This is a genomic window from Shewanella abyssi (assembly GCF_023284025.1).
GTDB lineage: Bacteria > Pseudomonadota > Gammaproteobacteria > Enterobacterales > Shewanellaceae > Shewanella > Shewanella abyssi.
In genome coordinates, this window is sequence record NZ_JAKIKR010000002.1 from 115,344 (window position 1) to 172,036 (window position 56,693).

Sequence of the window (56,693 nt, forward strand, 5' to 3'; positions counted from 1 at the left end):
CGTAACTTGGTTGACGTACAGACTAAAATATCAGCCATTAAAGATTTTCCAGCAGAAATTGAGCCGCCGATTGTAGAGGAGCTTGATTTCAGCGAACCGATCATCGATATCGCGCTGTCAGCCTCAACCAGCAAACCAGAACTGAAAGCGTATGCAGAGGATCTTAAGCGCCGCTTAAAGCTTGATACCAGCATACGACAAGTTGAAATCGCAGGCTTTTCTCAGCACCAGCTGTTGGTTGAAATATCACTCGACTCACTTAAACGCCTGGGCATGAGTGTGGCCGATGTTGCCACTCAGATTGAGCAGCAAAATGTACAACTTCCCAGCGGCACGCTAGAAACGGCCAGTAAAAATATACTGATTCGATTTGACCAGCGTGAAGTTGAGCCTGAAAAACTGGCCAACATTGTTATACGCTCTAACGCTCAAGGCGGTGTGGTGCGACTAGGTGATATTGCCAAGATCAGCGACCGCTTTGAGTTGGATGAAGAGCAGATCCGATTTGATGGCGAATCGGCGGCTATTTTGACTGTATTTAAAAACAAATCGCAAGATTCACTCAGATTAAAACAGGAAGTGATCAGCTTTTTGGATGCAGAGAAACTGCGCACACCCAATGGGATCAGTCTAAACACCTCAAATGACCTGAGCTCACTATTGTGGGACCGCTTAACCATGCTACTGAAAAATGGTTGGCAGGGGGTGGTGCTGGTCTTTTTGTGTATGTGGTTGTTCTTTAATTTGCGTTATTCGTTTTGGGTTGCCATGGGTTTGCCTGTGGCCTTTATGGGTAGCTTGTTTTTTATGGCACAAGTGGGTTTAACCATTAACATCATGACGCTGGTGGCCTTTTTGATGGCAATCGGCATCATGATGGATGATGCCATCGTCATTGCCGAATCCATCGCCTCGCATATTGAGCGTGGCATGGATAAAACCGAAGCGGTTATCCAAGGGGTTAAGCGGGTGTTACCGGGGGTGATCTCCTCATTCTTAACGACAGTATTTATCTTCTCCAGTATCGCCTTTATGGAAGGCGACATGGGTAAAGTGTTGCGAGTGGTACCGCAAACCTTATTGCTTATCTTAAGCGTCAGCTTGGTGGAGGCCTTCTTGATTTTACCGAATCATCTCGCCCACGCTGCCCAAGGAAAAGAGCGTGAAACCAGTCACTTTAAGGCCGAATTTAACCGCCGCTTTGAGCAATTTAGAACCGTGCAATTAGTTGCCGCCGTTGAATGGGTTATCGCTTGGCGTTACGCCTTTATGGGGGCGGTGATTAGTCTATTGCTGGTGTCGGTTTCTTTAGCTGCCGGTGGCATGGTCAAATTTATTGGTTTCCCTGAGCTTGATGGTGACGTGGCAGAAGCGCGCATTATCTTGCCACCGGGTTCAACGTTGGAACAAACCGAACGGGTGGTGGCACGGGTGGTCAGTGTGGCAAAATCACTGGATGATAAATACAGTGAGCTAGAGGATGGCCAAAGGTTAATACAGCACATCACTGAGCGATTTAACTTTAATGCAGATGCTAACGAAAGTGGCTCCCATGTGGCGACGGTGAAGATTGATTTACTGAGCGCAGAGGTGCGTCAAACTCTCATCAACACCTTTATTCGTGAGTGGGAGCGGGGCGTGGGTGAACTCGTTGACCCAATTGCGATTGTTTATAAGCAAGCGTCTATGGGGCCAGCAGGTAGAGCGATAGATATTCGTTTGCGTGGTGATGACTTGCATCAACTTAAATCGGCTTCAATTGAAGTACAGCGATACATTCAAGCGTTTAATGGCGTGTCAGGTGTTTTGGACAGCATGCGTCCGGGTAAATCAGAGATATTAATGACGCTGAAACCAGGGGCTGAGGCCTTTGGGGTTAACGGCATGATGTTAGCCAGTCAGTTACGTGGAGCTTATTTCCACCAAACGGCCGATTACATTCAGGTTGGGCCCGAGAGTATTCAGATTGACGTGCAGCTTGATAAGACAGATGCGGCAAAACTGGAAAACTTGGCCAATTTCCCCATTACGCTGAGTGCGTCAGGCGAGCAAGTGCCGCTATCGGCAGTAGCCAATTTTGAATGGCAGCGCAACTACGTCAAGATCTCCCGTCTCGACGGTATGCGTTTTGTCACCATTACGGCCGAAGTGGATAGCCACTTAGCCAATGGTGGGGAGATCAACAATGCCTTTAAGTCTGAGTTATTACCTGAGTTACTCAAACGTTACCCGGGAATTAGGGTCAGCTTTGAGGGGGAAGTCAAAGAGAGTGCCACAACCCAAAACTCAATGGCATCGGGTTTTATTTTAGGTTTGCTGGGCGTATTTGCCATCTTGAGCTTACAGTTCAAAAGCTACCTTGAGCCACTCGTGGTGATGGCAGTGATCCCACTAGGACTAATCGGGGTGTTTTGGGGACATCTATTACTTGGGTTTTCACTCAGCATGCCTTCGATAATGGGCTTTGTGGCACTATCTGGCGTGGTGGTGAATGATTCCATCTTACTGGTGCAATATATTCGATTCCATGTAGAAGAGGGGCAAACGGTGCACCAAGCCGTAGTTAGTGCCAGTAAAGAACGTTTTAGAGCGGTATTTATTACCTCTTTAACGACCGCTGCAGGCATGTTGCCGCTGCTACTTGAAACCAGTATTCAAGCGCAAGTGTTACAACCACTGGTGGTGTCGATGGTATTTGGTATTTTTGCGTCAACAGCCTTAGTGTTGTTTATGGTGCCGGCCTGTTACGCAATACTCGAAGATTTTGGCAAAGTGAGTTTTAGTACTAAAGGTAATGAGCTAAAAGCATAAAACTGTATAGCACAGCATGAAGGGCTTCAATTGAGGCCCTTTAACGTTTAGATCTAAATGAGCTGAGATCGAGAGTTCAACATGCTCGACGTTAGCATATCGATAACTGGCCAGGGTCGATTAGGAATCAAATTTGGCGATATCCTGCTCCGTCGCACCCTCTTTGCACTCGCCTCTAATGTTGCCACGGTCATATTGAATGGAACGGCTGATCTCGATATAACCTTCTCTGCAATAACCTGTCATCTGAATTGTCTGCTCAAGTCCATGCTCAATTTTTTGCGTCCAAGCCGTTAAATCCGGTCCTTGATAACGTTTTTTTGAGCGTTTCTTTTGTGATGCGCGCTGTTCATGGGGAAGCGGAACTTGCTGAGCATGACTACCTTGCACCAGTTCTGCGCGATAGGTGAATAGCTTTAAGCCATTATTTTTAATATCAGTTTTAAATGAATCAGTGAGTTGACCAACAAACTCTTCAGGCACTATTTCGCTAGTACCGCTGCAGGCGGAGAGTAATAAAATTAACAGTAGCGGGTATTTTTTCATTATTGTTTTTATGTTAATAATGGGTTCCGGTCGATCAGCATAACGTATATTTAACCAAGTTAGCAGGGCTTTAAACTGTTTTACATTAGGCTTTCCACATTAGGTCACTGGAAGGCGAGATCTACTGATAGGGGATTTTTCATTACATTAGTCAAGAGTATTGACCCAAGCCCCAATGTCACAGGGCTTGCTCCCATTATCTTATTGGCTTTTTTATAGGCTGTTCAGGCTTTTGCTGCAGCTTAGGTTCGCGATTGAGGGTATCTAGCGCAACTGTCACTTAGGCTGAGCCAGGTTAATTGGCTGTCGGTGTAAATATGGTAGCTGGGTTGAACCGTGTTTGGCTCATCCAGTGATACGATAGCCAACGTTATATAGCTGGGGTGACGAGTATCTCTGAAGGTTAACGCTGAGCCGCAGTGGTGGCAAAAACCACGGCGAACAAATTCTGATGATTGAAACTCAGTGACTGACCCCGATAACCAACTTACCTCCTCGATATTGAAATCCATCCAAGCCCCTAACACCGAGCCTGTGCTCTGCTGACATTGGCGGCAGTGACAAAAATCAGTTGCAAAGGGTGTTGCAGTTAACTGATAGCGTATTGCGCCGCAAAGGCATCCGCCTTGTTGTAGGATATCTGTTGCCATCAATCGAACCTCCATTGCCCATTATCATCGGTATGCAAGCGCTAACCATATCGCGATTTATTAACCATGTCACATTCACGCAGATGCACAGTATTTAGCGCCCAGCATAGTGCAGATTTAAGATAACTTGCTGCTTGCATTCCCTAGCGTACTTTGTTTGTTATGTAATCAGTATTATGCAGGGTAACACCATGACATGGCTCACATATATCAACAATATTGTTAATCACTTGTTGTGATCCGTGGTGGTTTTGGCAGACTGAAAGTGTAGCCCCCAAGGAGTGAGTATGGCTTCTATTATTCAGTTGTTCAAAGCGATGTTAAATAGCTTTAAAGATCTTATCCCAATCATTTTGGTGGTCAGCTTTTTTGAGATATTTGTGTTACATCAAGCGCCAGATAATCTTTTTTCTATTCTAATCGGTCTTCTCTTTATTATTGTTGGACTCACTTTCTTTGTGTTTGGCCTTGAAATGGGGCTGTTTCCGATAGGCGAGTCTCTGGCACAAGCTTTAGCCCGTAAAGGCTCTGTATTTTGGCTGGTCATTTTCTCTTTTTCACTCGGATTTGGTACCACATTAGCCGAACCCGCGCTCACCGCAGTGGCAAACGAAGCCGCTGCAGTCGCTGCTGAGGCGGGCGCGATTGTTAAATCTGACGCCTCAATGGACAATTACGCCATGGGGCTCCGGCTCACCGTGGCGCTATCGGTAGGGCTCGCAATCCTATTAGGTGTAGTACGAATTTTAAAAGGTTGGCCAATTCATTACATCATTATTGGCGGCTATATATTGGTGATGGTACTGACCTCATTTGCTCCAGAGAGCATTATTGGCATCGCCTATGATTCTGGCGGCGTCACGACCTCAACCATCACAGTGCCCTTAGTCACCGCGCTTGGAGTGGGGCTTGCAAGTACGATTAAAGGCCGCAACCCGATGTTGGATGGCTTTGGTTTAATCGCCTTCGCCAGCTTGATGCCGATGATATTTGTGCTTATCTATGGAATGGTGGTGTTGTAATGGAGATGTTGAGTAAAGTACTAGAGACCCTGTTGTTAACTGCACGGGACGTTATTCCAATTGCTGTCATCTTGTTTGGCTTTCAACTCGGAGTATTAAAAAGGCCAATCGCCAACTGGCGTAAAGTCGCTGTAGGTTTTGTTTACGTTATTTTAGGACTGAGCTTTTTCTTAGTAGGCTTAGAACTCGCGCTATTTCCTATTGGCGAAGCGATGGCAGAACAACTGACCTCACATGGGTTTATCCACGCTGACGACCCCTCAATAGACATTAACGCCTGGCAAGACTACTACTGGGTATATATCTTTGCCGCGGCGATAGGCTTTAGCACCACAATTGCTGAGCCATCACTAATGGCAGTGGCGATAAAAGCCAATGAGGTATCCGGTGGCAGTATCAGTATTCAGGGATTACGGATCTCCGTTGCCATTGGAGTCGCCTTCGGCATTAGCCTAGGCTGCTTTCGAATCGTGGTCGGAGACCCTATCCACTACTACATTATGGCGGGCTATCTCATTGTGGTGATCCAAACCTTTTATGCGCCAAAAATGATAGTGCCGTTGGCCTATGATTCAGGGGGAGTAACCACCTCTACCGTTACCGTGCCTTTGGTGGCCGCACTTGGCTTAGGCTTGGCGACCAATGTCGAGGGTCGTAATCCGCTAATTGATGGTTTTGGCTTAATCGCTTTTGCCAGCTTATTTCCGATAATCACCGTGATGGCGTACGCCCAATTGGTTGATTACAAAAATAGAACTCAAAAGGAGCGAAATAATGCGCTTTAAACTCATCATTGTTTTCATCGATGACGCATGCACAGACTCGATTCTCGATGCTGCTCGAAGTAAAGGTGCTACGGGTGCCACTGTGATTAATCATGCTCGTGGCGAGGGATTAAAAAAACAGAAGACCTTCATGGGATTGTCGCTCGATATCCAGCGCGATGTCGTTCTACTGCTGGTGGAGGAGCACCTTAGCCGCGCCATTTTAGAAACGGTCAACAAGGTCGGTGGCTTCGATAGCGATTCAGGTAAAGGTATTGCTATCCAAATAGATGTAGAAGATGCCGTTGGCGTTGCCCACCAAGTACAGCAATTGAGCCATGATATTGAGGATCAGATATGAATAAGCCAATCTTAATCAGAAACCATGATGTGATGTGCCAAGATTATGCCATGGTCGATGGGCTGCAGACCGTTGCAGAAGCCATCGAGCAAGCTGTTTCACATCAGGTGAATGTGTTGTTCGTGAATAAGCGTCACGATGATGACGAATACGGCATGGTGTTGATGAGTGATATAGCCAAAAAGGTATTAGCGCAAGATAAAGCCCCAGAGCGAGTCAATATCTACGAAATCATGGTTAAGCCGGTACTGGCAGTCGATGGCAATATGGACGTTCGATATTGCGCGCGCTTATTTGACCGCTTCGGCATTACCAAGGCACCCGTTTTAGAGCAGGGGAAAATTGTCGGACTGGTGAGTTACCACGATATCGTGCTTAAAGGGATGATTAACAGAGGAGTCTAGAGACGGTTCTAAGCGTTTTTAGTTTTGACGGTGAGTTTGGCAATGAGTTGTTTATTGTAGAGGGAGAGATTCTCCCTACGACTAAACCAACCTTAGGTTACTTTTTTGGTTGTAATGACTTAAGTATCTCACCGCGACATAAATAACAATGATGGTTGCGATAACTAGCTCGAACTTTGCTGTTAATAATAAGTTAATTGAAAGGTCGTTTTCGCCGAAAGTATTGATGATCCAAGTGACCGTTTTGAATAAAGCGGTTGCGCCAATAACCATTGGAAAAGTGAATGCGGCATAACCTGGACTGAAGGGGAGTTTTAATAAATTAAAGAAGGCGAGGTAGATAATACTGGTCATTAATAGTGCTAAGGTCAGTAATACACCGACAATGATGACTGATGGCTGCTCTGATATGGTGAGGTAACCCGCTAAAGAGAGGCTTGCAGGTGCTGCCAGTATTGCAATCGTTGGCTTTGCTGCGTCTGGTATGGGTTCACAGAAAATAAGTCTGTAAAGCATAATGGGTAACATGACGAGGTAACTTAGCATGCCAAAGTTAAGAGTCGCGTTGGCAATCCAATGGTTTTGCAGCTGGAATAGTTCACTTTGTGGGAATGATACCGCCGCCACAATGATGCCAATGGGGGGTACAAACCAACTAGGAACCATATGGCTAAGTTTAAAATCGACCGCTCTATTGTAGATAAACACACAGAGAAAGATAAGATGGATCACGATAGCACAAAGCCATAATGTTAACGCTAGGCTGTGGCTATATTGTCCGATAGCCGCTGAAACCACCATTAGCCCCATTGCAAAAGTAGGGATCACGCTGCCAATCACTGGGTGAGATAATTCGGCGATGAGTACTTTGGGGTGCAGCACAAACTTAGTCACCAACATCAGTAAAAGAATAGCGGCAATCGAGGCACCACTCAGTTGCGCAATGCCGCCAATGCTCGGCGACATACTTTCCCAAGCCCAGCCCAGACTAGCAATGGCTAATGCAAGCCCTGCCATAGGGCTTGGTAAGCGGGACACTCTGTGCCTTAGTGTGTTATTTGTAACAGTCATCATGTATCTCCAACATCCAATCTCTATGGACGTATTTTAGAATGACTCTTTAGTAATTAATATTGAAGTTGGCTTAATGTCAGTTTCAAAAAAATTTAATCATCTTGTAGAAAACAGCCCTAAGGTTTTAGCTTACAGCGCAGCAAAGTGTGTCCTAGGCCAATTCCATCAATATCCTCGTCGACAAAAAGTCCGGCTTGGCTGATGAGCTTTAGCAAGGTCTTACTGTGGTACATACGACTATTACCGTTGGCAATAGCAGTAAAATACAGAGAGGTTGCGTTGACACAAAAGGCGCCGGCTTCGAAGGGTTGGCGATCCCAGAAGGTTTCCAAAATACACAGCTCACTGTCGCTACGCATAACAGATGCTGCCCGTTGCAAAATACTGAGAATTTCAGTTTCGGAAAAGCAATCTAAAAACTGGCTCATCCAATACAGGTCGCCATGTTCACAAAATGGCTTGGCTTCATCGAGCAGATCAGTTGCGTAGGCTTTTACGCGCTCGGCAACACCGGCATTGTGAGCATTTTCCATTGCCACTTTTAGTTGGCCTGGCAAGTCCATGATGGTGATTTTTACTTGACTATTAAAACCTGTGCAAGCTAATGCCCATTTACCTGTGTTGCCACCAACATCGACGATATGTTTTGGTTTTGCTTTAAAAATCAGCGGTAATAGAGATTCAAATGCGTGATCTGAGTAGTAATGATCAAACTCAAACCAACTCTTCTTTATCTCGTCGGGTAATAGACTTAAACCGGGATAGATAGTTGGCCAATCACCCAGCGAGGCTAACCCTTTAGGTTTGCCTTCTAGAAGTGAAGCTTCCAATTCAAACAGGCCTTGATAGCACACATCATGGGTAAAGTTTAAGTTGGTTTTCGCCATATCGTCATGCAGTAGGAAGTGACCTATCTTGTCGAGCACATATGCATCATCGTTGAGGTATAACAGACCCATGCTTAGCCCCATATCAACTAACACACCAACGGCATACTCAGACAATTCGGACTGGCTTGCTAAAGTGTTTACGCTACAGCCTTTTACACCACAATCAGAAATAAGCTGTAATAGGTTAAATTTTAGTAGGCAGCGTGCCACCTGAAAGCTGATTGGAGCGAAAGCAATTTTTTGCGCTTCAAACTTGGCGTCAAATGCACCGATTGAAAGAGGGGAACGATAAAAAGGCATAAGTTAAACCAGACAAGGCTGCTGCAGAATTAGTGGAGAGGTATCTTACATGTTACAGTCTCAACATTGTTTGAACTGGATCTTGCTTCAGGCTGTTTAGGGCTAATTCAATGGAGTTAATAGAACCCTGTGTTTATTAGTCTAAAGGAAGCCATTATGCTTGTACCTTTGACCTACGTAGGTCGTCAAGCCAGCCGAAGTGATGGTCAGTCTAGACGCGTTGAGATCTTAGAGGCGACGTTAAGGTTAATCGTAACAGAGGGAATTCGCGGTGTGCGCCATAGAGCAGTGGCGGCAGAAGCTGGGGTCCCTTTAGCATCAACAACCTATTACTTTAAAGATATTAAAGATTTGATTAGTGATGCACTCACTTTTTTTGCTGAAAAAACCCTATGGATGAATAAGGCGTTAGAAGAGCAAAGCTACCAGTTGCTAAATAATATGGCTGCAGTGAGTCCAAGCTTATCTAGGGTTGAGTTACAGGCATTAATCGTTGCACGTTTAAGTGAGTTTATATGTGCACATATAAAAGAGCAGCTAAGCCATCCTGACGATCGGATTTTGGAAAATGCTTTTCATGAAGAAGCGTTACGTAATCAGCAGCTTGCTTCGTCAATTATCCTACTTGATGAATCCTTTCTACAAAGCATTAAAACGTTTTTTAGTGCATTTGGCTCGAAAACAGCTTATGAAGATGCACATCAGATTTTGGCAATTATTCGATTACTAGAGTATCAGTTTTCACTCAGAAAAAGAGTAGATGAGAGTGTGCTAAAAAGCGTGGTAGAAACCACCGTTAATCATATTGTCAGCGCAATAAAAAACCCAAGCTAATGCTTGGGTTTTATAGTTTAGCTTATCGTTTACTGCACGTTTTCTGAGTCACTAAATTCGCCTTGGAACAGCGCTGAAGAAAGATAGCGCTCTGCTGCTGATGGTAGTACAACAACAATCGTCTTACCTTCAAACTCTGGTAATGCAGCGATGCGATTCGCAGCAACAACGGCAGCACCAGATGAGATCCCAACCAAGATCCCCTCTTCTTGCATAAGACGGTGTGCCATCTCAATCGAGTCTTCATTAGAAACGGCTTCAACACGGTCAATAAGTTCAAGATCTAAGTTGCCTGGAATGAATCCAGCACCGATACCTTGAATTTTATGGGGGCCAGGTTGTATCGTTTGGCCTGCAAGCGTTTGCGCGATGACAGGTGAATCAACTGGCTCAACAGCAACAGAGGTAATAGCTTTACCTTGGGTGTTCTTAATATAACGACTCACACCGGTAATTGTTCCGCCCGTACCGACACCCGCTACGATAACATCGACTTCACCGTCGGTATCATTCCAAATTTCAGGTCCGGTCGTTTTTTCGTGAATTTCTGGGTTTGCAGGGTTATTAAACTGCTGCAATAGTACGTACTTTTCAGGTGCTGATTGGCGAATTTCTTCCGCCTTATCGATGGCGCCCTTCATGCCCTTGGCGCCTTCAGTCAGCACCAGATTCGCCCCCAGTGCTTTAAGCAATTTACGACGCTCTAAACTCATGGTATTAGGCATGGTTAACGTCAGCTTATAGCCTCTTGCTGCAGCAACATAAGCAAGCGCGATCCCGGTGTTTCCCGATGTAGGTTCGATAAGTTCTTTGTCTTGGGTCAATATGCCTTTCTTCTCGGCATCCCAAATCATATTCGAACCTATGCGGCACTTGACGCTAAAGCTTGGGTTACGTGCTTCAATTTTGGCAAGAACTTTCCCATTGCTAACACGGTTTAAACGGACAAGTGGTGTGTTGCCAATTGTTTGTGAATTATCTTCAAAAATTTTGCTCATGGGCTGCTTGCTCCTTAAAATGCATTGCTAAAGCATAATCGTCTTTTGCGGCAATAGAAGTGATTGTTTGTTCTTCGTTATTCCTTTTAGTTATTAAAGCGATTGCTGTTATATGTATTCAATAGTATTTCTATAGGATTCAATTGTTAATATAAGGTTAACCTGGTGGTAGTATAAGCCTCTGAGTAAACGACCCGCCCTTGTGACTGGAAAGTATAGATGAATAAATCACACCTTGATGAAGCGATAGATCCCAAGTCATTAGTCACGCCTTACGCCTTTAAAATCGCCCCCAAGGTACTTTACAAACCATTAGCAAGCCCTTTAAAGCGTGCATTAGCGATTATTGTTGATGGGTTACTTGTTGCTGCTTTGGCTGAAAATGCGGGTTGGATCTTTGTCTTAATGGTTGCGCTCACCGTGGTGATCCACAAAAGAAGCCGCACAATGGGCAAGGCAATAAAATGGGCGCTTTACGCTTTGATGTTGGTTGGAATGATATTTGCGTTGGTAAATTATCAAGAGGACAGCCGCGATAGCACACCACAGAGCGGACAAGTCCAATCGATAGACCCTCAAGCAGATTCTGGTTCTGAAACGTTGCAAACATTGACAGAATTAAGCCATTACTTGCCAGCGATAATTTTTGCGAGTCAGTGCCAAGACTATAAATGCGCTCTACAAGGTTTAGCTGCTGTTAAAGATGGGTTAACACGTTCCAACCTATCGGCGAATGAACAGGGCCGAATATTACAAGAATTGATCGATGACCTGCCTTTATCTAAGCAAGAGATAGATAAATTGCAAGCTGAGCTAATGAATACTCCCACCAAAGCGCTTCCTGTAGAGCTAGCTATAGAGGCTAGCGACGAAGCTACAGCAGCTAAAACACGCGTCAAGCCCAGTGTGAAGGATGAATTTAGCGACATTGATAAAATTGATTGGGACGATGTAGGCAGTGATAGCGACACTACATCGACAGATGATCCAACCTCGAGTCCGTTAGCCTGGTTAATCGGCTTTTTAAATGATATGGGCTTAGGCTTTGGTTGGGCCGCTTTTTATTTTACCGTGTTTACGGCTTGGTTTGATGGTCAAACACTGGGTAAGAAACTGCTGGGGATAAGCGTCATTCAGCTCGATGGTTCTAAAATCACCCTGTGGGCAGCCTTTGGTCGATATGGCGGTTATGCCGCAGGATTTACGACTGGCTTATTAGGTTTCATCCAAATATTTTGGGATGCGAATAGACAAGCTATCCAAGATAAAATTTCAGCCACTGTTGTCATTGATTTAAGAAAAACCCCGCTAGAACATCCTCAGCAGGCAACAAGCGTTAATGCACTTGATGCATCGACTAATACGAAAGTTGCATAAAGTTAACCTAATATATACCGTTTCGGACTACTAAGCGTTAAGCTGCTCACAGAATTTAAAAATGTGCCGCATGGCATAGGTGCAGTTTTCCCTTTCTACATGCAAACTTAATCATTAAAAAGGTTTTTGATAAAGAGCTATTTAGGTTTTGTGGAGAAGGAGTAGGGATTGAAGGAGAGTTAAGTTGCGGATCTTAGTCGTTGAAGATAGCCAAGTTGTATCTAGGGTAATGCGCCATTTATTGACCCAAGAATTAGCTTGTGAAGTCGATGTCGCCCCCGATATGGCTAGCGCGAAAAAGCTATTGTTAGATAACGAGTACTTTGTCGCGGTGACTGATCTCAATCTGCCTGATGCTCAGGAGGGAGAGATAGTAAAGTTTGTTCTAGCACAGCAGATCCCTTGTATCGTATTAACCGGAAGCTGGAACCCTCAAGAAAGGTCGCGACTATTACAGTTAGGCATCGTCGATTATGTGCTAAAAGAAAACCGTTTTAGCTATGAATATACCGCTAAATTGGTAAAGCGCTTACAGCGAAACCAAAGCGTTAAAGTGCTGGTGGCTGACGATTCAGTTGTGAGTCGTAAGTTTATTCGTAGTCTATTAGAGCAGCACCTTTTTCAGGTTATCGAAGCTGATGATGGTGTGGCAGCGCTCGATACCCTCAAAGATAATCCTGATATTAAACTGCTTATTACCGATTACAATATGCCTCGACTGGATGGTTTCGGACTGATCATTAACGTTAGAGAGCAATTCAGTCGAGAAGATTTGGCGATTATTGGTTTATCGAGTGACAGTGATGAAAGTCTATCGGCTCGGTTTATCAAGAATGGCGCTAATGATTTTTTACAAAAGCCCTTTGTTCATGAAGAGTTTCATTGTCGAGTGCTCAACACGTTGGATGCTCTAGACATGATGGCGAAACTTTGGGGGCAAGCAAACCTAGATTATCTCACTAATGTATTTAATCGACGTTACTTCTTTAGTTTGTACGAAGACAAATTGCCTGTCATCGCTCGAAATCAAGGAGTGCTGTCTTTAGGGTTAATGGATATCGACTTTTTCAAGAAAGTGAATGATAGCTATGGCCATGATGTGGGCGATGAAGTTCTCATCGAGTTTGCAGCGCGATTAACGCAATCTTTTTCACAGCATTTTACCGTGGCTAGATTTGGTGGTGAAGAGTTTGTTATCGGCTTTAAAGGGCTTAGTGTAGAAAAAGCATTTGCGTTATTAGACCGATTTAGAATGCAGATGGAGAGCAAGCCTGTAGTGACCAGCAAAGGTGATTTGACGATTACTGTTAGTACTGGTGTTGTTGATTTTACAGCGGGAGAGAGTGTAGATGACATGCTTCAGCGCGCAGATCTCGCCCTATATGAAGCGAAAGGTGGCGGACGTAACTTGGTGTGTATAGGGTAAGCTTAACTGCGATTTGGTTAAGAGCTTAAACGATATCGTTTAAGCTCTTTTAATGGGTTCTCATTTTATGGGGCGAATACGGCTTATCATGCTAAAGGATCCAGGCGTAACTCATTTTCATAAAATAGGTTTCTTCGGTTTTCATCAATGAATCAATCGAATCATTAGACTTTAAGCCATCAGAGTAGCCCAAATAAAATACGCTCTGTGGATTAAGCTTATAACCATAAAGGATCTCGTTACCCAAGTTTTGCTGCTGCTTATTCGGTGAGCCATAACGGTAAAGATTAGGGTCTCTTTCAATATGGGTGTAGACGCTGGAGAGGCGAATAAAGTTATGGATATCGATATACCAGCTTAATCTAACGTCACTCAAATTTGCAGTAAACAAGCGTCCGTCATCGACATCCATTGTGCGGTACACATGAGACACATCGAGCTCAACGGCATCGGTGATGTTCCATTGAATGCCGGGATTAAGCAGAAACTTAGTGCCTAACTGATCATTAGAGAAATCGATGCTATCACCATAGTTAATATCGATCTCTAGGAATAATGTGCGAGTGGGTTTCATGTTGGCGTAAAACCAGCCCATTGTTTCGTCAAATGTCTGGCTGTTATTTTTAACCGCAAGGCTAGCGCTATCATGTCGTCTACCAACGCGCTGACGATTGACTAACCCAAATGCGGTGTAACTTTGCCACATCCCTTCAAATTCAAGTTTACCTTCGGCTTCCTGCTCCAGTTTTTCACCCGCTTGGTTGTGGCTGATATCCCAATCACCACTCACTCTAATTTTGTTGAAGTTGCTGTCTTGGGGATACCAAGTGTAACCGCCGCCAACGACAAACTTGCTAAAATCTACTTTTTCAATAAAGCCTAAGTCGGCTCTAAAATCCTCCGCTACAGACTGATATTGCGCTACAGTGTTCCAATTGCGGGTTTCGTGTTCATACTTTGCTAAATACATATCACCATGAATAGCATCGGTGCTATTGGTGCGTAAAACACGTTCGTTTATGCCGCAATCAGTTAAATCACAATCGGTTTCTGGCAAGCAATCACTGTTACTGCATAAGGTCTGTGAAAAACCAAGCGGATATTGGGTCTCAGAGACGACATATTGCCCCGTAAACGTGTCTTGCTCAGTGGGCTGGTATTTAACGTCAACACTGGTGACATAGTTATGATAGTCATCACTGCTTTTAGCCGTTACCAAGGCTCCCATCGACAATTCCTTGCCAACGTCGTAGCGATAACGGCCAGCAAAGTTCTGACTTTTTTCATCAATGCTGGCGATATCAGAGCTTAGATTGCCAGGCACTAAAAAAGTAGTGGTGGTGTCATTAGTCGCGAGTGTTGCAAAGGTATGCTCGCCGACTTTACTGGTGAGTTTGAGTCCATAGTCGGGAGAGACGATGTTGCGGGTGTGGAGCAGGTTTAACTGGGTATCGAAATAGTCTTTATTATCGAGGAAAAATGCGCGCTTCTCTGGGTAAAATAGCGCGAAAGTACTGTTAATATCGAGCTGGCCAGCATCGGCTTCCACTTGAGAAAAATCAGGGTTAATGGTTGCACTTAACAAGGTACTTGGGGTAATGCCCCAGCGAATATCCAGGCTAGGCTCTATATTGTTTTCACTTTCCCAATCACTACTTAGTGCATGGGGACGCCGGCTATTTCGGTTAAAAACAACAGAGGGTGTGATCTGTAAATCGCTGCCTTGTTCTAGGTTCGACATGCCACTCATCACCCCAAATTGACATAACTGACAACTGTTATTTCTGTCGATTGGGTGGCTTGAGATCCGGTGTTGCTCGTTTCGTGGGTAGATTCTAACCAGTTCAACACCCCATTTTTGCTCGGCGGTGCTATCAAAGTTGAGCACTCTGAAAGGCAGTTCAATTTCAACTTGATAACCTGTGTCAGTGCGCTTAGCAGCTGCGAACCAAATGCCATCCCATGCATCGCTTTCACTGCCTGTTAGCTCATTCTCAATCGAGTCCATTTGCACGCCATAGGCGTTGACAAAGAACTGATAAGCTAATCGAGCATCATTAAAAGTATCGAGCTTTATACCGACGAGATCATCCCCCCAAACGCTGTCACGATCACTCAGGTTTGCCCTGATCTGTGCTGGATTTGGGTCGTAGGCAGTAAATGCCAAGAATAGGCTAGTATCGGTTGAATAGATCTTTACCTCAGTTTTCACCGCTGCGGTTATGTTTTCCCCAGGACTGGTTTCGATGTTGATTAGAGTCGAAGCGGCGTTTTTCCACTGCGGCTCGTTAAACTCCCCATCAACCTCAATGTTACCGCTGAGTGTCGGGATTTGAATATTGAATTGACTTTCTTGGCCTGCATTAGCATTAAAAGAGTAAGTTGAGGCGGCGATAAGTAGTGTAGTAGCAAAGAGAGCAGCTTTATTCATTTGTTATTATTACTGAAAGCGAGTCGTTTAGGTGTGTGAATTGTAAATGAATTATGTGTGGAAAAGGTGGGCTATTTGTTACAAATGTTGTCGAGAGGACAAGGCTGGCAAAAATGAGACTGTTTAACCGTTAGACCACGAATAAACATGGCCTAACGTCGCTATTTTGTGTGATTTATAGTGAGTTATTCTGCTGCGATAGCATTGTTTTTATAGGCTTCACGATATTTATCGACCCACATTGAAGTGGCACCACAAATGGCCACAGGCATAACCACGAAATTGAGGATCGGGATCATTGAAAATAGCGTAACGGCAGCACCGAAGCTGAAGCTACTGCCTTTGGTTTGGTTAAGGGCAAATTTCATCTCAGAAAAAGGCACCTTATGATTATCAAAAGGGTAGTCACAGTACTGAATTGCCATCATCCATGCACTAAAGAGAAACCATAAAATGGGCGCTAGCGTTTGGCCAACAAAAGGCAGTAAAAACAGCAGCAGAAAAACAATGGCTCTGGGGAGATAATATTTAAGTTTTATCCACTCTCGGCCGAAAATTCGTGGTAAATCTTTGATTAAATCCATTGCTCCACCGGTATTGAGGGGTTTACCCGTCAATAACTGTTCTACCTTTTCCGCAAGCAAACCGTTAAACGGCGCCGCAAGCCAGTTCATCACCGAGCTAAACACAAAGGACAACACCACCAATAATGACAACACGGCAAGTGGCCATAAAAGGAAGTTCAACCAACTTAGGTATTCAGGGAGTTGACCCGATAACCAAGTAAAAATTTGCTCTAATTGCCCGATGGCGAAATAGATCAAGCCTGCAAAGAGTACTAAGTTAATAAAAAGCGGAATAAATACAAAACGTCTTAGTCCTGGTCGTTTAATTAAACTAAAGCCCTCTAAGAAGTAATTAACGCCGCTTTTTTTTGTTACTTGATTGGTTTTATTCATGGAATTCTTTCATGGCTAAAATTACGCATTGGGTCGATTGTGTGTCAGTCGGCTGTTATCCGCAAGTGAAAAGCCGTTAATCACCAATAAAAAACGTTACAAAATGCTGTTAGCTTTGGTAAAGTTAGCATCGGAATAAATCCATCAAATTTAGTCGCTAAATAACTTAGCGTGGAAGTGACCTTAACGGCATCATGAGACTTAAACAGATAAAACTTGCCGGATTCAAGTCATTCGTCGATCCAACTAAAATCCCTTTACCCACCCCCTTGAGTGCCATTATTGGTCCAAATGGTTGTGGAAAATCAAATATTATTGACGCGGTGCGCTGGGTACTGGGTGAAAGCTCAGCTAAACATCTACGTGGCGACTCGATGGCTGACGTTATTTTTAACGGCTCAACAGCAAGAAGACCAGTATCTGTCGCAGGCGTAGAGCTATTATTTGACAATCAAGACAATCGATTAGCAGGTCAATATGCCAGTTATCAAGAGATAGCGATAAAAAGGCAAGTGAGCCGAGATGGTGACTCTAGTTACTTTCTCAATAATCAAAAGTGTCGTCGTAAAGATATTACCGATCTCTTTATGGGGACAGGTCTGGGCCCTCGAAGTTATGCCATTATTGAGCAGGGCACTATCTCTCGTCTCATCGAATCAAAACCGCAGGAGCTTAGAGTATTTATCGAAGAAGCTGCGGGGATCTCTCGATATAAAGAGCGTCGACGTGAAACTGAAAACCGTATTAGGCACACGCGTGAAAACTTAGCACGCCTTGGCGATATTCGTGCAGAACTCGGTAAGCAATTAGAGAGGCTCGCTGAACAAGCTGAAACAGCCAAGCAATACCGAGCGCTAAAGCAATCAGAACGTCAGTGTGAGTCGGAGCTGGTGGTATCACGTTACCATGAACTCAATCAGCAAACGGATGTTCTTAACCTTCAGATTGGTAAGTTAGAAGTGCAGCAAGCCAGTTTATTAGCAGAGAAACAGACGCTTGAACTGAGTTTGACGGAATTAAATTTAAAATTAAATGAATTAGACAGCCGCGAGCATGAACAAGTTGAAGCTTTTTACTTGTCCAAAACACATATTGCTAAACTTGAGCAATCACTGAAACATCGCCAGCAGCAAAATGATAGTTTAAATCAACGATTGCAAGAGATCACTGCGCAAATAGCGCTTCAGCAAACGGGTCTTAATGCCGATAGTCTTACGCAGATTAATCTGCAACAGCAGCAGCAACAATCTCTACCTGGAATGGAGAGCTTACAGCGGCAGGTGGCTAACGGATCCGCTCAATTTGCCACCGCGAGCCAACAGCATAATGACGTTTCTGAGCTGTTTCAGTTGCACAGCGGCGCAGAAGCTAAATCGCATCTAGCCGTCGAGATGAATCGAAGTAAACTCAATCACAGTTCAAATGAGCTTATTCAAAAGCAAAAGCTAGTCGCAAGGCTAACGGAAAAGGCGCAACAGCTGAGCGAACAGCTTGCTGGATTAAAGGCAAGTCCGTTAACGACTCAGTGCGATACGCTGATGCGCGAGACCGAAGGCGAACAAGAGATTTATGATGAGCTGAGTTTCAATATAGAGACTCGCCAAAGCGCAAGCGATGCTCTTAAAATTGAACTTGAAGCGATAAAAGTTAAGTTGGCTGATGAAAAGGGACGTTTATCGGTTATTTCGCAGTTATTGCCTAAGGAAAATGACAACGAGTACACTCCGCTATGGCAAGTGATAGAGGTGACGCCGGGGTGGGAAGCTGCTGCCGATTTGTTACTCTCTAATGTACTCAGCTCTCCAGTACTACTCGACCATGCCTCTGAGCTTAGCAATGGTTTTGAACCTAACCCTATGGTTAACCCTGTCATCAGCACGCCGGTAAACTTACAGCCTTGGTTAAGCCAAGTTAGCTGGCTAGAGACGAAAGATGAAGCGATACAGCAGCGTGTGAAGCTCGCTGACAATGAGATGTTCGCTACCGCCGATGGCTATCTTGTTGGCAGAGATTTTATCATTGAAAAAGCCGCTGATACTGGCTCGTTAGTGCAACTTAAAAATGAATACACTGCGCTGGTAGATGCCGTCACTGACACAGAGACAAAACTAAGTTCGTTATCCGAAGCATTGTCTAAGCAGGCACAAGCGCTACAGCCTTTGGTGGCTTCTCAGCAGCAAAAATATCAACATATCCAAGCACAAAAAGTCACTTTAGCCGGTTTGCAGTCACAAGTTAAAGCGATGCAACACGCAATTAATGACACCAATGAGCGACATCAGCAGTTACTGCAAGAACTCTCAGATACGCGTCTAGAGCTGGAGCAGTTATCAGCCCAAAAGTCGAAGTTACAAAACGACGCACAAGGGTTACAGCGTACTTTTGAGCAAGCCTTGCACAGTAAGCAAACAGCCGGATCAGACAAACTGGCGGCAGCGACTTTATTAAAAGAGCTGAAAGGATCACTTAACAGCGCTGAAATTGCGCTTAAAGCCCGACTTAATAGTGAACAAGCCATTCAAACCCAAGTCGCTTTAATCGAGCAAAAGGTTAATCACCAAAAGCACCGACTTGAAGAGCTTGAGCACAATGAAAAGCAAGTTCTTGAGCAATTGAGCTTTAAAGAGAGCGGCAGTGTCAATAACAAGGCTCTACCAATGAAAACGCAGTTAGCGCAAGCATTGGAAGTTCAACAAGTTAAACAGCAAGCATTGAGTGATATAAGACAGCAACAGGCAGGACTTCAAGAACTGTGCGATAGTGCAGGAACAAATAAAAAACAACAGCTTGCGAAGATAGAAGACTTGACTCAAAACATGAGCACGTTAAAGTTACGTCGTGAGGGGTTAAAAGGGCAGATCGATAGCCAATTTAGCTTGATAAGTGATCAAGGCATCGATATTGAGCAGGTACTATTAAAACTCGATGTTGAACGTAGCACCTTATGGCGTCAAAAAGAGTTGGAACGTTTACGAGCTCAAATAGCGCATTTAGGGGCGATAAACCTCGCAGCCATTGAAGAGTTTGAACAACAAAATGAACGCAAAAGCTATTTAGATAGCCAAGATGAAGACCTGAACTCTGCATTGAGTAGTTTGGAAGAAGCTATTCGAAAAATTGATACCGAAACCAAAAGTCGATTTAAAGATACTTTTGATAAGGTTAATAAAGATTTAGGGATTTTGTTTCCGAAAGTATTTGGTGGGGGTAGCGCTTACTTAGCGTTAACAGATGACGACCTTTTGGAAACTGGGGTCACGATTATGGCGCGACCACCGGGTAAAAAGAATAGTACAATCCACCTTCTTTCGGGTGGAGAAAAAGCGTTAACCGCATTATCATTAGTTTTTGCTATTTTTAGACTCAATCCAGCCCCTTTTTGCATGTTGGACGAAGTTGATGCACCTTTGGATGATGCCAATGTAGAACGATTCTGTCGTTTAGTAAAAGAGATGTCCCAAAGCGTACAATTTATATATATTAGTCATAACAAGATCACCATGGAATTGGCCGATCAACTTATCGGTGTGACTATGCATGAGCCCGGCGTTTCACGCATTGTGGCGGTAGATATCGATGAAGCGGTGGCGTTAGCCGACGCTGGATGAACATAGGAATTACAGGGTAACCAATGGAAAATTTGCAAGTGGTGTTGCTTCTTTTAGGTGCGATAGCAATTATTGCCGTACTCGTACATGGTTTTTGGTCCATACGAAAGCAACAACCTAAAGGGTTCAAACAAAGCCCGATGACAGATATCAATCGAGAACGTAGAGATGCTCACGGTTTCGATAATGATGGTATCGGTGCAGTGAGAGTCGTGCAGGCTCGCGCTGATGGACCTGCAGATATAGCGCAGAGTATTGATCCATTAGTGGCAGAGGTTGCAGCAGCGACAAATGTCGAAACGGTATTTGAAGCAAATGCTGATGAAGCCTTTAGTTTAACTGAAGCGCCCACTCAAAAAGCCGTTCGTAGCGCCAAACATACTCGCGTTGAGCCTTCATTGTCAGTAGATACCCCTGATGTGGTTGTCGAAGCGTCGCCGATGCAGCCGTCATTATTTGCTGCTGAAGAAGCCGTTTTAAGCGATGATGCTGCCCAAGAAAGCGATGTCGCTGCAGAAGTAGAGCAGGAGCAACCTTTAGCTGAGCCACAAGATGTGTTGGTATTGCATGTGGTGGCTAAAGAAGGCGAAGCGCTTAATGGCGCAGAATTGTTACCTTGCTTACTGACATTGAACTTTAAATTTGGTGAGATGAATATATTCCATCGTCACGAAGATAATGCAGGAAAAGGGAAGGTACTGTTTTCAATGGCTAACATGGTTAAGCCTGGCGTATTTGACCCTGACAGCATGGAGCAGTTCTCCACACAAGGTGTGGTGTTGTTTATGACGCTACCTTGCTACGGTGAAGCGATGAGAAACTTTTCGATTATGCTTAACTCTGCGCATCAAATTGCTGATGATCTCAACGGTGTCGTACTTGATGGTGGCCGCGATGAGTGGCTCGATAGTACTAAACAAAATTATATTCAACGAATTAAAGCCCAGGGTTAACTCAGAACAGCTTATTTGTTAAACCGGTTTTTAAAAGGTCGCTTAGGCGGCCTTTATTATGTGGACAAAATGTATGAAAGCGAATGAACTAGAAATTGCAGAACTCACTGGGCAACTTAATCAGCACAATTACCATTACTATGTTGATGATAATCCCACTATCCCAGATGCTGAGTACGATAGGCTGCTTAAGCGTCTTAAAGCGCTAGAGATAGAGTACCCTGAATTGGCGAGTAGCGACTCTCCGACCCAGCGTGTGGGTGGTGAGGCTTTGGCGAAGTTTGATCAAATTACTCATCTAAAGCCGATGCTGAGTTTAGATAATGTGTTTGATGAAGCTGAATTTAGCGCATTTCATTCAAGAATTACCGATAAAGTGGGTACAGAACTTGGTTATTGCTGCGAGCCGAAACTCGATGGCTTAGCGGTGAGTATTGTTTATCGAGATGGCATATTTGAACGTGCAGCGACTCGGGGTGATGGTCAAACCGGCGAAAATATCACTGAGAACGTACGCACGATTAAGTCAATACCATTGAAGTTACGTGGCGATAAGTTCCCTCCGCTGGTGGAGGTGCGCGGTGAAGTGATTATGCCGCATAAGGCATTTGATGCACTTAATAAGCGCGCATTAGCTAAAGGCGACAAACTGTTTGTTAACCCTCGAAATGCCGCTGCTGGCAGTCTACGTCAACTAGACAGTAAAATTACCGCCAGTCGATCATTAGGTTTTTATGCTTACGCATTAGGGGTTGTGGAGCCAGAAACTTGGGATCTTGCCGACAGTCATTATGGCCAGCTAGAACAGCTTCGCTCATGGGGCGTGCCCGTTAGCCAGGAAGTCAAAGTCTGTGGATCAGTTGCTGAAGTCATGGAGTATTACCAAGATATTCAACAGCGCCGCAGTAGCTTAGCGTTTGAAATTGACGGTGTGGTCATCAAGGTTAACCAGATTGCACATCAACTCAATCTGGGCTTTGTGGCTAAAGCGCCACGCTGGGCAACCGCGTTTAAGTTTCCAGCACAAGAGGAGATGACGCTACTTGAAGGGGTTGATTTTCAAGTGGGTCGCACCGGTGCTGTAACGCCAGTAGCCCGTCTTAAACCGGTATTTGTTGGCGGCGTGACCGTATCAAATGCCACATTGCATAATGCCGATGAAATAGCGCGTCTTGGGGTTAAAATTGGCGATACGATTATTATTCGCCGCGCGGGTGATGTTATCCCACAAATTGTTGCCGTGGTTGCTGATAAACGCCCTGAAAACGCAGAAGAAATAGAATTCCCAACCCAATGCCCAGTGTGTCAAAGCCTAGTGGAACGCATTGAAGGTGAGGCGGTTGCCCGTTGTACCGGTGGACTATTCTGTGAAGCACAACGTAAAGAAGCCATTAAACATTTTGCCTCTAGAAAAGCGCTCGATATTGACGGAATGGGCGATAAAGTGGTTGAGCAGCTCATCGATAAAGAGTTGGTCGAAAGCCCTGCCGATCTGTTTAGGCTCACCGCCTCTGCGATGACCATGCTTGAGCGTATGGGGATGAAGTCAGCCACAAAATTAGTGGCGGCCATTGATGTGGCCAAACAGACGACTTTCTCCCGCTTCCTATATGCATTAGGGATAAGAGAGGTGGGTGAAGCGACTGCGGCTAATCTTGCTGCCTACTTTAAGACGTTAGCTGCTCTTAAGGCGTCAAATGCAGCAGAGTTTATTAAAGTCGATGATGTTGGCACTATCGTCGCGGCGCATCTTGAGCACTTTTTTGCCCAGTCTCATAATTTAGAGGTTATCGATAAGCTCATCGAAGCCGGAGTTTCTTGGCCTGTGATTGAAGAGGTTGCTGCAGAGGACTTATCACTAAAAGGGCAAACATGGGTATTAACCGGCACCTTAACCCAGCTAAACCGCAGTGATGCCAAAGCACAGCTGCAAGCACTCGGTGCTAAAGTGGCGGGTAGTGTATCGAAGAATACCGATTGCTTGGTTGCTGGCGCAGCGGCAGGTTCTAAGTTAACCAAAGCACAAGAGCTAGGCGTAAAAGTGATCGATGAAGAAGCACTGATTGCAATCTTGTCTTAACAACAGTCATGGTAAGTAAAAGCTCCTTTTTAAGGAGCTTTTTTGTTTCCTGCTCATTGAAATCTCTAACTCTGACACCATATCTAGTCTACTAATGGTGATTTTCCAAGGTGATTACTTTTAGGCGCTACCACCGATTTTAACTCAAAGGAGATGATTTGAATTTCAGCAATATTACCTGGCTTGACGATAAAGGCCATATCAAACCTCCGCTGATGCTTTACCTGATCTTGGTGTTTCTGGCGCGTGGTTGGTGCATATTTGTGGCGTCTTTAACCCAAGCAAGTGATAGGGCTGGTCTGGTTACGCTGGTTTACCCGCAAAAGTCCGACTTTTTAATGGCATTAATGGCTGGGGCTGGAGCCTTAGTCATCTACGCGGCCATTATAGCGGAAAGAAAACGTCAACCTCAGTGGGTACAGCCGCTATTTCCTTATGTGAAGTGGTTGTTATTGGCGCTATTGTGTATCGATGCAAGTTTACTGATCCAGCGCATACTGCATGCACACTATGTTTATAGCTGGAGTGTCGGCTTAGACTCGCTATTTCTGTTTTGGAGCACGCTATATATATTCAACTCGAAGCGGTTGATGCATTATTTTTCTGATTGGAAAGCACATGTTTAGCTATTTTACCCGCTAATATTCTGTTATCGGTGCCATTTTAACGGCCATAATCTCGTATGATATAACTGCACTTGGTAGGTATGCCGAGTGGTGTCAGTTCCAATGGAGCGGAATTAATAGCAAGCGAATGAAATAATAGATAAAAAAAAGGCGCTGTATAATTACAGCGCCAAAAGAATCTGCAATATCGACAGCATTCGATATGATGATCCGGGGATGTTAACAAAAAACCTTTTGCAGTTAAGTAATAAGTAAAACTTGATGACTACTCGCCTGCATAAAGGACAATTGACAGTTAGCCTTTGAAAGTAATAGTCGGGGCTACCAACTTCAAAGAACAGCGTTAGTTTACCATAATGCATGATGTATACAATATTCATTATGGCATTTATTCTAGATATGAGAAATTATTACGCTATAAGTTATAACTGAAGTGATTTGAGGGGCAATCGCTAGCATTCATTTCTACGGAAATAGCCAAATCATCGACAATCTTGTATTCCCTTGTAAATGAACTGCTGTTTATTATTCACAGCTGTCATAAAATTGACTTCTAACTGTTATTATGACGGGAAAGCTATTATTATCGGGTATAGCAAGATCGATATCCCAATACTTTCGCGGCAATTTAATCACGACTAAAGTCGTTGGTTATAACCCTCTATTCAGAGTGAGACGCTTTATTGAGCGAGTGCATTTTCACTGGAGCAATCAGTAATGTCCAAGGACGTTAAATTACCTTTGTCACAATTAAGTGTTGGATTAACCATCAAATTACCGCTGTTATGGACTAATCATCCGTTTGTGTTTAATCAATTCGTGATTGAAACCGTAGCGCAGATAGAGTTGATTAAAAGCTTAAACATCTCTTATGTGTATTTGATCGCTGGCAAAGCACTAGACACTATGATTGCTGCACAACCAGCAGTCGCTGCAGTAGAGAAGTCCGCAGAAGAGTATGCCAAAGAGCGGCTTTTAGCTCTGCGAAAATCATTAAGAGCCAGCCAACAACGATTTCAAAAGTGCGGTGTTGAATGTCGCACAGCATTTTCAAAAATAGGTGCTGAACCTGAAGGGGCCTACCGTTCAGCGGCGACGCTAGTCGAAATTCTTATGGATCATCTTAAAGAAACGCCAACACCACACCTTGCGTTAGTCAGTAGTGGTGAAGAGAGTGCGATTACCGAGCATGGCGTATCTGTTGCGGTATTATCGATGATGTTGGGAAGCTTGCTAGAGTGCACTGATTCCCAATTACGCGATATGGGCATGGGGGCATTGTTTCATGACATTGGTAAGCGGAAAGTGCCTGATGTGATCCGGCGGAAAAAGTCGAATTTGTCTGATCATGAAGTTAACTTCTTAAAGATGCACCCAAAGTTTGGTTATGACATGATGACTAGGCAGAATCTATTTCCTGAAGCGGTGCTCGATATCGTTTTACATCATCATGAATGGGCTGATGGCAGCGGCTATCCTCATGGACTGAAAGGCGCATCTATCGCATTCACAACGCAGATTGTTGCGCTTGCCAATGATTTTGAGCTGTTGCTAAAAGGGGCTGGGCAGCGTTCTCCTCAAGTTGCTTTAGGTTACCTCTTTAAAAATAGAGCGGGTAAACATGAACCGAGGTTGATTTCAGCGCTGGTTAAAGTGCTTGGGATCTATCCTCCTGGTACGCTGGTGTTGCTATCAAATTCTCAAGTGGCGAAAGTGCTGGTAACAACATCCATAGTGAAGCAACCCCACGTGCTAGCATGTGATGAAAGCGGTGACAATTCGTCGGTACGTTATTTAATTAACGAAGATGTGTCGATTGAGAAAGTAATAAAAATTGATGACTTAAGTAAAATGGCATTAAAGATATTAGATCCCAGTGCTGACATTAGTTTTTATTTCAGCTCTGTGTGAATTTATACCCATCCTACTTGGAGATGCTCGTTTCAGAGGCGTTGTGCCAGTTCAATTCTAGGCACGTTAACGTAGAAATGGTTATTCCCTTTTAAGTTAGCGCAACAACGAAGTGGGCTTGCACAGCGCCTTCTACGATGGGTTTTAATGGGCTTTACTCTGTGTTATCGATTTTACTAAGGGAATGACCATTAGTGGCAATCAATGCCTTGATTAAAGCCCATTAAACTCCCACTGAATCCTGCATCTTCAGCTAGGATGGGTATTATTAAAAATAAAGGATAGAGATGATAAAGTCAGTCTGTATTGTAGGTTGTGGTTGGTTTGGCCTGCCGTTAGCACAAGCAATGGTAACGCAAGGAATAACGGTAAACGGTAGTAAGCGCAGCACTGAAAAGGCCGCTTCGCTTACTGAGTATGGTATTAACGGCTTTACATTGGACCTATCGTTTGACGAGCAGATAGAAGAAAACCAACTCGCCATAGAAGCAGCACTCAATACTGATTGTCTAGTGGTTAATATCCCACCGGGTTTAAGAAAAGATCCACAGGGTTATTTAGTAAAGCTGGCAAGATTAACCCGCTTGATCCGCGATATCAGCTATCAGAGGATCATCTTTATCAGTACCACTGGGGTTTATCCTTCAGTTGAAAAACTAATGACAGAGAAAGATGCAGTCGCTCATTCAGAGGTTAGCGACAAACTGTTACAAGCGGAGGCGATGTTTGCCGGGCTAACCAATAGCTGTATTGCTCGCTTTGCTGGTTTAGTGGGACCGAAGCGTCACCCTGGGCGTTTTCTTGCAGGAAAAATCGACATGTCTCAGCCAGAAGCTGCTGTTAACATTGTCCATTTAAATGATTGCATACTTGCCGTCTCTGAATTGATTTTTGAACCAAGCGCAGCAGGGATTTATAATGTTTGCGCGCCTAAGCATCCCTCGCGTCAGGCTTTTTATCAACAAGCGAGTTTAAATTTGGGCTTAGTGGCACCACAATTCACTCAAGAGAAGAGTGGCGGCAAGATCATTAGTAGTGATAGATTAACCAAAGAGTTAAATTTTGAATATCAGTTCAGTGATCCAATGGATATGCTGGTCGCCTGTTAAGTATTAAGGAGTGTTATGAAACCGTTAAAAGCCTTTCTGGGTAGTGCGCTATTGGTGATGTTTACGCTGTTACTGCCGCTACAAAGCGCCTATGCCAAGCCCTATGTAGAGGGAGTCGATTACGTTAAAATCGCCGGCATTCCTGAAGCACAAAAGCCTGTCATAAGAGAGTTCTTTTCCTATAATTGTGGCCATTGTTATCGACAAGACTCGCTTTTTGAACAGACGGCGCATCTGCTTGAAAACAACATCCAATTTGAAAGAACCCCAGTGGGTGCGGGACGTACTAGTTGGATATTAAGTCAGGAAGCCTATTATTTAGCACAGAAATTTAGTGTCACTAAGCAGGTTCATGGCAGTATCTTCAGCCGTATTCATGAAAAAGGGGAGGCTTTCAACCGCCCAGACCAACTAATAGCATTTTTTGTTAGCCAAGGCTTAGATGCCAAAGAGGTCGACAGCGCGATGAATTCTGCCGATGCTAAACTCGCCTTGATGAACTATGACACTCAAGCTCAATTGGCCGAAATACGTGGCGTACCTTCGCTAGTCGTTAATGGCAAGTACTTAATTAAGGCCCAACCTCAGTCACCAGAAGCGTTAGCTGCGATGATTAAATATCTTAGTGAGCTTAAAGACTAACGGTTAAATTGTGATAAAAAGCCCACTTGTAACCAGTCACTAGGTATGAGAAATAGGGATTAAACCGAGATTAAATGAGATTTGATAGGATCTGGTGAGAAAACTCAGAGACCATAAGGCATTGCGCTGAATGGTCTCTGTTTATTTTAGTGATTCGAGTTATTCGGCAGGTTTGAGAAATATCTGAAACATAGCAACAAGAGTCGCTTGAATTGAGACAAAACAATAGTCGCCTGATTAATACAGATCCTTACCTATCCAAACAACCTTGCCAATGATTTGCAGTTTATCTAATTCATTGGCTTTGACGATCTGATCTTCATACTCCTTATTATCACTAATAAGAAGAATATCACCATCAAAACGCTTCTGTAAGCGTTTGGCATAAAGCTCATCACCAAAACGCAATACGAAGATGCTGCCATCGGTTAGCTTTGTATCAGCTGTATTAACAAGCAAGGTGTTATTGTTATGGATGGTTGGTTCCATCGAATCACCGGACGCAAAGACAACAGCCAAGCTATCAGCTTCAAATCCTCTGAACTTTAACCATTTACGTCTAAACGCTAAGTGGCGCTTTATCTGCTCATTAGGGCAGATCTTCCCATGGCCCGTGCTTACGGCAATATGGTAACCAGGGATAAGAATAAACTCTTCATTAAACTCACTTATGGCAATGGCGATAGCTGTGCCAGAGTCAGCCGCTGGCTGCTCCTCTTCACCTGCAAGTAACCAAGTCAAAGAAACGTTAGCTTGCTTAGCCATTAGTATGGCTTTATCTATCTGCGGCAGCGACATACCTTTCAAATATTTCCGTAATGCGCCTTCAGAGATATCAATAGCATTGGCAAAAGCGCGTACGCTTGTGCTTCCTATCGCTATTTCCAATCTTTCTGCAAACGTTTCCTTTCCCATCACCGGAAAAGCAACACTGTTGTCATTTTTCATTCGTCGTTTCTTTTTAGATTATGTTGCTGAAAGTTAAAGATTAAAAACCATCAATCACCACACATGTTAATCACATGAAAAGAAACACTACAAACGTACTTGACTCGCGTACAAATGTGATCGTATCATCACATTTGTACGCAGTGCGTATAAACGTTACTTTTCGTATGTGCCAGCAACTTGCGCAATGCGAACAAATTAAATGTTATCACAAATTTGCGGAATAAGGAGCAATCAACATGGAGATTGAAAACGCTAATCAAATCCATGCGGCATTGATGAGCAGGGGACTTAGTTGTCGCTCGTGGGCATTAATAAATGGATATAACCCCCGCACAGTACAAAAGTGCGTACAAATGTTTGCACCCGACACAGGTCTAAAACCTAAATGGGGCAAAGTGTCGCAAACCATATTGCGTGATTTATCGGTTGAAATAGACTTCGACCTGATGGGTTACCGCCATGGATAAGCAATATTTTACGCTTCAAGAGTTGGTTAACATGCCTGGCATGTACACCACAGTACAAGGTAACCGTAAGCTTGCTAACCGTGAGGATTGGGTAAAGAAAAAGTGCGAACAAGGTAAAGGTTTTGAATATCACTTAGCAAGCCTACCTATAGAAACTCAAGCTTATCTAAGAGCGACATCAATAGAGCAGAGTACCGATGCCAGTGTGGTGGCAGCTAAATCTGCGTTAAAGCAAGAGGCCGCTCAACACTCGCAATCACGCCAGCAGCGGATTAGCGGTAAAGCTGAGGGCTTGACGCAATTCATGTGCTTAAACGAGTCCAAGCAAAACAAGGCCAAAGCACGCGAATCCGCTATCAATGCTTTTAACGAGTTTGTAGCCCCCTATGAAGCCGCAGGTAACAAGTCTGCCGGAGTCATGCTTTTTATCACAGCCTTTAACAGCTCTGAAATCTTACCGAGTAGCGGCCTACGTCAACATGTAAAGCAGATAGCGCGACCAACCCTGTACCGCTGGGTTAAAGCCTATGACGATCAGGGGATCATCGGGCTTGTAGATCAATATAAGGGCAGTGCTAAATCCAAGATTGACGATCAACCGCGTCTCGATGAATTTTTAATGGCGCTAGTTACCAAAAAACCACACCTACTAAAGCAAGCTGCCAAGGTACGTGACATGGCCGTAGTTAGAGCTGCTGAATACGGTTGGCAGTTACCCTCTATAAGCTCTTTTAAACGCTGGTTAAATCAATATGCCGACAAGCACGAGCTAGAGCATGCGTTTACTACCAACCCCACGCTGTACACAGACAAATACCGTCCGCTATTTGCCCGTATGTACCCGCATATCGACGGGCCTAACCAAGTGTGGGAATTTGACTCAACACCCACAGACGTTGAACTCAATGTTAACGGTAAGCTCAAGCGTCACGCTGTCGTTGCGGTTATCGATGCTTATACTCGCCGCGTGCAATTGATTGTCGCACCAACCTCAAACAGTGAGGCCATCTGCCTATTACTGCGTAAAACGTTACTAGAGTGGGGCTTACCAGAGGAGGGCGCAATTATGCGAACCGACAACGGTAGCGACTATGTATCACAGCGCACCACCACCATCTTTAATCTACTCGATTTAAAGCTCTCTAAAGCCAACGCCTTTAGTGGCTGGGAAAAGCCATTTATAGAACGTTTCTTTGGCACCATGAGCCGCGTGTTAATGGAAAAAATGCCAGGTTATATCGGCCACTGCGTCAGTGACCGCCAGCAAATAGAAGCCATGTACAACTTTGCTAAACGTATCGGCGAAGGCAAAAAGAAAGCGGAAGCAGAGCGCCTAAGCCTGGCATTAACGCCCGAGCAGTTACAGCAAGCACTTAATGATTACTTAGAGTTTGATTACAACCACGTACCCCACAACAAAACCGATAAAACGCCATTCGAGTTGTATGCAGGGGCGGGTTATCAAAAACGGGCAATCGACAATGCCCACATTCTCGACACCTTACTCAACTTTATCGGCACCGCAAAAGTCGTACGCGGGAGCGTCAAATCAGACGGCGTGCAATATACCGCGCCAGAGCTGATGGAAGCAGCGTGGCAACGCCAAACGGTACGGGTATTTATCGACCCTTGTGATATTGGCCGAGCAACGCTATACCCCATCGATCAATGGGACACCTACGTCGATGCCGTCAACATGGATCTCGTTAACCGTGGCATAGCGCCAGCTGAATTTCGTGAACGCCGTAAACAGACGCAAAAAGAGTTGGCCGCATTTCGTAAATCGGCAAAACGCCTGCAAGAAGAGTTTGGTATCGATTCACTCTACGCCGACGAATTGGCGCAAAAGAAACTGCAGCGTGCCAGCCTCAGTTATATCGAGCGCACCACTGGGCACGACAACAACGCAATTGCAGGTTTAAGCCATGCAACCAGCAACAAGCAACATCAACTGAGTGAAACCGAGTTGGCCGCCATCGAGCGCCAGCGTGAAGCAATAGCCAAGCGTAAAGCCAATATGGCCGAACAAGAGTCGCGTATCGTCCGTAGCGATCACGAAAAAGCCATGATGCTTACCCAAGACTCACTAACCCGAAAATTAACTCAAACAGAACAAGACTGGCTTAAGAAGTATCGTCTAAACAACCTATTACAACGCAATCGTTTAGACAAAGTATTGAAAAAAGCTGAGCAGCACCACCGACAAGTGAAATAGCTGCTCAGCCTTCAAACCCAAGGCCATTGAGCCTTACAAAAGTAAAACCAACGTAAACCAAAGGAATGCCATTATGAAACATAAAATCGTTGAAGTAAAAAATGTCCTACGCACTCAAGATATGTTCGCCAACTTGCAAAGCCGCAGTGACATAACCCCAGGGATCGGACTCATCCACGGTGCCAGTGGTTTCGGTAAAACCACCACAGTAACCTACATGGTTAACCAGCTTACCAGTATGGGAAGCCTACCCGCGTTTGTGCGTTGCTGCGCCACCGACACCCCAAGCAGTTTCTTAGCCCGCGTAATGAAAGAGCTAGGCAGCGAGCCTATTTTCCCACTACGTAAGTCGGTCGATTTCATCATCAACACCATGAATGAGCAGCAAATAGCCCTGTTTGTAGACGAAGCAGACCACATAGTCGGCCAATCAAAAACCATGGAAACCATCCGCGATATCTACGATGCCACCGAGCTACCCGTCGTGCTTATCGGCATGGAAGAGATAGCCCGCCGGATCAGCCACCGTAAGCAGCTATTTAACCGCATCTCTGAGTGGGTAGAGTTTCTGCCTGCAGATATCGAAGACGTACACCTGTTTGCTACAGAGCTGTTTGAAAACGATCTCGAAGTGGGTGAAGACCTACTTGATTACATCCGCCAACGTAGCGGTGGCGAGGTGCGCCGAACTCTAATCGCACTCGAAAAAATAGAGCGCTTTGCTTTATCTAACGAGCTTGATTTTGTCGACAAAGCAGTTTGGGGCGACGGTCAGTTATTCCTTAACCACACCCGTCGATAAGGGCTGTTCTAGGTTCTGTGCGCTAATAAAAAAATAGATAAGGATAACCTATGAATAGCCCAGCAAACCCAAGTTCAATAAGGCATCAAGCTTGGGGACTTATGTGTAATCGGCAAACATTTAGCTGCAAAGAGATTGCACAAGTTTTAAATATCAAGACCAACAAAATCGTTGGCTTCACTCGCACGTTAATCAGAAAGCGTGCCATTGAAGTTATCGACGAAAGAAACAAATACCAAGGCAGGCTTTACCGCGTATGCATCGAGCGTCAGGCATTGCAGCTTCAAATGCCAATGGCCCCAAGACGCAAAGAACGCCGCGTAAAAAAGGGCACTCGGTCACAGCAAATCTGGAACACCATCCGCATTCACCGTGCGTTTAGTGTCGAGCTGCTGCAAACCACGACTAATGCTTCGTTGTCATTAATAAACAACTACGTATGGCACCTAGAGCAATCAGGCTTCATTCGTAAGAAAGGGCGCTTTCTCAATCAAAGCGGCTACTCCTGCGTTAAGTACATGTTGATTAAAGATCTCGGGCGTCTATATCCGACCACTCAAAAGCAAGGCATGTGGGATCAAAATACCCAAACCTTCTACCCATTCAAGGAGCGTGGTGATGAGTAAATGGCAGCAAATATTAGCCGAGCAAGCTAATCAACACGGCCAAGAAGCCGTAGCAAAAAATCTTGGGGTATCAAAGACGGTGATAAGCCAGCTGATCAACAGCAAATACCCCGGCGATCTCACCCGCATGAAAAAACTAGTAGAAGGAGCCTACATGCACCGCACGGTTGTCTGCCCGATTATGGGGGAGATCCCCCTGCATCAGTGCGACAAGCACCAAAACAACACCGTGACCAGTAACCCAATAAAACTGCGTTTATATCGAGCCTGTCGTAGCGGTTGCCCTCATTCAACGCTACCAGAGCAAAAGAAGTTTAAGCGCATTGCTATACAGGGCAACTTTTCGGCAAGCAATAAACCAAAACGCTATAGCGCCGACGCCGCCTATAACCGCTTAGAGCGCCAATCACAATCCGACGGTGGCGGAGCAAGGCAGCTCTGCAGCCTATTAAAACAAGAGTTAAAGGCGTTAGAGCTTAGATACAACAAGCTGCTTCAGCAACTAAGCACACAACAACCACTAAGGGGGCAGCATGAAGACCCAAAAAATTAATGTCGTTTGTGCACTGCGCCTGCGTGGCATGAAGGTGCTAAGTCGTAAAAACAAAGTGGTCCAAATCGACCAACCGACCAAAGAGCTTCGCGCCATGGCGGTAGAGATTATTGAAAATATTAGAGGCATTCGACGTCGTAGCGGCGCAGTGCAATTTCATGGCGTCACAGTGCGCTGGAACGAGGAGTAACTAATGAACAGTCAAACCAACACTAATATCAACACTATCCCAGCGGGCTATCGTAAAAATGCCAAAGGCGACCTAGTACCAGAGGAGCGTATCAAGGCCATCGACAAACTACGTGACGAAGTTGTCAGTGATATTGTCATTAAAGCCAAAGCGCTGCGCCAGGCCATGCTCGACTTCAAACTCGCCACCATGAGTCAGATCACCGACTTTGTTGATCTATCTGGCAGCGAATACGGCGTTAATGTCGGTGGTAAAAAGGGCAACGTCTCGCTCACCAGCTTCGACGGCCAATACCAAGTGCGTCGCGCAGTAGGTGAACACCGCATTTTTGACGAGCGTATTCAAACCGCTAAAACCCTTATCGATGAGTGCATTCACTCATGGTCAGGTGGAGCAGATGACCGCCTCATGGCCATGGTTGAGCATGCATTTCGTGTAGACCAACAAGGTCAAATCAACGTTAACCAGGTACTGAGCTTGCGCCAGTTAGATATCGATGATGCAAGCTGGAAAAATGCCATGGACGCCATCGCCGATGCGATTCAAATCACGGGCACCAGCGAATACCTGCGCCTCTATGAGCGTTTACCCAACAGCAAGTATGTGCAGTTATCAATGGATATCAGCACCCTTTAATAAAGGGTGATGCAAGGAGCAGATCATGAATACCTCAACTCAACACCTGTTTGACCAAAACCAAGCCAGTCTCGACCGTGTCGCGTTTAAGTTACGCATCGCCGCCTTGCTTGAGGCGAGCTTTGAAACCTTACGCAGTGAACTCAGCACCATGGCAGTCAGCACACCGCATTATTGCCTGCTAATAGGAGCCGCGTTAATGAATGAACTAAAAGAGTTAAGCCCAGAGTATGCCGGAGATAAACGCAGACTCATCGGCTTCTTTATCAAGCGTTCACTGAGAAATATCGCAGCAGTAGTGCAAGTAAGCAGCTAATCAATATCAGCGAAACTGCCCACAGCCGCTGTGGGCAGTTCTTTCTAGCCACGACGCTAGGCTTTTATAAACAAGGAAGATCACCATGCACACTAAAACCGCTTCAAGCTCTAAACGGCTCTTTACCTTAATCAACATCGCCAAAACGCAGCTGCAGTTAGATGATGGCCTATACCGCAGCATGCTCAAACACGCCACAGGCAAAGAATCGCTGCGCGCCATGAACCTTAGCGAGCTTGAACAAGCACTAGAATGCTTCAAGCAAAAAGGTTTTAAACCCACTCGCGTTGGAACAAGTTTAAACAGCCCTAAAAAGGGGATTAAGCCAGCAGTTAAAGGCAAACGTTTAAGTCCACAATCGGGCAACACCAAAGTAGCGATAATCGATAAAATCCGCGCTGTGTGGATCACCATGGCCAATCACAACATTATTCAAGACGCTAGCGAAACGGCACTCGATAGCTACGCGCGCCGCATGACTAAATCACAACAGCAGGTCGACAGCGTTGCCTGGCTTAATCCACAACAAGCCAAACGAGTGTTAGAGAGCCTTAAGAACTGGCACCGTCGTGAGCTGATTGAGCGCATTCATCTAAGAACCAACAGCACATCAACCAAGCTGCAGAGCTTAAGTTACACCCAAGTGGTGGAGCTCTATTTAAACAATGTATACGCAGGGGCTGAGCATGAGTAAGTGTCTTGATAACGCGAAGAGTGAACAGCAACTCGACTTGCTGCAAACAGCCCCACAAGAGCTTGAACTGGCATTGGCCACCTTGCAGAACCTTAAGCCAGATGAGCGCGAAGACTTTGTTAAGCGCTGGCCATCAACACTGCAAAGTCTGTGTGAGCTTATGCGCGTTACCCTAGAGGGCCAAGCCATTAGCAATGCCGTGCAAATCAGTGAAGCGCTTGCCACTACGTTAAGTACTTACCTAGGTGGCCGCGATATCTATATCCCTAATGGCGAGCGCCTTAAAGACGCGCTGCGTGATATCCGCATCTGGCGTGAGTTTAAGGGCAATAACCTAGAGCAGCTGTCGCGGGATTATGGGCTCACCGAACGTCGAGTAAGCCAGATCATAGCCGAGCAGAGGGCAGCGTTTGTGGCGAGGAAGCAGAGGAGGTTGTTTTGATACTATTAATGGGGTTATTGAACGTCGAACTATGAACATTCTAGTTAAGCTTTTCAAATTCAACTTTAAACTTTGAAGAGCTTCTTTCCCCTCGCCATAATTCAACATTGGGGTTGTGTTTTTGGAGAATTAAGCTGATAGAACGTAGGTTTTCTATTTTCATATTCGGGCCGAAGTAAATTGCTTTAAGTGCATTTCTCTTGTATTTGAAAGCTTGATCTGCTTTTTCATGGATGCACCGCCATTCTCGCTCATACTCCCATGATTTGGACTTTGTACAAAATAATTGAAATATATGCCTTTGCAAAACATCAGGGTCCTCTTCAGTGTTAATCAATGTCACATCCATTTGTGGTAGTTCTTCTTGATATACCACTTTATAAGGGACTGTAAAAGGTAAAAATGACGTGTCGAATTCTAAGCAGAAACCTTGATAGCTGCTTGCATAATGCGCCCACATGAGTAAGTCGCCTTTCTCGTCTGAAAAACAGCAAATACCTCGAGTTTCCCGAAATTTAACTCTAAATTTCTCAAGTTCGTTTTTTGCAGCGTTAATTGCTATTGTCTGAATTTCAGCTGTTGTCATCAGTTCTAGTTTTTTAATATCTTCAGGTGGAAAGCACTCTTTAATGCCTTTTTCTCGCAGTTTTGTTTGGATAAATACTACGGCTGAATCTGTAGGTACCGTATAAGTCGGAGACATATCACAATCAAAGGGATCATTAAAACGTTTAGGTGAGCTAAAGTATACTTCTTGGTTTTTCAGGTTCTTTAGGGTTTGTTCGTTGAATGGCTCAAACTTGAACAAGGTTTTCGGTCTGTCCATATCCCATCTTCCTGAAAATTATAGTAAAGTGTTATTCGATATTTTACATTTATGCCAGTGAATGGAAACTAGGTCAAGTTATTGTTGATGTAAGTAAAAGGGAATTTTATGAAGCAGATTTTTTTCACTGTAATCGTTGGTTTGTTCATAGCTAACAATGCACAAGCCGCAGTCTACAAATGCACCATAGACGGTATTGAAACATACAGCCAAGACCCTTGTTCTGAAAGTGCAGAGGAGATCACTGTCACTCCTCCTGCAAAAATGAATGGTAGTAAAAATACACTAAGTGAAGATCAATTAGTTAAGCAATGTGTTACCACATTAACCCGGTACAGTAACTTTAAAGACCCTGAGTCTATTAAGTTGCTAGGGTATCACTTTGATTGGTTACAAGATGGCAGTGGTGCCCGTCGTGTACTTCAGTTAGAAATTAATGCTAAAAATAGCTATGGTGGATATGGAGGAAGTAAGCTCTATCCGTGTTACTTAAATCATAGTGGCACCCAACTGAGTAAACATCAGTACAGAATTTTCAAGTAAGTAGAATTAGAGCTTTTATTGCATAGATTTTGATAAGGATATCTTCATGCGTAGTAAAGCATTTCGGGAAGGGATTAAGGCTAAGTCATATCATGATAATGCATACAGCCCTGGCTCTGCAGAGTTTAATGAATTTGAGCGTGGACAAACCCAAAAACTCAAGCGGAGTGCATCTGCTGGGTTGGGTTATAGTTTTGATATAGCTGATGAGCCTCTTAGCTATTACGCAAAGCCTGAAGCCAAACCTGTGGAAGTTGTAAAGCCAAAAGCATACAAATATAAGCCAAAATAGAGGCATCGCATTAACACACATAACAATAGAGTGCCAAATTTGTATCAAAGGATACTCTACACCAATATGGTAAACTATCGGGTCATACCGTAGCCGTATAGAAGCTAGCGAACGTAAGTAAAAATAGTTAGTTAGGTACTGGTCACTGTCAATTTAGGACTGATTCATGAAAATATTTAGGCGTGATAAAGGTTTAAAAGCGATAAAGTATAGAGAAGTCAAACAATCCATTAAGGTAGATCCATCGACTTCAGAAAAACTGCAAGAAAAACTGGCGACAATGCAGTTAGTTTATTCATTAGTTGGCTCACTTATCGGAGCTGGGTGTATGGTAGCTGGAGTGCTGCTTCTTGTTAATGAGGTACAAGGAAACTCTAGCTTTGTTGCTGATATAGTAGGTAGTAGCGTAGAGCTTTCAGACGCAACTCCTGGAGTAATTTTATTTGTCGTCGGGCTACTGATAATTGTGGTGACAAAGTTTAGTTTTTCACACGTAAAAAACAAAGAAGTGTGAGGTATGTTTAAGTAATGGTTAATTCTATTCATTTTACAACAACTAAAGTAGATGTTTACAGCGGGAATGAGCATTTAGAGCGAGCAACAGGATTTTTTTTTCGCCATAACAATAATAAATATTTAGTCACGAATAAACATGTAGTCGAATGCGTACGTACAAGGATGTTTAGGGAAAATAAGAAAGCTGACAATGTCAGAATTATTACTCATACAGACATAAATGATTGCTCAAAGCATCACACTATAACTATTAAAGTATTTGATGAGAGAAAGCTCTGGCTTGAACATCCTAGTATTGAGGAAAATGGTTGCGATGTGGTTCTTATACCACTAAACGAAAATACTTTGTTAGGTGATAACGCAGTAAAATACTATCCATTATCAAGTCCAAAAATTACTTTTGTTGGTCAAGAGCTGGTAAATGATTTTCCTTTAAATGAATTTGGGAATCTTGCTGTTTTGGGCTATCCACTAGGTTTTTATGATAAATTTAATAACTTACCAATATCGCGAAGAGTAACTATTGCTAGTCCTTATAAAGTGAAGTTCAACAATAAACCGTATTTTCTTGTGGACGGAAATTTACAGCCTGGTATGAGTGGCAGCCCTGTATTTTGTACGCCACACACTTTATTTAAAGAAGGTAATAGAGATGAGGGAAGTAAACTTTTTGGTGTTTATTCTGCTCATAAGTACGCAGGAACACAGCCATTAAATTTACATGTCATCTGGTATGCTGACTTATTAGTGGAAATAGCAAATCAAGTTTAGGATAATAATTTTTGATATTTGCAGAGTGAGTGTTGATACATGACCTCTCTTTCGATGCTTAAGACGCTTATCCCGAAACCTTTCAAACCCTGTTAGAACACCTAAACCGAGACAATGAGCCTATGTTCCTTGTCTCGGTTTTTTTATGTCCTCACAAAAGTTTATTCTGTACCGCCGTTACTTTAATCACGGCACCTTTGGGGAACTCAAAGACGCTACTGGTAATACGATTGCCGTTACCGTTGAATGCCCCTGGTTAAACAACCAGAAGGGTAAGAGCTGCATCCCAGAAGGCAGCTATCAAATACAGCGCCACCAAAGCCCGAGCAAGGGCGTATGCCTTGCGATTACTGCGCCCACACTGGGCGTCACCTTGTACGGTACTAGCCAGCGCTCCCACTGCTTAATCCATGTTGCCAACCGAGTCAGCGAGTTGCAGGGCTGTATCGCGCCTGGCGAGTCTTTTGGCGTGGTAGCTAGAGAGTGGGGCGTGTTACAGAGCCGTAATACCCTTGAGCAGCTATTGACCTTAATAGGTGATTCAAGCTGCACCTTGGTAATCCGAGGGCAATGAATCACAAGCTATTTAAGCAACATAGCAAATAGCACCAAACCAACAGCCTTTCACACCACAGCCCACATTAAGGATCGCATATGGACCCGCTAACACTTACCGCAATCGCTTCTACCTTGATTAAATCTGGCCCCGATTTGATTCGTGGCATCGGCAGTTTTTTCGATGACGACTATTCCGGTCAAGCCAAGCAAGACACCGCTAACAAGGTCGCTAACCTCGTCGACATTGCTGCAGGTAAACCCAACCCAGAGCAAGCACTTAATCAGGCATTAACCTCACTATCGCCACAAGACTTGCTGCAACTTAAATCAGTCGCAGCCGAATGCGAAGTGCAGCTGGCGCGCATTGCTGCAAACCGCGATACCACCTTGCATTTGCAAACTCAGCAGACGATTCAAAACGGTGATAACAGCAGCAACCCTTATGTCAGTGAAACCCGGCCCTACATGGCGCGCTTATCCGGCTACATCACAGGCGCTTATGTATTAGGGCTCGACGGTGCAGCTGCATTTGCACACGGTACAGGGGCTTCACTCGATATGGCCATGTTACTGGTTGCGCCGCTACTGGCTTATATGGGCCTGCGTGAAATAGGCAAATGGCGACAGGGTGTAGGCATTGCTGGCGGTATCACTAGCGGCATTGCAAGTAGCCTAAGCCAGCTGTTTAAACGCGGTAAAGCAGGAGCCTAAATGAAAGCCGATGAATGGGCTAGTGAGCTTGAAATACGTGAACGCGAAAGCTGTATAGCGCGGGCTCGCCAGCCAATAGCGCAAGGTAATGGCATATGCGTGGACTGCTTAGAGGTGGTTGAAGCTGAGCGTTCTAGGCTGCTGCGCTGCTTGAGCTGCCAACAAGATGAAGACTTGCGCCAGCGCCAACGCACAGGAGGTCGCCGTGGCTGATGCACTTGAGTTTATTAACCACAACTTTAAATGGCTTTCAGCGATTGCTTACCTTGCCTTTGTGGGTTTGCTCGCCTGGTTTAACCAACGTTTTACCCCACGACGTGAGCACGAGTTGCTTAATAAAAAGCTGAGCAACATAGATCAGCAAATGACACAGGTTAAGGCTGACATCAAGCACCTGCCCACCAAAGAAGAGGTGCATCGTTTAGATAAAACACTAAGCGGACTTAGCGAAACCATTAACGCCACGCAAGAAGGCATTAGTCGGCTTGAGCGTAAAACCGATCTGCTACTGGAAAATGAATTAAGGAACGACTAATGGCACTACAAGAGATCATGAAAGAACACCAGCGACTGGTGATCCTACGCTTGCTGGCCGAGGTGTCAGGGTTCGATCTAAATGAGTCCATCTTACAAGATGGGCTTAATGCATACGGGCTAGATATCAGCCGTGACAGCTTACGCACTCAATTAGCCTGGCTTGCAGAGCAAGGCTTAATTACGCTGCAAAAACTCGGCTCCACTCAAAAAGCTGTTCTCAGCGCCAGAGGTGAAGATGTAGCCCAAGGCCGCGCTGTTGTACCTGGCATTAAACGCCCTCGGGCAGGGGAATAGTCATGGTGCTAAAACCCTTAACATCATCACAGAAGAAAGTGATTTATCACACAGCATTGGCGCTGGTTGTTGCAGACATGGAAGAACAAGTCATTAAACCCATGACTCTTAAAGAGGGTAAGCCCTTTGAAAAGGGAGATTTTAGCAAAATCTATTTTAAAAAAGTGCCGCAAGTAGCTCAAGCTCAACGAGCCTTGAAAAAGGCAATTGAGCAGGCTCAAAAAGATATTGCTGCATCAATGAAGCGTAAAGGGGATCAGGATGACTGACTCCAATAAAGCCGATACTCCAACCCGTGGCCGCCGCTCTAAAGTCGACCTGCTGCCCGATGATATTCGTAAAACATTAGATAGCGGCCTGCGCGACGGTTCTATCACTCAAACAGAGCTGCTCGACGAGATAAACCAACTCATTAAAACCGCAGGTTTGCCGGAAGATCAACAGCTGTCACGGGCGGGGTTAAACCGTTACGCCACCAAAATGGAGGCCGTCGGTAAAAGCTTGCGAGAAATGCGCGAAATAACCCAAGTATGGACCGCAGAACTAGGCGATAAACCTACTGGGGAAGTCACCAAACTGATATTAGAAATGGCCCGTTCACAGCTGTTTAAAGCGCTATTAAACGAAGATGGTGAAACGGCAGATGTAGGCATGATTAAAGACGCTATGCTAGCGGTGCAACGGCTAGAGTCGGCTGCCATGGCGAGCCATAAACGTGAAAAAGAGATCCGTAAACTGTTTGCCGAAGAAGCCGCCAATACCGCCGAAAAGGTAGCTAAATCGGCAGGGCTAACAGCCGATGCAGTAAGCCTGCTCAAGAAAGAAATCTTGGGGATCGTCTAATGCTAACGAGTGGATCAGCTAATCCCCCATTTGAGCCAGCTTTTGACCCAGAGTATGAAGCCAGTTGCCTGCGTATTTATGATCCCAAAGAGGTGTTACTCGGGTATCAAAAACGCTGGATAGCGGATGAGTCACAGCTCAAGCTGGCAGAAAAGTCACGCCGTACCGGCTTAACCTGGGCCGAAGCCGCTGATGCCTCATTAACTGCTGGAGCGGCTCGTGGTCAAGGCGGTACTAACCATTTTTATGTTGGCTCAAACAAGGAAATGGCGCGCGAGTTTATCGATGCTGCCGCCATGTGGGCCAAGGTATTTGATAAAGCGGCGGGTGACATACAAGAAGAGATCTTTATTGATGATGGCCAAGACGGCAAAGAGATCTTAACCTTTGCCATCTACTTTGCCTCGGGCTTTAAAATCCAAGCACTATCAAGCAATCCATCAAACCTGCGTGGTATGCAGGGTAACGTCACCATAGATGAAGCCGCCTTTCATGACCGTTTAGCCGAAGTACTCAAAGCGGCATTAGCGTTGACCATGTGGGGCGCAAAGGTGCGTTTAATCTCCACTCACAATGGTATCGACAACCTATTTAACGAGCTGATTAATGATTCCCGTGCAGGTAAAAAAGATTACAGCATCCACCGTATAAGCCTCGATGACGCCTGCGATGAGGGCTTATACCAACGGATCTGCCAGGTGCGTGGCATTGAATGGAGTCAAGGCTCACAAGAGCAATGGAAAGCTGCCTTACTTAAAGCCACTGCCACCGAAGAGGATGCACTCGAAGAGTATGGCTGTGTGCCTAAGTCTGGCGGTGGTGCCTACCTTAACCGCGCCTTGATAGAAGCACGCATGGCCAGCATAGGTGAAAGCGGTCCCGTTATTCGCCTGGCCAAAAAAGATGATTTTGGTCAGTGGCCAGAAAACCTACGCGCAGCAGAAATACTGCAGTGGTGTGATGATCAACTAAAGCCAATACTCGACGCCTTAGATCCCGCGCGTAGCCATGTGTTTGGCGAGGATTTTGCCCGCAGTGGTGACTTAACCGTGATCGATGTTGGCGAGATAGCCCAAGACCTACACATCAAAGTAAAGCTGCAGGTAGAGCTAAAAAACATACCCTTTCGCCAGCAAGAGCAGATCTTGTTTTACATCGTCGACCGCTTGCCCCGTTTACGCGGTGGCGGTATGGATGCACGCGGTAATGGCCAAGCCTTAGCTGAATACGCTCAGGATAAATATGGCACCGAGGTGATTGAGTGCGTCATGTTGTCAGAACCGTTTTATCGTGAGCAGATGCCGCGCTTTAAAAGTCATTTTGAAGACGGCTTGATCACCATTCCACGGGACGATGACACCAGTACCGACTTGCGCGCGCTGGCCATTAATCGCCGAGGTACTCCATGCCTAGGTGATGTGCGCACAGGCCAAGACAAAGAACGCCACGGTGACGCGGCCATCAGTTTGTTTCTGATGGTTTACGCTGCCACGCTAGACGGTGCCCCCATCGAATTCACCCCCATTCCGAAAAGTGATCATCACAACCCTAATGCCCGTGCTAATGGCGATGCCGATGATCACTCTCAATCACAGCGAGGTTGCTGGTAATGCAACAAAAGAAATCCGTAATACTAGATGCCAGTGGTCGCCCCTTTAAGCAGCGTGATGCCAAGGCATTACAAACCGATGATGTGCGTATTACTGGCCTGCATCGCACCTTTAGCCAGCATCCTTCAAGCGGCTTAACGCCTGCCAGTGCTGCCGAAATACTGCAAGCCGCAGAGCAGGGCGATATGATTGCTCAGTGCGAACTGGCCGAAGATATTGAGGAGAAAGACGGCCACCTATACGCCGAACTCGACAAGCGCAAACGTGCGCTAATAGGCGTGGACTATTACTTAACCCCACCACGAAACCCCAGCGCACAAGAGAAAGCCGACACCGAGTACTTGCAAGAGATGCTCGAAGAGGGCAACTGGATAAAGAGCCTAATCAAGTCGATGGCAGACGCCATCCTTAAAGGCTTTAGCATGCACGAACTTGCCTGGACCCGTGAGCTAGGCGAGTGGTTTGTCGAAGTACCAGAGTATCGTGATCCCGCCTGGTTTATGACGCATCCAGAAAACCGCAACGAACTACGTCTACGCGATGCCAGCCATCAAGGAGCAGAGCTGTGGCCCTTTGGTTGGATTAAGCATACTCACCTGGCTAAATCGGGTTACCTCAGCCGTGGCGGCTTAGTGCGTCAATTGGTATGGCCATTCATCTTTAAAAACTACAGCGTGCGCGATTTAGCCGAGTTCCTTGAGATCTACGGTTTACCGCTGCGCATTGGCCAGTACCCAAGCGGAGCTAACGACGATGAAAAGCGCGCTTTGCTGCAGGCGGTAATGAGCATTGGCCATAACGCGGGTGGCATTATGCCTAAAGGTATGGTGATGGATTTCCATAGCGCCGCCCAGGGCCAAGCCGATCCGTTTGAACTGATGATGAGCTGGGCAGAAAAAACCATGAGCAAGGTGATATTAGGTGGCACACTCACCAGCCAGGCCGATGGTAAAAGCTCGACCAATGCGCTTGGCAATGTACATAACGAGGTTCGCCAGGAGTTGCGCGATTCAGACTTAGCACAACTGGCCGAAACCTTAACCCGTGATCTCGTTGCGCCCTTGTATGCGCTCAATTGTAAGAGTTACCAAAGCCCAAGGCGTCATCCTCGCTTGGTGTTCGATATCAGCGATCCTGAAGATTTAACTGAACTCGCCGAACCGCTAAAGGTACTGGTGAGCATGGGAATGCAAGTGCCACAGCAATGGCTGCACGATAAAACCCGTATACCTAAGCCTGTGAATGGCGAAGCGATACTGCTGCTCGAAGGCCAAACGGCCACACCGGCTATCAGCCCAGCAGCTAAGTCAGTTAAAGACGGTCAAAACGCGGCACTATCTGCTAATCAACATTCAGCTAAGCAACATACGCTAGCCGCCTTAACAGCCGCCAAAATTAATCGCTTAACCAAAGATGCAGAGCAACAGCAGCTCACGGATTCCGAAGCAGAGCTTAAACAAATGCACAACCAACTGGCCGACAATATGGCACCAGTGCTAGTCAGCTTTACTGAGCAAATTGCAACGCTAGTCGCTAATGCAGAGTCATTGGAGGAGTTACAGCAGGCATTAACAGAACTCGACCTATCGGTAGATGAAGCCAGTGAGATCATGCAAACAGCCTTTGCCGCTGCCGACCTCGCTGGGCAGTATGATGTCAGTGAGGGGCGCTAATAATGGCGACCAAGGCTAGCTATGGCTCGCTGACGTTTGCTGAGCAAATTGTATTCTTTCGAGATAAGTTAAATCTACCTAGTGAACGCTGGAATGACATTTGGCGCAGTGCTCACAACACCAGCTTTGCGGTGGCAGGGGCAATGAAAGCCGACCTGCTTAATGATTTTCGTCAAGCACTCGATGGTGCAATCAGCGACGGAAAATCGCTTACCTGGTTTAAAAGTGAGTTTAAGCACATAGCCGCTAAACATGGCTGGCAACATACAGGCGGCGCAGATTGGCGCGCAAGGATCATTTACAACACCAATATGCGCCAAAGCTACAATGCAGGCCGCTTTGAACAGTTACAGAAATTTGATTATTGGCGTTACGCCCATGGCGACAGCCAAACACCCAGAGCGTTACATCTAAAATGGCATAACACCATATTAGCTAGAGATGATCCCTGGTGGCAGAGGCATTTTCCTAGTAACGGTTGGGGCTGTAAGTGCCGTGTATATGGCGTCAGTAAAAACGAATTTAAGCGACGTGGTTTAAGCCTAAGCCAGCGGCCTAACGACGGCATGCGTGATTGGCTAGACAAAACCACCGGAGAGGTGCATCAAGTACCCAAAGGCATCGATGCGGGCTTTGACTATCAACCTAAACGCGAAGTGATTAGTGCTAAGCGCAAGCAGCAAGTTGAAGCTAAAGCCGAAGCGAATAAAGGGGCCAAAGGGCCAGAGCGTATTGTTCCGGACTCATTTAGTACGGTTAAAGGGGTCACTAACGCCAGTTTAAACCAGGCATTAAACGCAATTAAACAAACCTCAAGTGCAGAGCAAATAGAGTTACTGGGTAAGTTTATGCAGCAATATAAGATTAAGTCGCTGTTTTTAAAGCAAGCAGAGATGGGAGTAAGTAACGCTGGCGCAAAAGCTATCGAAAAATCAGTAGCTGAGTATTTGCAAAATGATAAGTTTCGAGCTGCTCAATTTAGAACTAGGCAACTCTACACCACCCAGGGCTATCGGCGCGCCTGGGGTTTTACCTCATCCTCATACGATAACGTTAATGTAAAAGTGGGCGGTACTATTCGCTTAGATAAAGTCGTGGTTAATGAACTGCGCCAAGGGGTAAAGCTCGCCGCCATGTTTAATGCTGATCAAAAAATGGTATTTTCAATGTCAGCATTAATTCGCACCCAGAGTGTTAGCGCTCATCACGGTGGCACTTTAGTCACTTGGTTACACGAGGTTGGGCATCAGCTACACTTTAAAGCAGGTAGCCCGCCCAAGCCGATGGCAAAGCATTTAACCCGTTACAGCAACAGTAACCACTATGAATGGCATGCTGAGCACTTCACCGCTTGGGTGCTTAATCGCAATGCACTGGCTGAGTTTAGCCCTGAAATCGCAGAATACTTTGATAAGCTAATAGTGGGCGTACTCGCTAAGGAACCAAAATGACAACAGCAATGGATAAAGATCTTGCCGCCATGCTAGCCAAAGCAAAATCCTCTACAGAGTTTAATCAGCCAATGCCACTGGTCGATAAAGCCTTGCTGATCGTCAATGACGCAAGCTTGAGCTACAAGGATAAAGTTTCGCAAATCGAAGCATTAGTGCAGCAAGCACAAATTGAAGCAAAAGTTGAAGCAAAAGCCGAAAAGGCCACTCATCAATTAGCCGCGTTCGCCGAAGTGTGGGAGAGCCTTCACGCTTTAACACCACTCGATGAAATGACAGACCGTTAGTTAATGACCCACTTAATGAATAGTTAAAATGAATAGTCAAAAGACAAGCAGTTATAGGGGAGTCATTCATGGCAGGCAGTAGTATCAAAATCACCACCCAAGGTGATAGGGCCATCAGTGAGGTGTTGCAGCAGCTGCTAGAGCAAAGCCAAGACTTAACCCCCGCGTTAAATGATATAGGTGAATATCTGTTAGTAACTCATCAGCAACGCTTTATCGACCAACAAACACCAGACGGCACCCCCTGGGAGCCATTAAGCCCCACCACGCATGCCCGTAAACGGCGCGGCGACCGCATATTGACCGAAGAGGGTAACCTTGCTAATAACCTGCATTATCAAATTACAGGTAGCCTCTCCGGCGCTAGCCTGGAGTTTGGCAGTAATGAAGTCTACGCTGCTATGCATCAGTTTGGCGGCACTACTAGCTCACGGAGCATGATGCCAAATCAAGATATCCCCGCGAGGGAGTTTTTGGGGCTGGCGGGTGAAGATGAAAAGCAGATTTTACAGATACTATCAGCTTTTCTAGTCGACTAATTCAACTCGCTTTGATGTAGTATTCCATTGATTAAACGAAGTTGAACGGCAATAGGGTCCGTCCAGAATACATCTTGAAAAGGTTGCAACATTTTCTTTGCTTGCTCTACATAGATAGTCGCAAGCTCTGGGCTGTTGGATAACTCATGATATTTGAGAATAAGATTAGAAAATTGTATTAAGGTGATTTCAAGCTCTCTGAATTGACAAGCAGTATCATACCTTTTTGATTCGTGATAGGAGTCTCTAAGGCGGTCTTTTAAGTTTTCTAACTTATGTGCTGACCAGTCACCATTTTCATATAGGAGATTATTTATTGTGAGCTTTTTTAGATAGGATGAAGTTGGTCTTACACTTTGCGGAATTTTTGTTAGAACCTTTAATATTGACTCATTAATGAATTGGCTTGATCTCAGGTGATTTTGATACTGAATTCTTAAGTCTGTCATAATCCGCATTACTTCATTTAATTGTGCTTCCTTTTGAAGATGTGTAACTTGATCTTCCATTGCCTGCCTACTAAGTGCAGTCTCATCTTTAGTTTCTGCCAATTCTTGACGAGTCAACGCTAACTCTTTGCGAGATAGTGATAGCTCTTCCATCTGCATTTTCAGTGACCAAATAAGCAATCCAACTGTAGCAAAACCTAAAACAGGGTTAAGTACACCTCCAAGAAAGTCACCAAAAGCACCAAAGTCTGCCTGATTACCCCAGCCATTATTGAAATTCATAAAGTACAAACCGTTCAAGCAGGCGGCGACTAAAGCTAAAAGCAAGATGAGCCATTTAAACGAGATATCCTTGCTTTTATCTTCACCAGCATCGTTCTGTACTGCAGCTTGAGCTTGGGTTGGGGGATTGGTTGTCATGCGCCTTCCATGGGTAAAAATTTATGTAAGTGATTCTACGATGCCACCAATCGTTAATCAAAGTTTAAAGCGCCTCAGAAGCGTTTATAGCAAATTAAACATGAATGCTTCGCCGCTGTGCTTCTTGAAAGAGATTGCTAGCTTAAACAGAGGTTTAAACGGGTTTTAAACTGGGTTATGCTCTTTGAACAAGGTTATTCGCATACATATAAGGAAATATTATGCCTGGAGGCGGTGGTGGTGAAGTCGATAGTGACAATAATGAGGAGCTCAATAGTAACCTCGTTGGAAATGTTCAAACTGCAACAATATCTGTAGATAGTAATAGCGCCAGTGAAGTGTCAATTGAACAGGCTGCATTGTTTTCAATTCCAGTCGTGTTGCTAGTACTTTGTTATCTTAAGCTCAAAAAATAGTTCATCAAGGGTACAAAATGACTAAACAACAAAAAACATTTGCACTTTTACAGTCATCATCTGTTCAGTTAAAAATACCTCTTTCAGGAGTTATGGCCGCAGCGGTTACTGGCAAAACGATCAATATTTCAAATGGTCTTAATGCGCTCTTAAGTGAATGTTTGCCTCCTAAAAAAGTTAAAACATCTTTAACGATTCTTGGGCATGAGTTAGATGTGAAGTTAGATGAGCATGTTTTATTGAGGCTCAATGAAGTAATGGAAAACCCAGCATTCGAGTCTGAAGACTTTGAAAATGCATTCTATGAATTATTGCGGTATGCGCTGCCTTATGAAGAACGGCCACCCTCTATAAAGCAAATAAAGTATGCAGGCGCGATAGCAACAATGTTGGATGTTGACCTTCCAAGTGAATTGTCTGGGAGCACAGAAGCTTGCTCGGATTTTATTGATAAATACCAGGATGAGTTTAAGACTACAAATTCACGAATCAAAGCTATGTCACGTCATGTTCGAAAGTTGGCTAAACAAGGCTATGCAGATTTTCTGTATCGAAATGAACATTCATTTGTCGACATTTGCTCAGTATTTGACGTTGTTAAAGAATCAACAGTAATTAAGTATATTAGTGAATACAGAGAGTGGGCCGAAGAGTTTAAACTCTATAAACATGAATCTCAATTGCAGTATATGGACTCAATTTTATATGTGATAGAAGCAGAATATCCAGAGTTTACCGATTTTGTCGAAACGATGGAATCTGAAAAAGAGTACATTGATTGAACATGTTGTTGAGTACTTTGTTGAGCAGGGCATACTCTGCCAGTTGTTTAGTAAAACATGATTTTAGGATTAAATATGCCAAGATGGCGTGAGACATTTGATATAAAAAGACCTTTATATAAGAACGCTTGGTTTTGGGTAGCGATATTGTTTCCTCCCATTTTGGCTGGAACTTTGGCTCTCGGGATTTCTTACTCCAACAATCTATACTTGCTAAGCTATTCACTAGAGCTGGGAGCCCTTGAGACCTTTTATAACTATCAAAAAATTCCGATTGCTGTTGCTGCTTTAATCTTTCCTTTTTCTGCCCTTGTGATCGCTCATCATCGTTCAGCGTTGACTTTAGAGCAAATAAAAAAGACCGAAGAACAGAAAACTTTTGCTAACTACTTAAAGCACAAAGAAGAGTTCTTTAAGTGTTTAGATAACATCGAAACCAAATCAAAAATTAGTTTTAAAAAAAGAAATGAGTTATATAAAATTTTGTTTCCGTATAACTCATTCAACACTTTAGCGCTGACCTCTCAAGGGAGAGAGGGTTTTGCCTCAATACTAGTTAGCGTAGCTAGCAGCTGTAATAGTGTTTTATCGAGGTATAACAGTATTTTTTCATTGAATGATGTAGCTTTTCGCAATTGCCTACCAGAAAATTACAATGAAAGTACAAGCTCTTTATTTGACTTTTATTATGATATTTTGTGTGCTATTGAACCGCTAGAGATCGATATAGTAAAACCTTCAAACGAGAAGGATTGGATTTATATTGGTGATCATGCAAAAATTTTATATTGGATTAAATGGGTTCCAATTGAAGCTACGCAGCCATTACTGATTCAAGTTGTCATCAACGATATTATTGATGAATTAGCGTTATTTTGTATGGTTACTATAGAAGAACTTAATTACATTAATGGTCCCGCGGAGAAGGCTGCCTATCGGATGCTTGAAGCATTACGAACAAAGAAAAACCTTAAAAAGTAACCCCGAAACCTTTCCAATCCGCTAGGTTGAACACCTAAGCCAGAATAGGCACTCCAATGTTATTGAGAGTGCCTTTTTTATGCCTGCAACATCCATCGCTTTTGGCTTTGCCGCCTTAAGCAGCCAACTTAACGCTAACACTGATGTGGCCTTCACTGTGGCAGAAGATGGTTATATTCAGGCGTTGCCTGATGGCCTGTTTGCCTCGGTAGATGGTCGACCTGCAGATGTAGTTGCAGGCAAGTGGTTGATGGATGAAACAGCATTTACCGCCTTGCAGGCAAATACCCCGCACCAATCCGGTGATCTGGTTATTGACTACGAACACCAAACCCTCAACAAAGAGAAGAACGGCCAACCCGCACCCGCTGCAGGTTGGTTCAGCATCGATGATGTGCAATATCGCCAAGGTGAAGGTTTATTTATAAAGCCGCGATTTACCGATAACGCCATCGCCTACCTTAGCGCCAAAGAATACAAGTATTTCAGCTTGGTATTTGGCTACGACACGAATACGGGTCGCCCTCAATTTATCCACTCAGCAGCGCTGACAAATCGCCCTGGCGTTGATGGCATGTTGCCGTTAGCGACTCTTAGCGCGCAGCTCGAAGCTGCGCAGTTTTTTAGACAAGGCTCAGGGCTGTTAACAAAGCACACTCAATCTAACAGCGATCATGCTAATCAAACCGAAAACCAACTGGAGGAACTCCATGTGAACCCATTACTGAAAAAGTTACTGGCAGGACTAGGTATCGAAGTCGCATCCGATACCGATGCACTAACTGCCGAGCAAGAAACCGCAGCGTTAACGGCGCTTGATGAAATCAGTACCGCAGCTGCCAGCGTTGATGGTTTGAATCAGCGGCTTGTTGCGCTTTCTGCTAGTGCTACCAATGCTCATAGCAACGCAGGCGGTCAAGTGAACCTGAGCGAGTATGTGCCAGTGGCCACTGTTAATGCCTTACGCGACGAGTTAGCACAGCTTAGTGCGCAAAATGGTCAACTCACCATTGACCAAGCGGTGAAAGATGCCGTCGAAGAAGGCCGAGTTTTGACCTGTGAGCAAGACTATTTGCTGGCACTGGGTAAGCAGCAAGGGTTGGCGGCTTTAACTGCACACCTTGATGGCCGTAAACCGATTAATGCACTAACCACCACCCAAACCACCACGGTGCCCAAGCCTGAAAAGAAAGACAACCTTGCCGCCTTGTCGGCAGATGAGAAAACCCTCGCCGATGCTTGGGGCATGTCCCATGCAGATTATGCCAAAGCAAAGGCTGCTGATAAGGAGCAAAACTAATGGCTGCAATTAATGCCCCCGTACTGCAAGCACTGCGCACTATGGTGCGAAGCGAGTTTCAAAATGCGTTAGTCAATGTTGAACCTCAGTACATGAAGGTCGCCAGCGTGGTGCCCAGTAATACCAAGAGCAACACCTATGGCTGGCTCGGTTCTATGCCGTCTTTTCGAGAATGGCTTGGCGATCGTGTCATTAACTCAATTAAAGAGCATGGCTACTCAATCACTAACCGCACCTTTGAAAATACCATCGGTATTAGCCGCGATGATGTTGAAGACGACACCGTGGGCACTTACAAGCCGATGGTGCAGATGTTGGCCCAAGAGGGGCAAGAGTTTCCCGATGATTTAGTGTTCCAGCTGCTAGGCGCAGGCTTTACCACAGCGTGTTATGACGGGCAGAACTTCTTTGATACTGACCACCCAATAAACGCCAAACATGATGGCACGGGGGCCGATGCCTCAGTCACTAACATGGTCGATGAAACGGGTAGTGGTTATAACGGCGAGCCGTGGTTTCTACTCGATACCAGTCGACCTCTAAAACCACTTATCTTCCAGGAGCGTCGCAAGCTGGACTTAAACACCTTGTTTAACCCAACCGATCCAGCGGTATGGACCTCGAACGAATTTCAATTCGGTGCCGATATGCGCTGCGAAGCGGGCTTTGGTTTCTGGCAGATGGCATTTGCTAACAAGCGCGAGCTGAACGCCAGCAACCTCTGGGATGCTTACAAGAAGATGACCGCCTTTAGTCGTGATGGCGGTAAGAAACTCAAAATTCGTCCTAACTTGCTGGTGGTGCCTGCATCACTCGAAGATCTAGCGCTTAAGTTAATGACTCGTGAGCGCATCGATGAGGGCGGCACCACTGTGGATAACGAGCTTAAGGGCAAGTTTGAAATTTTAGTTGTGCCTCAGTTATAAGCCCTGGTTTAACGGCATTGGTTTAACGGCATTGGGTGCATGGATGTGCCCATCTCAACTTACCTAGGAGTAATAATGAAATGGCTAAATCTGTATCAACAACTCAAGTCCTGCTGGTGGTCTGTATGGCGCACTCTGGCTACCGCCGTGCGGGTGTGGCGCTTACTAAAGGTGACAACCCTCTACCGCTGGCCGATTTGTCGGATCAACAAATTGCAGCGTTTAAGGCTGACAAACGTTTACGGGTATCACAGGCTGATGTGGCACCAACGACGGGGAGTGTGGAGCTTTCAGACGGTGTTAAGGCATTAAGTTTTGCTGAAGCGATTGCCAAGTTAGACAGTAATAACCGTGATCACTTTACAGCAGGCGGTAAACCCCAATGTGCGGCGCTTGAAGCGCTAATGGCCAAAGCAATCACCGCCAGTGAGCGCGACACGCTATGGAGTGAATACCAGGCTAACAAAGAGAGTGGTGAATAACCATGGCTCAAGTGATGTATGCCAGCACCGACAACATGCTTAGCCGCTTTGGCGAGCAAGATCTTATCTTGTTGACCGAACGCGTCGACAGCGTGCCAGGTGAAATTAATCTCGCTTTGTTATCACAAGCGCTCATCGATGCCAGCGCCGAGATTGATGGCTACATTGTTGGCCGCTATACCTTGCCATTAGTGACGGTGCCGACCGTGCTTGAGCGTAACTGCTGCGATATTGGCCGTTACTTTTTGTATGGCGACCGTGCGCCCGAGCAGGTCGAAAAGCGCTATCAAGCGGTGGTGAAGTTCTTAACCTCGGTCAGCAAGGGCGATATTAGTTTAGGGCTGGATGGTAGCGGGGAAAGTGTTGAGCAAAGTGAGTTAACCGTGATGATTGAAAGCGCGGGCAGCGTGTTTGGCCGCCGTTCATCTAAGGGGTTTATCTGATGTTTGATATTAAAGATGACTACTTAGTGGCGGGGGATGCGTTAACTGAACTATTAACCCCGTTACTCGCCAATAAGACCTTAAAAAAGGTCTATCAGGCAAATGAGTTAAGTGATGTTGATGAGCGCAGTCAGATCACCCCCGCAGCCCACTTATTGTATGTGGGTGACGCCTTACCCGATACAGCCCAAGGCGGCACCACAACCCAGATAAAACAAACCTGGCTGGTAGTGCTGGCATGCCGATTATCAATACATGAGCGTAGTGCGGGTGAATTGCTAACCCAGTCTTTACGGGCTATAGCAGGCAAAACTATTGCAGTGAACGGCCAAACGCTCGGCCCGTTTTTACGCACCAATAGCCCAATCAAACCGCGTTTCAGTAAGAGCCATGGTTACTACCCGTTAGCGTTTACTGTGCAGTTACGTTTTAACCCCAACCTATTAGCGAATTGAGGAAATATTTATGAGTGGCTTATTAGTAGCAGGCAACTTCTTTGTTGACCGATTAAATGCCCAAGGGCAATCAACAGGGATCATTGGTCCCATTAACACCACCAAATTGGCAGTAAAAACCGACGCTGATGAAAAAGTCCGTGCTAGTAAAAAGAAAGCCAACTATGGCCAGGCACTAAGCGTGGTGAAAATCGCTAAGCCTGTAGAAGTTGAATGGATGTTCGACGACCAACCAGCAGAGCTTATCGCCATGGCGTTGCTCGGTGACACCCAAGTGATTAACGAAGGCAGCGGCACCTTAACCGATGAAGCCTTAACACTACCGACGGATCAACGTTGGGCGCAGTTACCTAAATCTAACTTTGCCGTTGTCGGTTTTGCAGTGAAAAAAGATGCCGCTACTTTGGTGTTGGGCACTGATTTTGAGGTCAACTATGCCCTTGGCCTAGTGCGAGCGGTAAAAGGTGGCGCGGTTGAAGCGGGTGGCGATGTGCTAGTCACAGGTCAACACAATGCCATTAGCGGCACCTTAGTTAAGGGCGGCATTAATGCCCAGGTGCGAGCGCGGATCTTCGGCGAAGGCACCAACTTAGAGACGGGTAAACCTATCAAGCTCGATATCTTCGATGCCAGCTTGTCACCAACGGCGGCATTGGACCTTGCCGCCAGTGAGTTTGTCAGTGCCACGTTAGCGGGTAAGGCTCAATTAGTGACAGGCAAAGACCATCCATTTGAGTATGCCGAGTTAGACGCGCCCACTGCTTAATTCTGCAGTTTTAAACGGACTTTTTTAACAGGCTTAGCTAAAGGGCAGTGATTAATCATCTTGCCCTTTAGCATCACTTTAAACTGCGTTTAAAGCCTATTTAATACTTATTTATTACCAACCTAATACCCATAACATAACGAGTAAGCAATGGCCGATAAAACCTTAGAGTTAGCGCTGCGCATCGTGGCCGAGTCCACAGGCAAGCAAGACATTCAAGCCTTGGTTGATGAGTTAACACGCGTCGGCCAAGAGTCTGATGTGGCTAACCCTAAAGCGGCAGCGCTGGCCAGTGAACTCGATGGCCTCGCCAACCAACAAGATCTGATTAATAGCTTTAAAAAGTCGCGCAATGAGTTAGAACAGCAAGAGCTTGCGCTGACCGCTGTGGCGCTTGGCCTACAAGACTTAAAACAGCGTGCCAGTGAGACTGATGCCCCTTTTGTAGAGCTTGCGCGCTCAATAGACACTGCCGAAAAAGAGCTTGAGCAGATGCAATCTGAGCTAGCTAAGCAAACGGCTAGCCACACCAAGCTGCAAAATGCGCTGTCTAAATCAGGCGTTGATTACAACAACCTCACCACGGCTCAACGAAAGTTGGGTGCGCAGCTCGATGGCTCTGGCCGTAAGGTCGACAAGTTTGCCAGCCAGCTCGCCCGTGGTGATGCACAGGCAAAAAACAATGCTGCATCACTGCGCGGCGTGGTTGGCCAAGTCACGGCCTTAGCGGGGGCATATTTTGGCTTAGACCGCGTGGCTCAAGCGGTTAAAGATGTGTTTGCCACCGGCGATCAGTTTGAGCGCTTAGGCGTACAGATGCAGGCGGTGATGGGCAGCTTTGAATCGGGCAAACAAGCCACCGCCTGGGTAAAGCAGTTTGCGACTGATGTGCCGTTGCAGCTGAGTGAAGTCAACAAAGCGTTTGTTAAGGCCAAAGCGTTTGGTCTCGATCCCATGAACGGCTCGATGAAAGCGATTGTAGACCAGGCGTTTAAACTCGGCGGCGGCTTTCAGGAGGTTGAGGGGATCACCTTAGCCTTGGGTCAAGCCTGGGCAAAACAAAAGTTACAAGGTGAAGAGATCTTGCAGCTCATCGAGCGCGGCGTACCCGTGTGGGACATGCTCGCCAAGGTGACGGGCAAAAACACTCAAGAGCTGCAAAAGATGAGTGAGCAAGGCAAGTTGGGTCGCGATGTGATCCAAGCGCTAATCGACGAGATGGGCCGTGCCAGTGATGGTAGCGCCGCCGCGCAAATGGCACTACTCAGTGGCCAAGTGTCTAACCTGAAAGACAACATGAGTAACTTCTATGACTTGATTGCGCGCTCTGGCGCACTCGATTGGCTCAAAGGTCAAATAGGCGATCTCAATAGTGAGTTTGCCGCCATGGCCGCCGATGGTCGACTCAAAGAGTGGGCACAAAAAATCAGTGACACTATTGTCAGCATTGGCTCAGCAGTAAAAGATGGCGCTGAAACCTTATATCACTACCGTGATGAAATCGGTTTTGTGGCCAAAGCTTGGCTGGCCTTAAAAGTGGGTAGCTACTTTAGCCATGTGGTAACAGGCGCTAATGCGGCGATTGGTGCATTAAAGCTTTATAGCGGAGCCATAGCGGGTACTGCTGGGGCGTCACAAACCGCTACCTTGGCCGCAGGAAAACTCAAAGTGGCGCTGGCAGCTGCCGCCCGAGCGGGTCTGTATTTAGCACTCATTGCTGAACTGATCCAGCTCGCCACCGTTTACCAAGACTTACTACTTGCCGAAGAAGCCTTAGCAAAGTCAAAACGTGAAGCGGCTAACAGCGCTAAGCAACTTGAAGCCGCCTTGCTGGATTTAAGTGAGCAAACGGGCATCGCCTTCACCACCATGGCCGAGTTTAACCAGGCAGTTGAGGATGGCCTATTAACTTACGATGATGCTAGCGGTAAATGGAAAAATGCCGCCAGAGCTTTGGAGCAAGTCACCCAAGCGGCGGTTGAAGTGGTTGAGCCGATGCGGTTAACCATTAATGAAGCGCTACGCCTCACGCTGACCTTAAGTGAGCAGACTAAATCACTGGATGGTGTAAAAGGCGGTATGGGCGGCTTTATCCGCCAAATCGATGCGGCCATTGCACCACTGCAGGCAGCAGGCGATGAGTACGCTGCGCAC

Annotated in this window: 61 protein-coding genes (2 of these 61 cut by a window edge); 51 read left to right on the forward strand and 10 right to left on the reverse strand. The window is 45.3% G+C overall.

The window, feature by feature from the left end; all coding sequences use genetic code 11:
* Positions 1-2,811 carry the 3' portion of an efflux RND transporter permease subunit gene (locus tag L2755_RS02000; RefSeq protein WP_248979079.1) on the forward strand. 300 nt of this gene lie to the left of the window's left edge, so 2,811 of the gene's 3,111 nt are visible here — the last part of the coding sequence; its start codon lies beyond the left edge, outside the window; it ends in the stop codon at positions 2,809-2,811.
* Between the two features lie 120 nt (positions 2,812-2,931).
* Here L2755_RS02000 and L2755_RS02005 read toward each other — a convergent pair whose 3' ends face one another.
* Entirely contained in the window at positions 2,932-3,357 is a 426-nt protein-coding gene (locus L2755_RS02005; protein WP_248979080.1) for a hypothetical protein, read from the reverse strand.
* A 242-nt stretch (positions 3,358-3,599) separates the two neighbouring features.
* The gene (locus L2755_RS02010) at positions 3,600-4,007 is read right to left on the reverse strand and encodes a GFA family protein (RefSeq protein ID WP_248979081.1); all 408 of its coding nucleotides are present in this window, start codon (positions 4,005-4,007) and stop codon (positions 3,600-3,602) included.
* Between the two features lie 287 nt (positions 4,008-4,294).
* Between L2755_RS02010 and L2755_RS02015 the strand changes: the two genes are divergently transcribed.
* Genes L2755_RS02015 through L2755_RS02030 form a run of 4 tightly spaced genes read left to right on the forward strand, consistent with a single transcriptional unit; the run spans position 4,295 to position 6,558 of the window.
* Entirely contained in the window at positions 4,295-5,029 is a 735-nt protein-coding gene (locus L2755_RS02015) for a DUF1538 domain-containing protein (RefSeq protein WP_248979082.1), read from the forward strand.
* Positions 5,029-5,814: a DUF1538 domain-containing protein gene (locus tag L2755_RS02020; protein WP_248979083.1), complete on the forward strand. Its 786-nt coding sequence runs from the start codon at positions 5,029-5,031 to the stop codon at positions 5,812-5,814. The genes L2755_RS02015 and L2755_RS02020 overlap by 1 nt, the downstream gene beginning before the upstream one ends.
* Complete coding sequence (locus L2755_RS02025) at positions 5,804-6,154, forward strand: P-II family nitrogen regulator (RefSeq protein ID WP_248979084.1); 351 nt, start codon at positions 5,804-5,806, stop codon at positions 6,152-6,154. Before L2755_RS02020 ends, L2755_RS02025 begins: the two co-directional genes overlap by 11 nt.
* A complete protein-coding gene (locus L2755_RS02030) occupies positions 6,151-6,558 on the forward strand; it encodes a CBS domain-containing protein (protein WP_248979085.1) in 408 nt (135 codons plus the stop codon). The genes L2755_RS02025 and L2755_RS02030 overlap by 4 nt, the downstream gene beginning before the upstream one ends.
* Positions 6,559-6,639: 81 nt before the next feature.
* Here the strand turns inward: L2755_RS02030 and L2755_RS02035 are convergent, their stop codons facing one another.
* Both L2755_RS02035 and L2755_RS02040 read right to left on the reverse strand, forming a co-directional pair.
* Positions 6,640-7,629, reverse strand: a complete 990-nt coding sequence (locus L2755_RS02035; protein ID WP_248979143.1) for a TDT family transporter — start codon at positions 7,627-7,629, stop codon at positions 6,640-6,642.
* A gap of 119 nt (positions 7,630-7,748) precedes the next feature.
* On the reverse strand, positions 7,749-8,822 hold the full coding sequence (locus L2755_RS02040) for a methyltransferase (protein ID WP_248979086.1): 1,074 nt from the start codon (positions 8,820-8,822) through the stop codon (positions 7,749-7,751).
* A 156-nt stretch (positions 8,823-8,978) separates the two neighbouring features.
* Here L2755_RS02040 and L2755_RS02045 point away from each other — a divergent pair, with 156 nt between their 5' ends.
* A complete protein-coding gene (locus L2755_RS02045) occupies positions 8,979-9,656 on the forward strand; it encodes a TetR/AcrR family transcriptional regulator (RefSeq protein WP_248979087.1) in 678 nt (225 codons plus the stop codon).
* Between the two features lie 29 nt (positions 9,657-9,685).
* Here the strand turns inward: L2755_RS02045 and cysK are convergent, their stop codons facing one another.
* A complete protein-coding gene (gene cysK, locus L2755_RS02050) occupies positions 9,686-10,654 on the reverse strand; it encodes a cysteine synthase A (RefSeq protein WP_248979088.1) in 969 nt (322 codons plus the stop codon).
* 219 nt (positions 10,655-10,873) lie between these two features.
* Here cysK and L2755_RS02055 point away from each other — a divergent pair, with 219 nt between their 5' ends.
* Both L2755_RS02055 and L2755_RS02060 read left to right on the forward strand, forming a co-directional pair.
* Entirely contained in the window at positions 10,874-12,031 is a 1,158-nt protein-coding gene (locus L2755_RS02055) for an RDD family protein (RefSeq protein WP_248979089.1), read from the forward strand.
* Between the two features lie 184 nt (positions 12,032-12,215).
* Entirely contained in the window at positions 12,216-13,457 is a 1,242-nt protein-coding gene (locus tag L2755_RS02060) for a response regulator (protein ID WP_248979090.1), read from the forward strand.
* A gap of 91 nt (positions 13,458-13,548) precedes the next feature.
* Here L2755_RS02060 and L2755_RS02065 read toward each other — a convergent pair whose 3' ends face one another.
* A complete protein-coding gene (locus L2755_RS02065) occupies positions 13,549-15,888 on the reverse strand; it encodes a carbohydrate binding family 9 domain-containing protein (protein ID WP_248979091.1) in 2,340 nt (779 codons plus the stop codon).
* A gap of 185 nt (positions 15,889-16,073) precedes the next feature.
* Complete coding sequence (cysZ, locus tag L2755_RS02070) at positions 16,074-16,847, reverse strand: sulfate transporter CysZ (RefSeq protein ID WP_248979092.1); 774 nt, start codon at positions 16,845-16,847, stop codon at positions 16,074-16,076.
* A 194-nt stretch (positions 16,848-17,041) separates the two neighbouring features.
* Here cysZ and L2755_RS02075 point away from each other — a divergent pair, with 194 nt between their 5' ends.
* From L2755_RS02075 to L2755_RS02105, 7 genes are all read left to right on the forward strand, one after another.
* Positions 17,042-20,455: a chromosome segregation protein SMC gene (locus tag L2755_RS02075; protein WP_248979093.1), complete on the forward strand. Its 3,414-nt coding sequence runs from the start codon at positions 17,042-17,044 to the stop codon at positions 20,453-20,455.
* A 23-nt stretch (positions 20,456-20,478) separates the two neighbouring features.
* Entirely contained in the window at positions 20,479-21,408 is a 930-nt protein-coding gene (gene zipA / locus L2755_RS02080; protein ID WP_248979094.1) for a cell division protein ZipA, read from the forward strand.
* 73 nt (positions 21,409-21,481) lie between these two features.
* Positions 21,482-23,488, forward strand: coding sequence for an NAD-dependent DNA ligase LigA (gene ligA / locus L2755_RS02085; RefSeq protein WP_248979095.1), 2,007 nt, complete (start codon positions 21,482-21,484; stop codon positions 23,486-23,488).
* A gap of 158 nt (positions 23,489-23,646) precedes the next feature.
* Positions 23,647-24,114, forward strand: coding sequence for a DUF2919 domain-containing protein (locus tag L2755_RS02090; protein ID WP_248979096.1), 468 nt, complete (start codon positions 23,647-23,649; stop codon positions 24,112-24,114).
* A gap of 717 nt (positions 24,115-24,831) precedes the next feature.
* Entirely contained in the window at positions 24,832-26,025 is a 1,194-nt protein-coding gene (locus L2755_RS02095) for an HD-GYP domain-containing protein (protein ID WP_248979097.1), read from the forward strand.
* Between the two features lie 287 nt (positions 26,026-26,312).
* Positions 26,313-27,134 (forward strand): SDR family oxidoreductase, encoded by an 822-nt coding sequence (locus L2755_RS02100; protein WP_248979098.1) that lies wholly within the window; start codon positions 26,313-26,315, stop codon positions 27,132-27,134.
* Between the two features lie 15 nt (positions 27,135-27,149).
* On the forward strand, positions 27,150-27,776 hold the full coding sequence (locus tag L2755_RS02105) for a thiol:disulfide interchange protein DsbA/DsbL (RefSeq protein ID WP_428847768.1): 627 nt from the start codon (positions 27,150-27,152) through the stop codon (positions 27,774-27,776).
* A 237-nt stretch (positions 27,777-28,013) separates the two neighbouring features.
* Here L2755_RS02105 and L2755_RS02110 read toward each other — a convergent pair whose 3' ends face one another.
* Entirely contained in the window at positions 28,014-28,724 is a 711-nt protein-coding gene (locus tag L2755_RS02110) for an XRE family transcriptional regulator (RefSeq protein ID WP_248979099.1), read from the reverse strand.
* A 239-nt stretch (positions 28,725-28,963) separates the two neighbouring features.
* On the opposite strand from L2755_RS02110, the gene L2755_RS02115 reads away from it, so the two are divergent.
* From L2755_RS02115 to L2755_RS02160, 10 genes are all read left to right on the forward strand, one after another.
* Positions 28,964-29,194: a helix-turn-helix domain-containing protein gene (locus L2755_RS02115; RefSeq protein ID WP_248979100.1), complete on the forward strand. Its 231-nt coding sequence runs from the start codon at positions 28,964-28,966 to the stop codon at positions 29,192-29,194.
* Positions 29,187-31,409 (forward strand): DNA-binding protein, encoded by a 2,223-nt coding sequence (locus L2755_RS02120; RefSeq protein ID WP_248979101.1) that lies wholly within the window; start codon positions 29,187-29,189, stop codon positions 31,407-31,409. The genes L2755_RS02115 and L2755_RS02120 overlap by 8 nt, the downstream gene beginning before the upstream one ends.
* 73 nt (positions 31,410-31,482) lie before the next feature.
* Positions 31,483-32,211, forward strand: a complete 729-nt coding sequence (locus L2755_RS02125) for an AAA family ATPase (protein WP_248979102.1) — start codon at positions 31,483-31,485, stop codon at positions 32,209-32,211.
* Positions 32,212-32,261: 50 nt separating this feature from the next.
* Entirely contained in the window at positions 32,262-32,837 is a 576-nt protein-coding gene (locus tag L2755_RS02130) for a hypothetical protein (protein WP_248979103.1), read from the forward strand.
* Complete coding sequence (locus L2755_RS02135; RefSeq protein WP_248979104.1) at positions 32,830-33,390, forward strand: helix-turn-helix domain-containing protein; 561 nt, start codon at positions 32,830-32,832, stop codon at positions 33,388-33,390. The genes L2755_RS02130 and L2755_RS02135 overlap by 8 nt, the downstream gene beginning before the upstream one ends.
* Complete coding sequence (locus tag L2755_RS02140) at positions 33,371-33,580, forward strand: hypothetical protein (RefSeq protein WP_248979105.1); 210 nt, start codon at positions 33,371-33,373, stop codon at positions 33,578-33,580. Before L2755_RS02135 ends, L2755_RS02140 begins: the two co-directional genes overlap by 20 nt.
* A 3-nt stretch (positions 33,581-33,583) precedes the next feature.
* Positions 33,584-34,216 carry a DUF3164 family protein gene (locus L2755_RS02145; RefSeq protein WP_248979106.1) on the forward strand — a complete coding sequence of 211 codons (633 nt, stop codon included), beginning with the start codon at positions 33,584-33,586 and terminating at the stop codon, positions 34,214-34,216.
* Between the two features lie 25 nt (positions 34,217-34,241).
* Positions 34,242-34,532: a hypothetical protein gene (locus tag L2755_RS02150; RefSeq protein WP_248979107.1), complete on the forward strand. Its 291-nt coding sequence runs from the start codon at positions 34,242-34,244 to the stop codon at positions 34,530-34,532.
* Positions 34,533-34,617: 85 nt separating this feature from the next.
* Positions 34,618-35,226, forward strand: a complete 609-nt coding sequence (locus tag L2755_RS02155) for a gp16 family protein (protein ID WP_248979108.1) — start codon at positions 34,618-34,620, stop codon at positions 35,224-35,226.
* Complete coding sequence (locus tag L2755_RS02160) at positions 35,219-35,668, forward strand: Mor transcription activator family protein (protein ID WP_248979109.1); 450 nt, start codon at positions 35,219-35,221, stop codon at positions 35,666-35,668. Before L2755_RS02155 ends, L2755_RS02160 begins: the two co-directional genes overlap by 8 nt.
* 40 nt (positions 35,669-35,708) lie before the next feature.
* On the opposite strand, the gene L2755_RS02165 is transcribed toward L2755_RS02160, so the two are convergent.
* The gene (locus L2755_RS02165) at positions 35,709-36,494 is read right to left on the reverse strand and encodes a DUF2971 domain-containing protein (RefSeq protein WP_248979110.1); all 786 of its coding nucleotides are present in this window, start codon (positions 36,492-36,494) and stop codon (positions 35,709-35,711) included.
* Positions 36,495-36,602: 108 nt separating this feature from the next.
* On the opposite strand from L2755_RS02165, the gene L2755_RS02170 reads away from it, so the two are divergent.
* The 16 genes from L2755_RS02170 to L2755_RS02245 all read left to right on the forward strand — a co-directional run bounded on the left by L2755_RS02170 (position 36,603) and on the right by L2755_RS02245 (position 47,119).
* Entirely contained in the window at positions 36,603-37,037 is a 435-nt protein-coding gene (locus tag L2755_RS02170; protein ID WP_248979111.1) for a DUF4124 domain-containing protein, read from the forward strand.
* A gap of 46 nt (positions 37,038-37,083) precedes the next feature.
* A complete protein-coding gene (locus L2755_RS02175; protein ID WP_248979112.1) occupies positions 37,084-37,329 on the forward strand; it encodes a hypothetical protein in 246 nt (81 codons plus the stop codon).
* Between the two features lie 166 nt (positions 37,330-37,495).
* Positions 37,496-37,843: a hypothetical protein gene (locus tag L2755_RS02180; protein WP_248979113.1), complete on the forward strand. Its 348-nt coding sequence runs from the start codon at positions 37,496-37,498 to the stop codon at positions 37,841-37,843.
* Positions 37,844-37,857: 14 nt separating this feature from the next.
* The gene (locus L2755_RS02185) at positions 37,858-38,616 is read left to right on the forward strand and encodes a S1 family peptidase (RefSeq protein ID WP_248979114.1); all 759 of its coding nucleotides are present in this window, start codon (positions 37,858-37,860) and stop codon (positions 38,614-38,616) included.
* 145 nt (positions 38,617-38,761) lie between these two features.
* Complete coding sequence (locus tag L2755_RS02190; RefSeq protein WP_248979115.1) at positions 38,762-39,190, forward strand: DUF5675 family protein; 429 nt, start codon at positions 38,762-38,764, stop codon at positions 39,188-39,190.
* 80 nt (positions 39,191-39,270) lie between these two features.
* Positions 39,271-39,885, forward strand: coding sequence for a hypothetical protein (locus L2755_RS02195; protein WP_248979116.1), 615 nt, complete (start codon positions 39,271-39,273; stop codon positions 39,883-39,885).
* Positions 39,886-40,098 carry a hypothetical protein gene (locus tag L2755_RS02200; protein ID WP_248979117.1) on the forward strand — a complete coding sequence of 71 codons (213 nt, stop codon included), beginning with the start codon at positions 39,886-39,888 and terminating at the stop codon, positions 40,096-40,098.
* Positions 40,091-40,420: a DUF2730 family protein gene (locus tag L2755_RS02205; protein ID WP_248979118.1), complete on the forward strand. Its 330-nt coding sequence runs from the start codon at positions 40,091-40,093 to the stop codon at positions 40,418-40,420. The genes L2755_RS02200 and L2755_RS02205 overlap by 8 nt, the downstream gene beginning before the upstream one ends.
* Positions 40,420-40,716, forward strand: coding sequence for a VpaChn25_0724 family phage protein (locus tag L2755_RS02210; protein ID WP_248979119.1), 297 nt, complete (start codon positions 40,420-40,422; stop codon positions 40,714-40,716). Before L2755_RS02205 ends, L2755_RS02210 begins: the two co-directional genes overlap by 1 nt.
* A 2-nt stretch (positions 40,717-40,718) precedes the next feature.
* Positions 40,719-40,985 carry a hypothetical protein gene (locus tag L2755_RS02215; protein ID WP_248979120.1) on the forward strand — a complete coding sequence of 89 codons (267 nt, stop codon included), beginning with the start codon at positions 40,719-40,721 and terminating at the stop codon, positions 40,983-40,985.
* Positions 40,978-41,559 (forward strand): DUF3486 family protein, encoded by a 582-nt coding sequence (locus tag L2755_RS02220; protein WP_248979121.1) that lies wholly within the window; start codon positions 40,978-40,980, stop codon positions 41,557-41,559. The genes L2755_RS02215 and L2755_RS02220 overlap by 8 nt, the downstream gene beginning before the upstream one ends.
* Entirely contained in the window at positions 41,559-43,169 is a 1,611-nt protein-coding gene (locus L2755_RS02225) for a hypothetical protein (protein WP_248979122.1), read from the forward strand. The genes L2755_RS02220 and L2755_RS02225 overlap by 1 nt, the downstream gene beginning before the upstream one ends.
* Positions 43,169-44,842, forward strand: a complete 1,674-nt coding sequence (locus L2755_RS02230; protein WP_248979123.1) for a DUF935 domain-containing protein — start codon at positions 43,169-43,171, stop codon at positions 44,840-44,842. The genes L2755_RS02225 and L2755_RS02230 overlap by 1 nt, the downstream gene beginning before the upstream one ends.
* A gap of 2 nt (positions 44,843-44,844) precedes the next feature.
* Positions 44,845-46,293, forward strand: a complete 1,449-nt coding sequence (locus L2755_RS02235) for a phage minor head protein (protein WP_248979124.1) — start codon at positions 44,845-44,847, stop codon at positions 46,291-46,293.
* Positions 46,290-46,580: a hypothetical protein gene (locus tag L2755_RS02240; protein ID WP_248979125.1), complete on the forward strand. Its 291-nt coding sequence runs from the start codon at positions 46,290-46,292 to the stop codon at positions 46,578-46,580. Before L2755_RS02235 ends, L2755_RS02240 begins: the two co-directional genes overlap by 4 nt.
* Before the next feature lie 68 nt (positions 46,581-46,648).
* Positions 46,649-47,119 carry a phage virion morphogenesis protein gene (locus tag L2755_RS02245; RefSeq protein WP_248979126.1) on the forward strand — a complete coding sequence of 157 codons (471 nt, stop codon included), beginning with the start codon at positions 46,649-46,651 and terminating at the stop codon, positions 47,117-47,119.
* Here the strand turns inward: L2755_RS02245 and L2755_RS02250 are convergent.
* Positions 47,116-47,988 (reverse strand): hypothetical protein, encoded by an 873-nt coding sequence (locus L2755_RS02250; RefSeq protein WP_248979127.1) that lies wholly within the window; start codon positions 47,986-47,988, stop codon positions 47,116-47,118. The genes L2755_RS02245 and L2755_RS02250 overlap by 4 nt on opposite strands.
* 221 nt (positions 47,989-48,209) lie before the next feature.
* On the opposite strand from L2755_RS02250, the gene L2755_RS02255 reads away from it, so the two are divergent.
* From L2755_RS02255 to L2755_RS02300, 10 genes are all read left to right on the forward strand, one after another.
* Positions 48,210-48,404, forward strand: a complete 195-nt coding sequence (locus L2755_RS02255; RefSeq protein WP_248979128.1) for a hypothetical protein — start codon at positions 48,210-48,212, stop codon at positions 48,402-48,404.
* A 17-nt stretch (positions 48,405-48,421) separates the two neighbouring features.
* The gene (locus L2755_RS02260) at positions 48,422-49,186 is read left to right on the forward strand and encodes a hypothetical protein (RefSeq protein WP_248979129.1); all 765 of its coding nucleotides are present in this window, start codon (positions 48,422-48,424) and stop codon (positions 49,184-49,186) included.
* 75 nt (positions 49,187-49,261) lie between these two features.
* The gene (locus L2755_RS02265; protein WP_248979130.1) at positions 49,262-50,167 is read left to right on the forward strand and encodes a hypothetical protein; all 906 of its coding nucleotides are present in this window, start codon (positions 49,262-49,264) and stop codon (positions 50,165-50,167) included.
* Positions 50,168-50,246: 79 nt separating this feature from the next.
* Positions 50,247-51,467, forward strand: a complete 1,221-nt coding sequence (locus L2755_RS02270; RefSeq protein WP_248979131.1) for a phage protease — start codon at positions 50,247-50,249, stop codon at positions 51,465-51,467.
* Positions 51,467-52,393, forward strand: coding sequence for a Mu-like prophage major head subunit gpT family protein (locus L2755_RS02275; RefSeq protein ID WP_248979132.1), 927 nt, complete (start codon positions 51,467-51,469; stop codon positions 52,391-52,393). The genes L2755_RS02270 and L2755_RS02275 overlap by 1 nt, the downstream gene beginning before the upstream one ends.
* Before the next feature lie 80 nt (positions 52,394-52,473).
* The gene (locus tag L2755_RS02280; protein ID WP_248979133.1) at positions 52,474-52,875 is read left to right on the forward strand and encodes an HI1506-related protein; all 402 of its coding nucleotides are present in this window, start codon (positions 52,474-52,476) and stop codon (positions 52,873-52,875) included.
* A gap of 2 nt (positions 52,876-52,877) precedes the next feature.
* Complete coding sequence (locus L2755_RS02285; RefSeq protein ID WP_248979134.1) at positions 52,878-53,318, forward strand: gp436 family protein; 441 nt, start codon at positions 52,878-52,880, stop codon at positions 53,316-53,318.
* Positions 53,318-53,773 carry a phage tail terminator protein gene (locus tag L2755_RS02290; RefSeq protein WP_248979135.1) on the forward strand — a complete coding sequence of 152 codons (456 nt, stop codon included), beginning with the start codon at positions 53,318-53,320 and terminating at the stop codon, positions 53,771-53,773. The genes L2755_RS02285 and L2755_RS02290 overlap by 1 nt, the downstream gene beginning before the upstream one ends.
* A gap of 10 nt (positions 53,774-53,783) precedes the next feature.
* Positions 53,784-54,539 carry a phage tail tube protein gene (locus tag L2755_RS02295; RefSeq protein WP_248979136.1) on the forward strand — a complete coding sequence of 252 codons (756 nt, stop codon included), beginning with the start codon at positions 53,784-53,786 and terminating at the stop codon, positions 54,537-54,539.
* Between the two features lie 150 nt (positions 54,540-54,689).
* Positions 54,690-56,693 carry the 5' portion of a tape measure protein gene (locus L2755_RS02300; RefSeq protein ID WP_248979137.1) on the forward strand. 1,683 nt of this gene lie beyond the right edge of the window, so only the first 2,004 of its 3,687 coding nucleotides appear in the window; the start codon lies at positions 54,690-54,692; its stop codon lies off the right edge, out of view.

What these genes read in the sequence shown, in the direction of transcription:
- L2755_RS02005 (WP_248979080.1), bottom strand. Translation starts at nt 3,357, where the DNA reads ATGAAAAAATACCCGCTACTGTTAATTTTATTACTCTCCGCCTGCAGC.
- L2755_RS02010 (WP_248979081.1), bottom strand. Translation starts at nt 4,007, where the DNA reads ATGGCAACAGATATCCTACAACAAGGCGGATGCCTTTGCGGCGCAATA.
- L2755_RS02015 (WP_248979082.1), top strand. Translation starts at nt 4,295, where the DNA reads ATGGCTTCTATTATTCAGTTGTTCAAAGCGATGTTAAATAGCTTTAAA.
- L2755_RS02020 (WP_248979083.1), top strand. Translation starts at nt 5,029, where the DNA reads ATGGAGATGTTGAGTAAAGTACTAGAGACCCTGTTGTTAACTGCACGG.
- L2755_RS02025 (WP_248979084.1), top strand. Translation starts at nt 5,804, where the DNA reads ATGCGCTTTAAACTCATCATTGTTTTCATCGATGACGCATGCACAGAC.
- L2755_RS02030 (WP_248979085.1), top strand. Translation starts at nt 6,151, where the DNA reads ATGAATAAGCCAATCTTAATCAGAAACCATGATGTGATGTGCCAAGAT.
- L2755_RS02035 (WP_248979143.1), bottom strand. Translation starts at nt 7,629, where the DNA reads ATGACTGTTACAAATAACACACTAAGGCACAGAGTGTCCCGCTTACCA.
- L2755_RS02040 (WP_248979086.1), bottom strand. Translation starts at nt 8,822, where the DNA reads ATGCCTTTTTATCGTTCCCCTCTTTCAATCGGTGCATTTGACGCCAAG.
- L2755_RS02045 (WP_248979087.1), top strand. Translation starts at nt 8,979, where the DNA reads ATGCTTGTACCTTTGACCTACGTAGGTCGTCAAGCCAGCCGAAGTGAT.
- cysK (WP_248979088.1), bottom strand. Translation starts at nt 10,654, where the DNA reads ATGAGCAAAATTTTTGAAGATAATTCACAAACAATTGGCAACACACCA.
- L2755_RS02055 (WP_248979089.1), top strand. Translation starts at nt 10,874, where the DNA reads ATGAATAAATCACACCTTGATGAAGCGATAGATCCCAAGTCATTAGTC.
- L2755_RS02065 (WP_248979091.1), bottom strand. Translation starts at nt 15,888, where the DNA reads ATGAATAAAGCTGCTCTCTTTGCTACTACACTACTTATCGCCGCCTCA.
- cysZ (WP_248979092.1), bottom strand. Translation starts at nt 16,847, where the DNA reads ATGAATAAAACCAATCAAGTAACAAAAAAAAGCGGCGTTAATTACTTC.
- L2755_RS02075 (WP_248979093.1), top strand. Translation starts at nt 17,042, where the DNA reads ATGAGACTTAAACAGATAAAACTTGCCGGATTCAAGTCATTCGTCGAT.
- zipA (WP_248979094.1), top strand. Translation starts at nt 20,479, where the DNA reads ATGGAAAATTTGCAAGTGGTGTTGCTTCTTTTAGGTGCGATAGCAATT.
- ligA (WP_248979095.1), top strand. Translation starts at nt 21,482, where the DNA reads ATGAAAGCGAATGAACTAGAAATTGCAGAACTCACTGGGCAACTTAAT.
- L2755_RS02095 (WP_248979097.1), top strand. Translation starts at nt 24,832, where the DNA reads ATGTCCAAGGACGTTAAATTACCTTTGTCACAATTAAGTGTTGGATTA.
- L2755_RS02100 (WP_248979098.1), top strand. Translation starts at nt 26,313, where the DNA reads ATGATAAAGTCAGTCTGTATTGTAGGTTGTGGTTGGTTTGGCCTGCCG.
- L2755_RS02105 (WP_428847768.1), top strand. Translation starts at nt 27,150, where the DNA reads ATGAAACCGTTAAAAGCCTTTCTGGGTAGTGCGCTATTGGTGATGTTT.
- L2755_RS02110 (WP_248979099.1), bottom strand. Translation starts at nt 28,724, where the DNA reads ATGAAAAATGACAACAGTGTTGCTTTTCCGGTGATGGGAAAGGAAACG.
- L2755_RS02115 (WP_248979100.1), top strand. Translation starts at nt 28,964, where the DNA reads ATGGAGATTGAAAACGCTAATCAAATCCATGCGGCATTGATGAGCAGG.
- L2755_RS02120 (WP_248979101.1), top strand. Translation starts at nt 29,187, where the DNA reads ATGGATAAGCAATATTTTACGCTTCAAGAGTTGGTTAACATGCCTGGC.
- L2755_RS02125 (WP_248979102.1), top strand. Translation starts at nt 31,483, where the DNA reads ATGAAACATAAAATCGTTGAAGTAAAAAATGTCCTACGCACTCAAGAT.
- L2755_RS02130 (WP_248979103.1), top strand. Translation starts at nt 32,262, where the DNA reads ATGAATAGCCCAGCAAACCCAAGTTCAATAAGGCATCAAGCTTGGGGA.
- L2755_RS02135 (WP_248979104.1), top strand. Translation starts at nt 32,830, where the DNA reads ATGAGTAAATGGCAGCAAATATTAGCCGAGCAAGCTAATCAACACGGC.
- L2755_RS02140 (WP_248979105.1), top strand. Translation starts at nt 33,371, where the DNA reads ATGAAGACCCAAAAAATTAATGTCGTTTGTGCACTGCGCCTGCGTGGC.
- L2755_RS02145 (WP_248979106.1), top strand. Translation starts at nt 33,584, where the DNA reads ATGAACAGTCAAACCAACACTAATATCAACACTATCCCAGCGGGCTAT.
- L2755_RS02150 (WP_248979107.1), top strand. Translation starts at nt 34,242, where the DNA reads ATGAATACCTCAACTCAACACCTGTTTGACCAAAACCAAGCCAGTCTC.
- L2755_RS02155 (WP_248979108.1), top strand. Translation starts at nt 34,618, where the DNA reads ATGCACACTAAAACCGCTTCAAGCTCTAAACGGCTCTTTACCTTAATC.
- L2755_RS02160 (WP_248979109.1), top strand. Translation starts at nt 35,219, where the DNA reads ATGAGTAAGTGTCTTGATAACGCGAAGAGTGAACAGCAACTCGACTTG.
- L2755_RS02165 (WP_248979110.1), bottom strand. Translation starts at nt 36,494, where the DNA reads ATGGACAGACCGAAAACCTTGTTCAAGTTTGAGCCATTCAACGAACAA.
- L2755_RS02170 (WP_248979111.1), top strand. Translation starts at nt 36,603, where the DNA reads ATGAAGCAGATTTTTTTCACTGTAATCGTTGGTTTGTTCATAGCTAAC.
- L2755_RS02175 (WP_248979112.1), top strand. Translation starts at nt 37,084, where the DNA reads ATGCGTAGTAAAGCATTTCGGGAAGGGATTAAGGCTAAGTCATATCAT.
- L2755_RS02180 (WP_248979113.1), top strand. Translation starts at nt 37,496, where the DNA reads ATGAAAATATTTAGGCGTGATAAAGGTTTAAAAGCGATAAAGTATAGA.
- L2755_RS02185 (WP_248979114.1), top strand. Translation starts at nt 37,858, where the DNA reads ATGGTTAATTCTATTCATTTTACAACAACTAAAGTAGATGTTTACAGC.
- L2755_RS02190 (WP_248979115.1), top strand. Translation starts at nt 38,762, where the DNA reads ATGTCCTCACAAAAGTTTATTCTGTACCGCCGTTACTTTAATCACGGC.
- L2755_RS02195 (WP_248979116.1), top strand. Translation starts at nt 39,271, where the DNA reads ATGGACCCGCTAACACTTACCGCAATCGCTTCTACCTTGATTAAATCT.
- L2755_RS02200 (WP_248979117.1), top strand. Translation starts at nt 39,886, where the DNA reads ATGAAAGCCGATGAATGGGCTAGTGAGCTTGAAATACGTGAACGCGAA.
- L2755_RS02210 (WP_248979119.1), top strand. Translation starts at nt 40,420, where the DNA reads ATGGCACTACAAGAGATCATGAAAGAACACCAGCGACTGGTGATCCTA.
- L2755_RS02215 (WP_248979120.1), top strand. Translation starts at nt 40,719, where the DNA reads ATGGTGCTAAAACCCTTAACATCATCACAGAAGAAAGTGATTTATCAC.
- L2755_RS02220 (WP_248979121.1), top strand. Translation starts at nt 40,978, where the DNA reads ATGACTGACTCCAATAAAGCCGATACTCCAACCCGTGGCCGCCGCTCT.
- L2755_RS02225 (WP_248979122.1), top strand. Translation starts at nt 41,559, where the DNA reads ATGCTAACGAGTGGATCAGCTAATCCCCCATTTGAGCCAGCTTTTGAC.
- L2755_RS02230 (WP_248979123.1), top strand. Translation starts at nt 43,169, where the DNA reads ATGCAACAAAAGAAATCCGTAATACTAGATGCCAGTGGTCGCCCCTTT.
- L2755_RS02235 (WP_248979124.1), top strand. Translation starts at nt 44,845, where the DNA reads ATGGCGACCAAGGCTAGCTATGGCTCGCTGACGTTTGCTGAGCAAATT.
- L2755_RS02240 (WP_248979125.1), top strand. Translation starts at nt 46,290, where the DNA reads ATGACAACAGCAATGGATAAAGATCTTGCCGCCATGCTAGCCAAAGCA.
- L2755_RS02245 (WP_248979126.1), top strand. Translation starts at nt 46,649, where the DNA reads ATGGCAGGCAGTAGTATCAAAATCACCACCCAAGGTGATAGGGCCATC.
- L2755_RS02250 (WP_248979127.1), bottom strand. Translation starts at nt 47,988, where the DNA reads ATGACAACCAATCCCCCAACCCAAGCTCAAGCTGCAGTACAGAACGAT.
- L2755_RS02255 (WP_248979128.1), top strand. Translation starts at nt 48,210, where the DNA reads ATGCCTGGAGGCGGTGGTGGTGAAGTCGATAGTGACAATAATGAGGAG.
- L2755_RS02260 (WP_248979129.1), top strand. Translation starts at nt 48,422, where the DNA reads ATGACTAAACAACAAAAAACATTTGCACTTTTACAGTCATCATCTGTT.
- L2755_RS02265 (WP_248979130.1), top strand. Translation starts at nt 49,262, where the DNA reads ATGCCAAGATGGCGTGAGACATTTGATATAAAAAGACCTTTATATAAG.
- L2755_RS02270 (WP_248979131.1), top strand. Translation starts at nt 50,247, where the DNA reads ATGCCTGCAACATCCATCGCTTTTGGCTTTGCCGCCTTAAGCAGCCAA.
- L2755_RS02275 (WP_248979132.1), top strand. Translation starts at nt 51,467, where the DNA reads ATGGCTGCAATTAATGCCCCCGTACTGCAAGCACTGCGCACTATGGTG.
- L2755_RS02280 (WP_248979133.1), top strand. Translation starts at nt 52,474, where the DNA reads ATGGCTAAATCTGTATCAACAACTCAAGTCCTGCTGGTGGTCTGTATG.
- L2755_RS02285 (WP_248979134.1), top strand. Translation starts at nt 52,878, where the DNA reads ATGGCTCAAGTGATGTATGCCAGCACCGACAACATGCTTAGCCGCTTT.
- L2755_RS02290 (WP_248979135.1), top strand. Translation starts at nt 53,318, where the DNA reads ATGTTTGATATTAAAGATGACTACTTAGTGGCGGGGGATGCGTTAACT.
- L2755_RS02295 (WP_248979136.1), top strand. Translation starts at nt 53,784, where the DNA reads ATGAGTGGCTTATTAGTAGCAGGCAACTTCTTTGTTGACCGATTAAAT.